Here is a 57,281-nt window from a genome sequence, read left to right on the forward strand (position 1 = left end):
AGGCCCTTCAGCTGAGCCGAGGTCAGCGCACCGAACTGGGTCGCATCCAGCTCAGACAGGCTGGTCTCGCTCACCGCCCCGATCTGGGTAGCGGTCAGACCGGCCAGAGCCGTGCTGCTCAGCGCCGTGAACTGCGTGGAGTCCATCGCCTGCAACTGGGTCGCCGTCAGGCCCTTGACCTGCGTCGCGGTCAGGGCCCCCAGCACCGTGGTGGTCAGCTGGGCGATGGCTTCGGTGCTCAGCGCACCGAGCTGACTGGAGGTCAGCCCCTTCAGCTGCTCCGTCGTCAGGGCGTCGAGCTGGGTCGTATCCAGACTGCCGAACTGCGTCGCCGTCAGGGCACCGATCTGAGTGGCCGTCAGTTCACCGATATCGGTGGTGGTCAGAGCCTGCAGCTGGCTTTCCGTCAGCGCCTTGATCTGCGCGGTGCTCAGCGCGGCGACCTGGTCGCTGGTCAGAGCGGACAGATTCTCGGTGGTGAGATTCTGGATCTGAGTGGCGGTCAGGCCCTTGAGCTGCGTTGCCGAGAACTCGGCCATGTCAGTCGCCGTCAGATTGGCGATCTGCTCGGTGGTCAGACCCGCGATCTGCTGCGAGCTCAGCGCGGCAACCTGCGTGCTGTTCAGAGCAGACAGATTCTCGGTGCTCAGTTTGCTCAGCTGCGTCGCCGACAGGCCCTTCAGCTGGGTCGTGGTGAACTCAGCCATGTCGGTGGTGGTCAGAGCACCGAGCTGGGTTTCCGTCAGGCCCTTCAGCTGAGCTGCACTGAGCGCACCGAACTGGGTCGCATCCAGCTCAGACAGGCTGGTCTCGCTCACCGCCGCGATCTGGCTGGAGGTCAGACCGGTCAGCGCCGTGCTGGTCAGCGCCGCGAACTGCGTGCTGTCCAGATTCTGAATCTGCTCGGTCGTCAGGCCCTTCACCTGGCTAGAAGCCAGTGCAGCCAGCACCGTAGTCGAGAAGGAGCTCAGCGCTGTCGCCGACAGACCGGAGATCTGGCTCGAGGTCAGCCCCTTGACCTGGTCGGGCGTCAGCGCATCCAGCTGGGTGCTGTCAAAGTTGCCAAGCTGGGTTGCCGTGAAGGCGCCGATCTGCGTCGCCGTCAGCTCACCGATGTCGGTGGAGGTCAGCGCACCAATCTGCGTCTCGGTCAGCGCCTTGATCTGCGTCGCCGTCAGCGCAGAAACCTGTGTGCTGTTCAGAGCGGACAGATTCTCGGTGGTGAGATTCTGGATCTGCGTCGCGGTCAGGCCTTTGAGCTGAGTCGAAGTGAACTCAGCCATGTCAGTCTCGGTCAGATTGGCGATCTGCTCGGTGGTCAGACCGGCGATCTGCTGCGAGCTCAGCGCGGCAACCTGCGTGCTGTTCAGAGCAGACAGATTCTCGGTGCTCAGCTTGCTCAGCTGCGTCGCCGACAGGCCCTTCAGCTGGGTCGCCGTGAACTCAGCCATGTCGGTGGTGGTCAGAGCGCCAAGCTGGGTTTCCGTCAGGCCCTTCAGCTGAGCCGAGGTCAGCGCACCGAACTGGGTCGCATCCAGCTCAGACAGGCTGGTCTCGCTCACCGCAGCGAGCTGGGTGGCGGTCAGGCCGGTCAGCGCCGTGCTGGTCAGAGCCGTGAACTGCGTGGACTCCATCGCCTGGATCTGAGCCGTGGACAGCCCCTTCACCTGGGCAGCCGTGAGGGCGCCGAGCTGCGTGGTGTTCAGGGCGGATATGCCTTCCGTGCCAATCGCATTAAGCTGGCTGGAGGTCAGCCCCTTGATCTGGGTAGCCGACAGAGCCGCAAGCTGTGTCGTTTCGAAGCTGCGGATCTGAGTAGTGGTAAGAGCGGTGAGCTGTGTCGCAGAGAACTCGCCGATATCCGCCGTCGTCAGCGCATCGATCTGCGTCTCGGTCAACGCCTTGATCTGCGTCGCCGCGAGCGCGCTGATCTGCGAGCCTGACAGCTGCGAAATATGTTCCGAACCAAGGGCGCTGATCTGAGTAGCAGCCAAGCCCTTTAACTGGGTCGTCGTCCACTCTTCCATGTCGGCCGTGGTCAGGCCCTGGAGCTGCTCGGTGGTGAGGCCCTTGATCTGTGCCGCATTCAGCGCCTTGAACTGAGTGGCATTCAGATCGGAGAGGTTGGTTGCACTGACCTGCTGAAGCTGAGCGGCGCTCAAAACTGCGAGCTGCGACGCATCGAAGATCAGGAAGTCAGTATCAAGCGCAGCAATCTGCGAGGTGGTGAGCGCCTTGACCTGCGTGGTCAGCAGCGCGTCGACCTGCGTGGTAACGAGCAACTCGATATTCGTCGTGGTCAGAGCCGCGATCTGCGTCGACTTCAACGACTGAATTTCGGTGGACGTCAGCCCCTGCACTGCGGTGGCAGACAGGTTGGCAATTTGCGTAACAGTCAAATAGGAAATCGGAGAAACCATGACCTACCCCCTCAGTGCCGGTCAGATGAATTCGTAGCGGTGATGCCGCGCAGATGCGCGACCGCACGCCCAGAGAGAGCGGCGCCATCCCCTAGGGAATCAGACCGACAGAGTCCTGCCTCAATGATGTGGGAACGAGTGGATTTGCAGCGTAATGCTGCGTCGATTTGTAGGCCCATGGCCGTCGCTCACCTTCTGTAGCGGGTTTCGCAAAACACACTTCTGTACGTTTTGCAAAATACTTTCTGTCACACGACAACGTACACGAGGGGCGCGAGTGGGGCAAGATTGTTCTGAACTTTTACGTTCACACGAAATTTCGCCTAAACTCGCGTCCCGAGCATCACAGCAAGATCACAGAAAAAACTCCACCTTTTCCAAGGCTTATATGGTTAACGCGAACGATCTCGAAATGGCGCGCGCCACTTCATAACGCCAGAGTAGTATTCACAAGGTCGCCTTAAAGTAGGCAATCGTCTCCTTGAGTCCGTCTTCCAAAGAGACCTTAGGCTCCCATCCCAGGATCTCTTTGGCCTTCGAAATATTCGGCTGGCGCTGCTTCGGGTCGTCGGAGGGCAGCGGCCGGAAAATCAGTTTGGACGACGATTTCGTCAGGCGAAGAACCATCTCCGCCAGCTGGATCATCGTGAATTCCGCGGGATTGCCCAGGTTGATCGGGCCGGTGACGCTCGGGTCCGTGTTCATCAGGCGGACGAAGGCCTCGATCATGTCGTCGACATAGCAGAAGGAGCGCGTCTGCGTGCCTTCGCCATAGATCGTGATGTCATCACCGCGCAGCGCCTGCACGATGAAGTTGGACACCACGCGCCCATCATTGGGATGCATGCGCGGGCCGTAGGTATTGAAGATACGACCGACCTTGATCTGCAGCCGGTGCTGGCGGTGATAATCGAAGAACAGCGTCTCGGCACAGCGCTTGCCTTCGTCATAGCAGGCGCGCAGGCCGATCGGATTGACGCGGCCCCAGTATTCCTCGGACTGCGGGTGGACTTCCGGATCGCCATAGACCTCGGACGTCGAGGCCTGGAAGATGGTGGCGCGCACGCGCTTGGCCAGGCCAAGCATGTTGATGGCGCCATGCACGCTGGTTTTCGTCGTCTGCACCGGATCGAACTGGTAGTGCACGGGCGATGCCGGACAGGCGAGATTGTAGATCTGATCGACCTCCACATAGAGCGGGAAGGTCACGTCATGGCGCATGATCTCAAATCGCGGATGGCCCAGCAGCTTTTCCACGTTGGTGCGCCGGCCGGTAAAGTAGTTGTCGACACAGAGGACGTCGCAGCCGTCCTTCACCAGGCGCTCACAGAGATGCGAGCCAAGAAAACCAGCCCCGCCGGTTACAAGAGCCCGGTTCGACTGTCGCATTTTACTACCCCTCCAAAAAACGGCGCGCCTGTACGGGACGCTTGCCCCCACCCACCGGCCTAACTGCCCGGCCCTTTGCCGGGTTACATTATGGATAAGCGGATAAATCGATAAAAATTAATGAATAGGCCGCAATTTCCTTCCCGCGGCAGCCCCCCGGCCCCGAAACAAAACAGCCGACCAATGACTAAGTCATTGATCGGCTGGAGAAATTTGGGGCGAGGAACGGGACTTGAACCCGCGACCCCCAGAGCCACAATCTGGTGCTCTAACCAACTGAGCTACCCCCGCCATGGGTGGGGGCTTCTTAAACCGGCCGCCCTGCTGCGGTCAAGCATCCTTCAAAACGCCCCACAATCGCTCAGCAGGGTAAATACTAGTTCTCCGTGCAGAAAACTTTCGCCGTTTTTTCAGCACCTTGTCCGGAGTTTTCCACTCAGCTAAACACATTTGCATGTCATCCTTCTGGCTCGTCATGGGGGCTCTTCTCATCGGCGTTCCCGGCGCCGCCTTCATTGTGCTGCAACTGATAGCGCAGCATAAACGCCAGGTGCTGGCCTATGAGTGGAGTTCCCAGGAGGTGGTCCGCCGCGGCCAGCGACTGGACGAACTGGAAAAGCTCGCCAAGAACGCCCAGCAAAAAATCGCCGAGTTGACGAAGCAGAAACTCGAACTGGAAACCCAAGTCGCCAAGCTTGAGAAGCTTGCTGGCCAGGCAATTGCCCAGGAAGCCAATAAGAAGACCTTCTCCATCGGCCTCTATAACCAGGAAGTCCGGCGAGCGCATATGATGGGCGAAAAGCACCGCCAGTTGGACGACAAGTGGGGCGAGATCAATTACCTGGAACTGCAGGCAACGAACGAAGACGAAGTCCGCCGCATCATCATGCGCAAGTTTCCTCCTGAGCGCGGCTTCGTGATCGAATCCGTCCAGGAAGTGAAGAAGTTCGATACTAACCAGCGAAAGAAGCCAGCCTAGCCGGCTTCAGCCGGATCGCCTGCACCCGGATTTCCATCGCAACTTCCGGATCTATCTCGCCGCGCGGCGCCACTGGCCAATACCATTCTTTATCGGCCGCCGGCAGTCGAACATCCATTAGAGCGCTTTCCTGCATCACAGTCTCGCCTGCCCTGCTCCGCCAGATGCGCACCGCATCGGCAATCAAGCCGACCGGACAATCGAATTTCGTCAGCGCCGCAAGATGCGCCTCGATGATGCTTCGGCCGAAAGCCTCTGCAGCATGCCGGGTGACGCCATGGGTTTTGGCATACTCTACCGGCAGCAACGGCAATTGCGACAACAGATTCAGCGAAACGATGCCGTCGGGTGGAACGACATCGAGATCCTGCAATACGTCGGGCGATGGAATCGGCAAGGGCGTGCCCGGACGCCATTCGATCAGCGGCTCGACAAGGCCGGTGATGTCGGCCTGCCGCATCTCGACATTGTCGAAACGCTGAACCTGTCGGCGCGCAGGTCGGAGCCAGGCAATGTCGAAGACCAGAATGCGGCGAAACTGTTGCGATAATTCCTTGAGCGGCACATCGGCAAGCGTGCCAGCCCCCAAGACCCAGAACGTGTCGCGCCGCCGGCAACCGGCTGTGAGCTGAAGGACGAAATCCCGGCTATTGGCTTCATGCTGCTGCCACGACTTGGCGCAGCGCCGATGGCGCGACCACAGGCTGACCGCGGCCTTGGCATAGCCAAGCCGGCGCGCGGCTGGCGACGCGCTGACGCCGGCCCATATGAACAATTCCGACAGCACTGGCTTGCGAGGCTATTCCGCGGCTGACCGAGAGGACTGAGGCGGAATGATACCGAACCGTTCGCGGATTTGCTCGGGCGTGTAATAGCCGCGCTCAAGATCGCGGGCGATCAGCGCGGGATCGCGTTTCTTCGGATCGCCGAAGCCGCCGCCACCTGGCGTGGAAACGCGCACGCGGTCGCCTGCCTTGATCTGAATATCCTGATCCTTGGAGAGATGCGGTGGAATATATACTTTCGCGCCATCTGCGCTCTGAATCTCGATGGCGACCTTGTTGGTGCCGCCATCCTGGCCGCCCAGCACGCCGCGCGGTCCGGTGCGGCCGTGATCCATCACCATGGAAGCCCGCGCTTCGCCGCGGCGCAGTCGGATCGTGTAGTTGACGCCGAAGCCGCCGCGATACTGCCCTGCTCCGCCCGAGCCTTCATGCAGCGAGTATTCCTCGAACAGCACGGGATAATACTGCTCCATCACCTCGATTGGCGTAGTCTTCGAAATGCCGATAGTGGAACAGCCATTGGTCAAGCCGTCGCCGCCATACCAGCCGCCATATCCGCCGCCGGAGATGACATACATGACATAGGAACGATCCCGCTTCGGATCGTAGCCGCCCAGCGCAAAATTGCCTGAGGTGCCCGCTGGAGCTGCGAACAAGCGGTCCGGGATCGCCTGCACCAGAGCATTGAACACGGCTTCGGCGATGCGCTGGCTGACCTCCGCGGCGCAGCCCGATACCGGCCTTGGGTATTTCGCGTAAAGAAAAGTGCCATGCGGGTCCTTGATCTTCAGCGGCTCAAAGGTACCAGCATTGATCGGCACATCGGGAAAGATGTGCTTCACCGCGAGATAGATCGAGGAATAGGTCGTCGCGATCACGCTGTTCATCGGACCGCGGCAAGGCGGACTGGAGCCCGTCATGTCGAAGAATAGTTCTTCGCCACGCTTGTCGACCTTCATCTTGATCACCAATGGCTCGTCCACCACGCCGTCGGAATCGACAATCGCCGATCCTTCATAGGTGCCGTCCGGGATCGTGCGGATACGGGCACGCATCTGCTGCGAAGCGCGCTGCTTCAACTCCTCAATCGCCTGCTTCACCACATCGGCGCCGTAGCGGTCCAGCAAAGCGGTCAGCCGCTTCTCACCGATGGTCAAGGCCGCTGCCTGCGCCTTGATATCGCCGATACGCTGATCGGCGATGCGGATATTGCTGAGAATGATGGAGAGGATTTCCTCATCCAGCACGCCTTCCTTGTAGAGCTTGACCGGCGGCAGCCGCAGGCCCTCCTGCTCCACTTCTGTGGCATTGGCCGAGAAGCCGCCCGGCACCATGCCGCCGATATCCGGCCAATGGCCGGTATTGGCCAGCCAGGCGAACAGCTTTCCCTGATAGAAGAAGGGCTTGACGAAGCGGACATCCATCAGATGGGTGCCGCCGAGATAAGGATCGTTGACGATGTAGACGTCGCCGGGCTTGGGCGCCAGCAGCGGCGTATTGCGCGCGCGCTCGATAACGGCCTGGGTGGAGAACTGCATGGTGCCGACGAAAACCGGTAAACCAAGCTCGCCCTGCGCAATCAGTTCGCCGGTCTCGCCATGATAGATACCGTCCGAGCGGTCGAGCGCTTCGGAGATCACCGGCGAGAAGGCAGCCCGGCAGAAGGCCAAATCCATCTCATTGCAGACCTGCTGCAAACCATTCTGGATGACGACCAGGGTAACAGGATCGATCACTTTTGCCATCGCGCCTACTCCTCGTTCACTGAAACGATGAGGTTGCCCAGACCGTCAATGGCAACCCGATTGCCCGGCTCGATAACCACGGTGGTGTCGAGCTGTTCCAGGATGGCCGGTCCGCTGAAGCTGGTGCCGCGCGGCAGGCGCTCACGGTCATAAACGGGCGTGTCCTGCCAGCCGCCGACATCATACCATACCTTGCGCGACTTCTTCATCGCACCGGCGACGTCCTTGGCCGGTTCCGCCGCCAGCAAGCGTTCGAGCGACAAATCGGGACGGCGGCCAATTACCGCCGTATGGAGATTGACCAGCACGGCACGGATTTCCGGCAGCTCCACCTCGAAGCGCTGCCAATACGCTGCCTCGAAAGCCTTCTGCAGGGCGTCGCGGGTGATGGCCTTGTCTTCGATGGCCACCGTCAGCAGATGGCTTTGCCCCTGGAACTGCATATCGGCGGTGTGCAGCACCTGGATGTCGTCCACGGTGACACCGTCGCGTTCCAAGGTCGCCTTGCCTTCGGCGATCTGCTCGTCCAGCACTTGCTGCACCAGTCCATCCGGCAGGCTGCTTAGCGGCTTGTTGACGGTCTTGACGTAGTCATGCCGCAGATCGGCAACAACGCATCCAAGCGCGTTGGTAATGCCGGGCCGAGCCGGGATTAGCAATTTAGGAATGCCCAGCTCGCGCGCCAGCGCCGCCGCATGCAAAGGCCCTGCGCCGCCGAAGGCGAATAGCGCGAAATCGCGGGGATCATGGCCACGGCTCAAACTGACCATGCGAATAGCGCCGGCCATCTTGTCATTGGCAATACGCAAGATTGCGGCGGCAGCGTCATCGACACCTAAACCGAGCGGCTTGCCGACCTCCTCGGCAATGGCGCGCTTCACATCATCGAGCGAGACCTTGCTATCGACCGACAGCAGGCCGTCGGGATCGAGACGGCCCAGGACGAGATTGGCATCGGTGATCGTCGGACGCGTGCCACCACGGCCGTAGCAGATCGGACCGGGTCGCGCGCCGGCACTTTCCGGGCCGACCTGGAGCATGCCGGCCTCGTTGATGAAGGCGATCGATCCGCCGCCCGCGCCAATTGTATGCACATCCACCATCGGCACATGGATGGGCATCGCATATTCGAGTTCTAGTTCGGACGAGACCTGCGGCACGCCATCCTGAATCAGGCCGATATCCGACGAAGTGCCGCCCATGTCATAAGTGATCACGTTGGGCAATCCGGCGGCGCGCGCCGTATAGGCCGCGGCCATCACGCCGGATGCCGGGCCGGACATCACGGTGTTCACCGCAGCTTCCGCCACGATGCCCGCCGCAATCGTGCCGCCGTTGCCCTGCATGACCAGAAGGTCGCGGCCGAACCCCTTGGCTTTCAACTCGCCATTCAGACGCTCGATATAGCGGTGCAGTACCGGCTGAACCGAGGCATTCACGCAGGCCGTGGTGCCGCGCTCATACTCGCGGTATTCCGAAAGCAGCTCGTGACCCGCGGTGATATAGCCGTTCGGCCAGATCTCGGCGGCAATCTCCAAGGCACGCTTCTCATGGGCCGGATTGATGTAGGAATGCAGGAAGTGGATCACCAGCGCTTCGCAGCCCGCCGCGCGAAGCTGCTCGACGGCCTGGCGGACAGCCGCTTCGTCCAGCGGGATGACCACCTCGCCATCGGCATCCATGCGCTCGGGCACTTCCAGGCGCCATTGCCGCGGCACCAGAGGCTCGAAATGCCCGGTCAGGCCATAGGGCTGCGGCCGCGTGCGGCGGCCGAGTTCCAGACTGTCGCGGAACCCCTTGGTGGTGATGAGACCGACGCGCGCCACCTTGCGCTCCAGCAGCGCATTCGTCGTCGTGGTCGTGCCGTGGACGATGGTATCGGTCTGCGGCAGGGCGATGCCGCCCTTTTCCAGCGCGGCCAGAACGCCGAAAGCCTGGTTGTCCAGCGTGGTCGGCACCTTGGCGAGCGCAACCTTGCCCTGTTCCGGCTCGATGCCGATCAGGTCGGTAAAGGTGCCGCCAACATCGATTCCAACGATCCAGCCCATACTCGCCTCACACCGACAGATACTGTTCACGCACCGCCGCATCAGCGGAGAGTTCGGCCATCGTGCCCTGATAACGGATCCGCCCCTTCTCGATGATGTAGGCGCGGTCAGCCACCATCTGCGAGAAGTGCAGATTCTGCTCGGACAGCAGCACAGTCAGCCCTTCGGCCTTGAGCTGCAGGATCGTCTTGGCCATCTGCTCGACAATGACCGGCGCCAGGCCTTCGGATGGCTCGTCGAGCAGGATGAGACGCGGATTGCCCATCAGGGTCCGAGCGATAGTCAGCATCTGCTGCTCGCCACCCGACATGCGGCCGCCGGGGCGATCCTTCATGCGGCCCAGATTGGGGAACAGTTCGAACAGGCGATCCGGCGTCCAGGTTGGTGCGCCATCGCGCGGCGACTGCCGACCGACCTCCAGATTCTCCATTACGCTGAGTTCGGTGAAGATACGGCGCTCTTCCGGAACATAGCCGAGCCCGAGCCGCGCAATGCGATACGGCGCCAGATTGTCGATCCGCTCGCCTTCGAATTCTATGGTGCCCCTTGCGGCAGCTACCAGGCCGATCACAGACTTCATCGTGGTGGACTTTCCGGCGCCGTTGCGGCCCAGCAGCACCACGACCTCGCCACGTCGCGCCTCAAGCGACAGATCCGAAAGGATATGCGCCCGTCCGTAATAAGTATTGAGCCCTGTAATCTTCAGCATTGCAGCGGTCGTCATCAATGCGCCTCCGCAAAGACGGCGCCGGAGCCGAGATAGACGGCCTGAACCTGTTCGTTTTGCCGCACCTCTTCCGGGCTGCCCTCAGCAATCAGGCGACCGCGGTCAAGCACGATGATGCGGTCGGCCTGGGCGAACACCACATCCATATCGTGTTCGGTGAACAGCACGGCGATATTGTCCTGCCGGGCAAGCCGCGCCGTCAGGTCCATCAGTCCGATACGTTCGCTCGGCGCCATGCCCGCGGTCGGCTCGTCCATCAGCAGCAGCTTCGGGTTATTGGCCAGCGCAATGGCCAGTTCGACTCGCTTGAGATCGCCATAGGCCAGGATGCCGCAGGCGCGTTCGCTCTGATCGACCATACCCACCCGCTCCAGCAGCGCCATCGCCTCGTCGCGGTAGAGCCGGTTGGCGGGCCGCCACAGCGACATCAGACGATTGTGGTAGGACAGCAGTGCCATCTGGACATTTTCCCGCACCGTCATGGAGTTGAAGGTGGCGGTGATCTGGAACGTGCGGCCGACACCCAGCCGCCAGATCTGGCGCGGCGCCAGACCGACAAGCGGCGTACCCAGCAAGGTAACCTCGCCTGCATCGGGACGAAGCTGGCCGTTCAGCATGTTGAAGCAGGTGCTCTTGCCTGCCCCATTCGGCCCGATCAGCGCCAGCAACTCGCCAGCGGCGACAGAAAAGTGGACATCCTGCACCGCCTTCACGCCGCCGAAGGATTTGTGCAGGCCTTTGACAGTCAGCACCGTCATGCCGCGACCTCCTTCAGCAATCCTTTTCTGGTCATCATCTGCTTGACGAAGCCCGCTATGCCCTGCGGGAAGGCCAATACGATGACCAGAATGGTGATGCCAAGAATGGCGCGCCAATATTCGGTGTTGCGTGCGATCTCATCCTGCAGCCAGGTGAAGACCGCAGCGCCGGCGACCGGGCCGGTCAAGGTCTGCACGCCGCCGAGCAGAACCATCACCAGGCCGTCGACGGAGCGCGAAACCGCCAGCGTCTCCGGCGAGATGCTGCCCTTGGAGAAGGCAAACAGGGCGCCAGACAGACCGGCCAATGCACCGGCTATTGCAAAGCCGAACCACTGGAAGCGCCGGACATCGATGCCGATGGCATCGGCGCGCAGCGGGGAATCTCGGCCTGCGCGCAGCACGTAGCCGAAGGGCGCATGAACAACGCGCCAGATGAAGGCCATCCCGCCCACGCAGAAAGCCAGGATGACGAAATAAAGAACCGTGCGGTCTTTGAGCCAGTCGCTGGGCCACAGGCCAATCAGGCCGTTCGAGCCGCCGGTAAATTCATCCCACTGGAACACAACGGACCAGGCGATCTGCGCGAAGGCCAGCGTCAGCATGGCAAGATAAACGCCGCTCAGGCGGACGCAGAACCAGCCGAAGATCAAAGCCCCTAATCCGGCGGCTAGAGGCCCGGCGAAAATGGCCAGCTCCATCGGCAGCTTCAGCTTGAGGAAGACCAATGCCGCGCCATAGCAGCCAAGGCCGAAATAGGCTGCATGGCCGAAGGAAACCATGCCGGCAGGCCCCATGAGGAAATGCAAGGTTCCGGCAAAGAGCGTGAAGATCGCGATATCGACCAGCAGGACCAGCAGATAGTCATCGCCGCCTAAAGGCGCCACGGCGAGCAAAATCACCAGCCCGAGCACGACGCTCCAGAAGGTCTTGCCCAAGGGATGCAGCGGCGGCTCGACCATAGTGGAGCCCCGTTGCGCAGCTTGCGGCTTGCCGAGAAGGCCCCAGGGCCGGACCACCAGCACGATGGCCATGATGACGAACTCCACCACCAGGGTGAACTTCGTGAATGACAGAGTGGTGCCGAACACCACGACATCGCCGATGCCGATGCAAAAAGCCTTCGCCTGCGCGATCAGTAAGGCGGCCAGGAAAGCGCCGCCGATCGAGCCCATGCCGCCCACCACGACGACAACGAAGGCATCGGAGATCACGGTCAAATCCAGCATCAGCTGCGCCGGCTCGCGCGGCACCTGCAAGGCGCCTCCGAGGCCAGCCAGAAAGGCTCCCAGGAAGAAAACGGAGGTGAACAGGAAAGTCTGGTTGACACCAAGCGCGCCGACCATTTCGCGATCCTGCGTGGCCGCGCGGACCAGCGTTCCCCATCGCGTGCGGCTCATCAGCAGCCAGAGCAGGCCAAGAACCACCGGTCCGATGACAATCAGCAAGAGATCGTACTCAGGCAAGCGGCGCCCGAACACCTGAACGGCGCCGCGAAGGCCCGGCGCACGCGGGCCAAGCAGATCTTCCGCGCCCCAGATGTAGAGCGCGACGTCCTTAATCACCAGGACTAAAGCAAAAGTGGCGAGCAACTGGAACAGCTCCGGCGCACGGTAAATCCGCCGCAGGATGACCATCTCGATCACGACACCGATCAGTCCGACGATCAGGGCCGCGAGCAGAACGCCGCCCCAGAAACCGAGAATGGAGCTGCGTCCGAAAAACTCGATCAGGCTGTAGGCAATGTAGATGCCCAGCATGTAGAGCGAGCCATGAGCGAAATTCACGATCCGGCTGACGCCGAAGATGATGGACAGTCCCGCAGCGACGAGGAACAGCGACGAGGCACCCGCCAGGCCGTTGAGGAACTGGATCACGATGTTGGAGAGAGACAAGGCAACCCCGGAGAAGGTGGCTCTCTCCCGCTGTTCATCTGGCGGGAGAGAGCGATCGTTCGACGATTAGACGATGATCAATCGGCCGGCCGCATCTTGGCGATGTCAGCATCCGAAGGCAGGAACTTGGCACCATCGGCGTAGTACCAGTCCTTCATGGTGCCCCTGCCATTCTTCAGCGTGGTCTTGCCGACATAGGCGCCCATGGTCGACTGATGATCCTGCGGCCGGTAGGTGATCATGCCCATCGGCGTCATATGCTGCAGTCCCGACATGGCCGCCACCAGCTTCTCGGTATCGAGCGAACCGGCCTTCTTGATCGCCTCCGCCGCGCTCAGCACCGTCGAATAGCCCACGATGGAGCCGAGGCGCGGATAGTCGTTGAACTTCTTCATATAGGCTTCGCGGAACTTCTTATGTTCCGGCGTATCGATCTGGTCCCAGGGATAACCGGTGACATACCAGCCCTCAGGGGTCTCGTCCTTCAGCGGATCGAGATATTCCGGCTCACCGGCCAGCAGGTTGAAGACCTCCACCCCCTTGAACAGGTCACGGGTGTTGCCTTCACGAACGAATTTGGCGAGGTCCGGTCCGAACAGCGAGGAGAAAATCGCATCCGGCTTGGCCGCAGCAATCGCGTCCACCACCGCGCCGGCCTCGATCTTGCCGAGCGGCGGCGCCTGCTCGACCACGAATTCGATATCGGGCTGCTGCTCCTTCATCAGCTTCTTGAAGGCCGCCGTCGCCGCCTGGCCGTATTCATAGTTCGGGTAGACAATGGCCCAGCGCTTCTTCTTCAGCTTGACCGCATCAGGAACCAGCATCGCTGTCTGCATATAGGTCGAGGCGCGGAGGCGGAAGGTGTACTTGTTGCCCTGGTCCCAGACGATCTTGTCGGTCAGTGGCTCGGCCGCGATGAACAGGATCTTCTTCTCCTTGGCAAAGCTGGAGACCGCCAAGCCCACATGGGAGGGGAAAGTACCTATCAGGAAAGCGACCTTTTCGCGGGAGAGCAGCTCCTCGGCCACGCGCACGGCGTCGCCCGGATTGCCGTTGTCGTCGCGGCTGACGATTTCAAGCTTCTTGCCGAGCACACCGCCACTTGCGTTAATCTCCTCAACCGCCAGTTCCCAGCCCTTCTTGTAGGGTTCGAGGAAGGCGGCGAAGATCTTGTAGGAGTTCATCTCGCCGATCTTGATCGTATCCTGCGCCTGCGCGCCGGATGTCATGCACATCATCGCGGCGCCTACCGCCGCCCCCCACTTCAACACTGTCCTGCGGTCCATGATTTGTCTCCTCGTTGTATCTATGAATCCCAGAAACGCTAACACCCGACGCTGAAGTTACCTCAATCCGTCCTCACCCTTGATCTCGTGGACCTGAAGTCCGCCAACCCGGGCATGGACGCGGCCGCCCGTGCTCATGGCAAGGATGAAAGCAATCTCGTTGTCGCGCGGGCCATCGGGTGCGCAGAACTCGATGGCATCGAAATGGCTGCGCACATAGGCAGCGTTGATGTGGTGCAGAGGGATATCGATCCGTGCCCCCACACCCCCGACCTTGGTGGTGGACGGCACGATGGCTTTGGCGTTGCCCAGGATTTCCCGCATGCTGTAGCCGCCCGGCACATGCCATAGGGCGCCATGCTCCAGCTCGCCACCGGAGCCAACGATGGCGCCCTTGCCATAGGCTTCAATCGCCTTGGGATCGCCGCCCAGCGCGTCGACCAGCCGCCTGGTGAGATCGAGCCCAAGTGGCTTCAGCGCCTCCATCATCGGCGTGATATCGGCCTCATAGCGGCCGGCATAGGGGTTCTTCACCAGCGCGCCGATCACGCCACGGCGGGGCGGCTTTGCGGCGCGCGGTCCGCCATCATGGAAAATCTCTTCAGAGATCAGAACAATGCGCCGCACATCTACCAGACTCATCACCCCACTCCGCGAATATTGGCATCCCGGCTCAGCAACTTCTCACCCCCGACGGACGCATACTCACCTTGCAGCGAAAGAAAGGCGGCATGGATCAGTCCGCGGCGGCGCAAATCTTGTGCGATGCACATACCCGACGACAAGGCTTCCTTGACGGCAAAAATCGGCAGTGCACCAACATTCACTGTCACCGGCAGATCGCCGAGATCGGTGTCGTCGCGCAGGCTGTTCGCCGGCGCGCGCGTGATCGCCGGATGATCGACGGTTACCGCATTGGCCACCATCGTCGCAGCCGCATCTGCCATTGCTGCATTTTCGGCCAGGATGGTGACGGCATCGGCGATGCCGAGTGAGAAGGAACGTCCCCGCCAGCCCGATGTCGCCAAGCCGCGCGAAGGAGAACCCGAATTCAAAGTAGCTACAGCATCCAAATGTGGATGCTCCGGGTTGCAGACCACCGCCGTCCGCAGCGTTTCGCCAGCAGCAAGATGAAAGGCGATGTCGCCGCCATTATTGACATAGGCCTTGGCGATGTCGGCGCCCCCTGTCATTGCCGCAAGTATTTCGTCAGCGACGGCACCGGCCACGGCCGCCATCGGCGTGATATAGACATGACGGAGGGGCCAGCAGGCAGCTGCCATGCGGCGGGCGACGGGTCCGCGCAGCAGAGGATAGGCTGCGCCAAGCGGCCGGCGCAGATCCGCCAGTTCGCTCACTAGAACCTTCAGAATGTCCTGTAACCGTTTCCAGGCCGCGTCATAGGCCGAGGCCATGGCTTCCGGGGTGCCAAACGCTTCAATGATCAAGTCGATCGGACCATGCTGAAGATGAAGCCGGCGCTTCCTGCCCGGACCTCCCTCGAGCCATGCCGCCTGCGGTCCGTTCATAGCTGATCTTCCGCACCGGATTTCTTGATCGGCCAGGGGTTATCGGACCGCCAGCGTTGCCGCGTCAGCCGTTTTCCCTGCAGCACATCCTGCAATTGCACCACGTAATCCATATGGCCGCCCAAGGTGGCGTAGTCTTCCTGGCGCAGCGTGAATTCGATGGGCGCCACCAGCGCCGGGGTCGGCACATAGCCGAAGGAATTGTCCGGCATGCGGGTGACATCGACCATGTAGGTGATGCCGCCGCCCGGCCAGACATAAACTGGCGCGCCGCCGGCGGTGACGCGGGTCAAACGATCCTTCACTGAGAGCGTCAAACGCACGGGATTTTCGGTAACGCCCGCCCGCAGGCTGCCGCCCGCACCGGCCATGAACAGCACGGTGCAAAGCGATGGTTCGCAATTCTCGGCAATGCGATCTACCACCTTGCGAACGGACTGTGGCATCTCGGCAGGCTGCGGCTTGAGCTGATCATCCAGCACATACCAGCCGCTATGCTCGCCGGTGGTCGAGACCATCAGTAGCCGCAGACCTGGCCAGGCGATCTTCGGATCGATGCTTTCGATGATTTCCAGCGGATCGGAGATATTGGTTCCGCCCCATCCAAGTCCTGGCTCGGCGACCTGGAAGTAGCGGCCCGGTGTCGACTTGCGACCGCGCACACGGATGCCCGATAGCCGCATGTCGAGGAAACGGCCGGCCTGATGCTCGGTCAGCACCCCGGTGATATGGTCGTCGACGACAATCACCTCATCGCAATGGCCGAGCCATTGCTTGGCGAAAATGCCAATGGTTGCAGAGCCGCAGCCGACGCGCATGCGCTCTTCCGGCTTGCCATTCACCACCGGCGGCTTGCCCGCCTGGATCACCACCTCGGCGCCGTTATCGATTTGGACCGTGACAGCTTCCTTGTTGCACAGCTTCAGCAGGGCCTCACAGGTAACGTTGCCCTCTTTCTTGCTGCCGCCCGTGAGGTGATGCACGCCGCCCAGCGATAGCATCTGCGAGCCATACTCGGCCGTGGTGACGTGACCGATGGCCTCGCCATTCACCCGCACCGGAGACTGCTCGGGCCCCAGATGGCGGTCGGTGTCGATCTTCACCTTGACGCCACAATAGCTGAAGATGCCCTCCGTCACGACGGTGACCATGTCGATGCCGTCATGCTGCGAGGCGACGATGAAAGGGGCCGGCTTGTAATCGGGATAGGTGGTTCCGGCGCCCACACCGGTCACGAAGGTTGCGGCCGGCGGCGGAGCAGCGACGCTGCCATTCCATCCTTCGCTGCCTGACAGGAATGGCACGATGTCGGCGCCTTGCGCCGTCGCACGTTCGGTAATCACCAACGGATCGACACGCGTCAGAATGCCATCGACATTGGCATATCGGTCGCAGGCGCCAGCCTTGCCGGGCCGGATGCGGCACAAAACCGGGCAGGCATCGCAGCGGACGACGTCGTCCTTGCCATCGGGATGAGGAGCAACGGCCTCGTTCATTTCGCCTCCCTTCCCTATTCCGCTACCATGGGCAATTGCCGAAGCGCGGCATGAAGACGATGCGGCAGCACCGGCACTTCAGTGATCCGCACGCCTGTCGCATGGCGGATAGCGCCCAGGATCGCCGGCGCGGTGGGCACCAATCCCGGCTCGCCGACGCCTTTCGCGCCAAACGGCCCCAGCGGCTCGGCATCCTCAATCAGGATGCACTCGATCTCGGGCACATCGCCGACCGTCGGAATCAGGTAATCGTGCAGATTCTCGGTACGGCCGGGCAGATACTCCTCCATGAGCGCCAACCCCAGACCCTGCGCGATGCCGCCCTGGATCTGGCCTTCCACCTGGGTCGGATTGATGGCCTTGCCGACATCATGGGCCGCAATGATCTTTTTGACCTTCACCGTTCCCAGTTCAGTATCCACTTCGACCATCGCCATCTGCGCCGCGAACCCATAGGTGGCATAGGGAATGCCCTGGCCATCGGCATCCAGCATGGTGGTGGGCGGATCGAACCTGCCTTCACCCATCAGGATGTCGGCCTCGTCGTTCAGCCGCGGCAAATTGGCGAGATCGATCCGCCGCGTCGCACCGCCATCGCTGATCATCAGGATCGGTCCATCAAGGCATAACTTGGCATTATCACCTGCATTGGCGAGCCGAAGGATCTGCGCGCGCAGATCGCGTGCCGCCAGTTCGGTCGCCTTGCCGGAAACGAAGGTCTGGCGTGAGGCCGAGGTCTTGCCGGCATCGGTGGTGCGGTCGGTATCGCCCATGACGTAGTCGAATACCGACATCGGCAGCCCGAGCGCATCGGCCGCGATCTGCACGAAGATGGTGTTGGAGCCTTGCCCGATATCGACGGCGCCGTTGTACAGCATGATGCGGCCATTGGCGCGAAGGCTGACCCGCATATGAGAGGGATTCGACATCGAGGTATTGCCGATGCCGTACCACATGCAGCCGATGCCGATGCCTCGCCGCAGACCTTTGCGGCGCGCGTTGAACTTTTCGACCTCCGCATTCAAGGCGTTCCAATGCGGCACCAGCGCGTCGAGGCATTGCGGCAACCCGGCAGAATGCTCAAGCTTCTGGCCCGTCGCCGTCAGATCGCCGGCGCGCAGGGCGTTGATGCGGCGAAATTCCAGACGGTCGATCTTCAGCTTGAGAGCCAGATCGTCCATCAGGGTTTCATGGGCGATGGCGGCCTGAGGAACGCCAAAGCCGCGGAACGCGCCCGCCGGCGGTGCATTGGTGAACAGCGCGCGGCCCCAATTCTTCACATGGGGCACATGATACGGCCCAGTGGCATGCACCGGAACGCGGTTCGCCACCGTCGGCCCCCAGCTTGCATAAGCGCCGGTATCGAAATCGGCCCAGGTCTCGACGGCGAGCAATTTGCCCTTGGCGTCGCAGGCGAATTTTGCGCTGATGCGCGCCGGGTGCCGCTTGGTGCTGGCCGCCATGCTTTCAGGCCGCGTGTAGACGCAGGCGACCGGTTTGCCGAGCGTCCAGGCTGCCAGGGCAATGACCGGCTGCACGGAAAGATCCAGCTTGCCGCCAAAGCCGCCGCCGCAAGCGGTCGGCACGATGCGCACGCGATCCGGCGGCAGCTGCATGATGCCCGCAATCTCGTCGCGATCCATGTAGGGGGTCTGGGTAGTGGCATGAATCTCGATGCGGTCCCCGATCCGCACTGCCCAGCCGGCCTCCGGCTCGATATAAGCATGCTCGACGAAGCTGGTCTGGAACAGACCTTCGGCCACCGCCGCCGCCTCAGCGAAGCCGCGCCCAACATCGCCCTTCTTTACGCCGCCTTCGATCAGCAGATTGCCCGGGCGGTCCGCCTGCACGAGCTTGGCGTCTGGCGCCGCGGCTTCGATCACGCCCACCACAGGCGCTTCCGGCGTATAGATGATCGGCAGTTCCTCCAGCCCCACGGCCTCGACGGCTTCGCGCGGACCGACCAGTGCCACCACCGCTTCGCCCTTGTAGCGGACGATCCCATCGGCCAGAACCGGCTGATCCTTGATGTCCGGATAGATGCCGTATCCGTTGCGCGGCACGTCAGCGGAGGTGAGCACCCGATTAAGCCGATATTTCTGAATCAGCGGCGTGAAATCACCCAGCATGAACGTGGCGCGGGCGTGGGGAGAGCGGATGATGCGGGCCCAGAGCGCATCGGACGGAATGTAATCCGCGCCATAACGCTCCACTCCTTCCACCTTGGCCACACCATCAACCTTGCAGACGCGCTTCCCAACCGCTGCGCCTGCATCCGGCATCTCAGGCAACGCCGGCGTCCGTGCGGCATCGAGGATTGCATCGACGATCTTACGGTAGCCCGTGCAGCGGCACAGAACGCCGCCGATGGCATCCATCACTTCCTGCTCGCTCGGCTTGGCTTTCTCAGCGAGCAGATCAGTCGCTGCCATCAGCATGCCGGGCGTGCAGATACCACATTGCGCAGCGCCATGCTTGATGAAGGCGCGCTGCAGACGCGACAGCGAGCCATGCGCCTTCAGCCCTTCGACAGTGGCGATGGGCTTACCTGCCGCCTGCCCCACAGGAGTCAGACAGGAACAGACCTGCTTGCCTTCCAGCATGACCGTGCAAGCGCCGCAATCGCCGGCATTACAGCCAACTTTGGTTCCCGTCAGACCGAGATCATCGCGCAGGACGTCGCTTAAACGCTTCAGCGGCGAGCCGTGATAGCTATGCGGTTTGCCGTTGACAATAAGCCGCATAACGCCCTACCCCCTGTTTCTTTTTACTAGTGCTGTCAGAGCGCGGCGCACCAGTATCACCGCCGCCTCTCGCCGATAATTGGCATCAGCCCGGACATCGTCGATCGGGCTGAGGCTGTCGAAATGCTCAGCCTTTACCCGGTTTGCCAATGCGGCATTCAAACGTCGCCCCGTCAATTCCGTTTCAAGATAAGGCAGGCGCTGGGCGACCTCGGAGCAGGCTCCCACCGCGACACTCGCATTCGCAACGATCCCGCCGTCGACCTCAAGCACGATGCCTACCATGGCAATCGAGATCACCAGATACTGCCGCGCGCCAAGCTTCAGGAAGGTGCTGCACACTTCCTCGGCTTTTGGCCTCGGTACCAGGATGGCAGAGACCAATTCACCTGGCTTGAGCGCCGTGCGGCGGTTACCGGTGATGAATTCGCTTAGAGGAAGTTCACGGGCATAAGCCGCGCCGCGCAGCTCCACCTTCGCCCGCATCGCCAGCAAAGGCGGCACGCTGTCGGCAGCAGGTGACGCGTTGCAAAGATTGCCGGCCACCGTTCCGGCATTCTGGATCTGGCGACCTCCAATTTCGCGCGCGGCCTGTTTCAGGCCATCGAATAGCGGCGGCAAATCGGCTGCCGCTATTTCGCTCCATGTGGTGGTAGCGCCGATGCGCCATCCATCCGGAGTTTGGCGGATGCCGCGCAGATCAGGGATCGCCGTGATGTCGATAATGTCGTCGGACAGCGCCTTGCCGACGCGGGCAGGATAATAGTCCGTGCCGCCGGCAAGGATGATCGGATGCTGGCCTGTCGCGGCGCTCAGGCTGGCGAGCGCCTCGTCGAGGCTACTGGGACGCAAATACGACGCCATCGGACTTGGCCTCCCCGTCGGCATCTTCTATTTCGCGCTCCGCGTCATGCGGAAGACATCGTTTGTACGCAAATGATGCTGCGACGCTGCTCAAAAAGAGTCAACGTCAAAATATAGGCATGCCCTGCGCAGGAATGCGGCAGCGCAACATCGCTCTGGGATGAGGGAAAAGGCAGTTAGGACAGGCGTTTCAGCAAGGAGAGGAATTGCTGCTGCTCATCGGGACTGAGCGGATCGAGCGTGGCCTTGCTGACTTTCGGGCCATTGGCAATCAGCCGCATGACCAGTTCCCGGCCAGCCGGCGTGAGGCTTAAGCAGCGGCGGCGCTTGTCATTCTTGTCCGGCCGATGGGAAATCAGCTTGCGCGCCGTAAGACGGCGGATCACGCCCTGAATCGTCGCCGGGTCCATGGCTGTTAGGCGGCCGAGATGGTTTTGCGACAGTTCGCCCAGTTCGTAGAGTTTGACCAGCGCCGCATACTGTGTGGTCGTGACCTGAGCATCGCCAATCATGGCGAGAAACAATGCCGTGTGGCGTTGATGCGCGCGCCGGATCAGGTGTCCGACCTGATCCTCCAGGACGTAGCCTTCGGGGAGCGCTGAGGGCGCGGCCTTGATGTCGGGCTTCATATTCATCGCGATGAGCGGGCCCCGCAAGTTGCCAACTATAACGCGTAGTTCGAAACGTACATTAGCGCGTTACGCCCAGTTGGGCCAAGCCATTCAATGGCGACCGGCCGACACGGATCGCCAGCAGAACACCGTCTACAAAACCGGGGTCTTTGCTTCCTTGCCGCGGGTGATGAGCGACAGGCCGCTCCGGTCGACTTCCAATATCGTGCAGGAGCAATAATCCGGATTCATGATGACCAGCCGGTCGTCGTTGAGCGCCGCGCCCAAGGCCGCGTTGATGACCATGAAATGGGTGAAGATGACGGCGTCGTAGCGGGACGACCGCAGCATGCCGACCAAGCCTTCCCGCCAGGCCCGGATCAGCGGTGGCTGAGCCGAGAAGCGCTGGGTGGCAATCTGCTGCAGCCACGGTCCACGCGCCCTGATGCCTTTTTCGGCAATCTCTGGCGGCGTCGGGATTTCGCTGAAGGCGGCGCTGACTTCAGGCATGATCCCCCAGCGGTTCGCCAGCGGCAAAGCGCTTTCCCGTGCTCGTTCTAGTGGCGAGGTCAGAATCTGCATGGGCCCGAGCGATTCGAGCTGCAGCGCCAAATCGACCGCCGCTTCCTTGCCTTCTTCGGACAGGCCCGGATCGGGATCCTCGTCAAACCGCGCTGCCGCTTGCGCATGGCGGACCAGATACAAACGTGCCATTCCTCGCCCTTCCTCCCCTGCGAGGCACTACAACAAGTTAACGCGCATATTCTCGCGCGCCACGAATGCCCCGGACCAGAGCTGCCTCGCCTCGGCCTCCAGGGTTTCCATGAATGCATCCTCATGATCCGGGTCATGATGGAATATCGCAAGGGCCTTCGCATTGGCGGCACGGCAAAGCCGCACACCCTCCTGCCAGGTCGAATGGCCCCAGCCGACATGTTCTTCGAATTCCTTGTCGGTGTAGGTGCTGTCGTAGATGACAAGATCGGCACCCTCGATCAGCCCGAGGATATTCTGGTCAGGCTTGCCCGGTATGTGTTCGGTATCCGTCACGTAGCACAGCGATTTGCCGCCATATTCGAACCGGTACCCCGTGGCCCCGTCCGGGTGATTCAGCGGCGTCGTGCGCACCTGGATTTGCGACCCAAGCTTGAAACTGTCGCCCGCGCGAAAATCGACGCTTTCGATCCGCGCCCCCATTTTATCCAGCGGCACGGGGAAGAACGGCTGGGCCATTTGCGACGCCAGAACGTTGCCGATCCCACCCCGGTCGCTCAGATGTCCCGCATGGATGGTGAAATGGTGATCCTTCTTGAAGGCGGGCGAGAAGAACGGAAAGCCGTTGATGTGATCCCAATGCGTATGCGTGAGAAAAAGGTCGCCCTGGGTGACCTGCCGCCGCAGCAGCCAATGGCCGAGATTGCGAATGCCCGTCCCCGCGTCGAGGATGACAACCCGCCCGCCGACCTTCAACTCGATGCAGGAGGTGTTGCCTCCGAAGCCGATATGCCGCGGGGACGGCGTTGCAATGCTGCCGCGAACTCCCCAGAACTTCACCTTGAAGCTCACGGCTTGTGCGTCTCCTATGAACCGGCCGGCAATGCCAACTCTGCCAACCGCGCCCAGTAGCTGGCACCGATCGGCAGGATTTCGTCGTTGAAGTCGTAGCGCGGGTTATGAACCATGCAGCTGCCTTCGCCAGCGCCGTTGCCGATCCAGACGTAAGAGCCGGGCTTCTCGCGTAGCATCCAGGCGAAGTCTTCTGCGCCCATGCTGGGATTCACATTGCGCAGCACGTTGTCGGCACCGACTACAGTCGCGGCGGCCTGGGCGGCCAGTTCGGTTTCATCGGCGGTATTGATCGTCGGCGGATAACGCCGCTGATAATCGACCGTGGCAGTCGCGCCATGGGCAGCGGCGATGCCGGTGGCAATCTGCTTGAGCCGTGCCTCGATCATGTCCTGCACTTCGGGCAAAAAGGCGCGTGTCGTGCCGGCGATCATCGCCTCTTCCGGGATCACGTTGGTGGTATGGCCGGCCTCGATCTGGCAGCAGCTGACAACCGCACATTGCAGCGGATCCGTGTTGCGGGAGACGATCGACTGCAAAGCCAGCACGATTTCCGAAGCGATGACGACCGGGTCGACGCCACGATGAGGATAGGCGCCATGGGCACCGACGCCGCGCACCTTGATCCAGAACATGTCCGCCGACGCCATCATCGGCCCCACCCGGACCGCAAACTTGCCGACATCGATGCCCGGCATGTTGTGCATGCCGAACACCATCTCGCAGGGGAACTTCTCGAACAGCCCGTCGTCGATCATCACCTTGCCGCCCGCGAGGTTCTCTTCTGCCGGCTGGAAGATGAAGTGGATGGTACCGTCGAAATTCTTGGTCTTGGCCAGATACTGGGCCGCCCCAAGCAGCATGATGGTATGCCCGTCATGGCCACAGCCATGCATCTTGCCTTCGTGCTTGGACTTGTGGCTGAAGTCGTTCAGCTCAATCAGATCGAGCGCGTCCATATCCGCCCGCAAGCCGATGGCGCGATTGCCCTTCCCCGCCTTCAGGGTGCCCACCACGCCGGTCTTGGCCAGCCCCCGGTGGACCGGCATTCCGAACGATTCCAAGGTACGAGCAACGAAATCCGCAGTGCGATGCTCTTCGAAGGCGGTTTCAGGATGCATGTGCAAGTCGCGGCGCCACTCGGTCAGCTGGGCCTTGTTGGCGACGATCTCGTCAATCAGCTTCATCGGGTTCCCCGGTTACGGAAAAAAGTTGAAATGCCACGATAACCGATTGATTTTCTTGTTTCCACTCGCATAGGCGGGGATTGACTTAAGGGGGTTCCTGTGGTCTTGTCCGCCCGCGGACAGTGCGCAGAGGTGCGCTGCTGTTCATAGAACGCGGAAATCCATGGATTTTGCTGATTTAGGCTTGAGCGAGCCGGTTCTCAAGGCTGTCGCCGATGCCGGTTATGTAACGCCAACTCCCATCCAGGCACAGGCTATCCCTATCATATTGATGGGGCGCGATGTGCTGGGCACTGCGCAGACCGGTACGGGCAAGACCGCCAGCTTCACGCTGCCGCTGATCGACATCCTGGCCGGAGGCCGCGCCCGTGCCCGCATGCCACGCGCGCTGATCCTTGAGCCGACCCGAGAATTGGCCGACCAGGTCGCCCAGAGCTTCGACAAGTACGGCAAGAATTCGCCGCTCTCGATGGCCCTGCTGATCGGCGGCGTGAACTATTCCGAACAGGAAAAGCTGCTGGACCGCGGCGTGGATGTGCTGATCGCTACGCCGGGCCGCCTGATCGACCATTTCGAACGCGGCAAGGTCATGCTGACCGGCGTGCAGATCTTCGTCATCGACGAAGCCGACCGCATGCTGGACATGGGCTTCATGCCGGATATCGAGCGGATCGCGAAGATGCTTCCGCCGCTGCGCCAGACCCTGTTCTTCTCCGCCACCATGGCACCGGAGATGCGGAAACTGGCCGACAAGTTCCTGAGCAACCCCAAGGAAGTAGAGGTTGCCCGCCAAGCCACCACGGCTGAATCGATCACCCAGTTCCAGATCCACGTTTCGCACCGGCTGAAGCGGGAAGCCCTGCGCACCCTGCTGCGCAACGAAGACGTCAAAAACGCCATCATCTTCTGCAACCGCAAGCGCGACGTTGACATTCTGGCCAAGTCGCTGGCCCGCCATGGCTTCGACGCGGCGGCCTTGCATGGTGACATGGACCAGTCGGCGCGCACCGCGACCCTGGAGAAGTTCAAGAAGGGCGAGATCGGCCTGCTGGTCGCCTCAGACGTCGCGGCCCGCGGTCTGGACGTCCAGGGCTTGACCCATGTGTTCAATTTTGACGTTCCGACCCACCCGGAAGACTATGTGCATCGCATCGGCCGCACCGGCCGCGCGGGCATGGAAGGCCGGGCCTTTACCTTGGTGTCGGGTGAGGACGGCAAGTACATGCAGGCGATCACCCGGCTGATCGCCCGCGACATCCCGGTCATGGAACTGCAGGGTTTTACCCCTGACGAATCCGAGGCTTCTGACGTTCCCCCGGCAGACGAAAAGCGCAGCCGCCGTGGCCGCAAGGATCGTGGCGGACGAGAGCGGACTCCGAAGCGGGCCGACAAGCCGGCGGATGACCGGTTGACCGCCCCGGAAGCAAAGACGGCTGCCCCAGCCTCCAAGCCCGAGCCGCAGCGCAACGAATCGCGACGCCGCGACCGCCGGGAAGAGCGCCGGGAGGACCGCGAGCCGCCCGTGCGGGGCATGGGCGACCACGTTCCGAATTTCCTGCTGCGGCCGGCTCGCCGCACGGCGTCCTCCTAATTTCCGCGGCATCCACGACTGCCCTCTGGCCGGGCTATATGGCTTGGCCAGCGACAGGCACTTCGATTACAGTCGCCCGAAAGACTTACGGAGCCGGTGATGCAGACGATTTTCGTAATGGTGAAATGCGAACTCGGCCGCGCCTATGACGTTGCTGTGAAGGCCGTGGAAGACATCGAGCAGGTTTCCGAAGTCCATTCCATTTCAGGACAATACGACCTGATGATGAAGTGCTACCTCCCCGACGGGCAGGATATCGGTCATTTCGTTGTCAATAAGCTGCAGACCCTGCCCGGGGTGAAGGACACCTTCACGCTGATAACTTTCAAGGCGTTCAGCTAAATTTCCAGCCTCATCAGAGGCTTATCCAAACCGTAGCCGATATCGTAGCAGCACATTCGCCACGCCACTGCCACTTGCGTTCGTAGAGTCGGTGAAAGCTGATCTGCGGACCACGATTTGGTCACAATACAAGCACGCTTCACTCCCTAAGAGTTACCCCCACCGGCAGCGGGTACGCGCTCCGGTCAAAAAACGAAAAAACTGGTTCGTTTTCTCCGACTGGGGATGAGGTGCTGCAGAGGCAAATAATCCGCGGTTACGATCCGCCGCCCTCCAGACAACCATCATGCCCCGGCATATCCGCTCGGCGACGATGTCGTGGGAGAAGCTTTGGCGATGACTGTCATGTCGATGACCACTCCGTCCTGCCCTGACCTCTATTGGTTACCGGAGGCAGCCGATTTCGACGGCGCTTTACGCATGTTTCGGAATACCGAACTGTCGGGCGAGGAAAACTGGGTCACTCTACAGACGCTTGCCAATTATCGCCTGGATTTCATGCAGACGCGGCGGCTGGACCGCGTCGTCTCTGACAAGACAGGTTCACTACCGGGCAGCGTTCCACGACTTCGTCTCGCCATACTCGGCAGCAGCACGCTCGAACATCTCGCTCCCGCGATCCGCATCGGAGCCTTGCGGCGAGGGCTGCTCGTCGAGGTGCATGTGGCGCCTTTCGGCCAATGGCGGCAGCAGATTCTCGATCCGGCCTCCGCGCTTTATGCCTTTCAGCCCGATGCAGTCCTGCTGAGCCTCGACCATGCCGCACTGCTTCCCACGCTGCCGCTGAATGCGCCGCGTATAGATGTAGAGGCCGCGCTGGATGCGGCAGTCGATGAACTGGCGCAGCTCTGGCATCTGCTGCGTGACCGCGCCAAGGCCGTGGTGATTCAGCAGACACAATGGATCGTGGCGCCCTCGCTGTTTGGCCATTTCGAGCGCACCGTTCCCGCCGCGCCGGCCGCAATTGCCACGCAATTCGATGCGCGCCTTACCGTGCGGGCTGCCGAGGAAGGAGCTTTGCTGCTGGATCTCCGGCAGGCGACTTCCGGAATCGGTGCCGAGCAGATCGGCGATCCGATGCTGTGGCATCACGCCAAACAGACCATCTCGCCCATGGCTGCGCCCTGGGTCGGCGACCATATCGCCCGCATCCTGGCTGCACTGCGCGGCTTGTCCAAGAAGGTGGCGATCCTCGATCTCGACAACACGCTGTGGGGCGGCGTCATCGGCGATGACGGACTGGATGGGGTGGTGCTGGGCCAGGGCAGCGGCACCGGCGAAGCCTATCTGACCTTCCAGCACTACCTGAAGGCATTGCGCAGCCGCGGCGTGCTTCTCGCCGTCAGTTCGAAGAACGAGCAGGCCATAGCGGAAGCTGCCTTCGATCAGCATCCGGAAATGGTGCTGCGGCGGGACGACTTTGCCGCCTTTGAGGCGAATTGGAACGACAAGCCTTCAGCAGTGCGCCGTATTGCGAAGGATCTCGATTTGGGCCTCGATTCCTTCGTCTTCATCGACGACAACCCGGCTGAACGCGATCTCATGCGGCGTACGTTGCCTGCCGTCTCCGTGCCCGAACTGCCGGAAGCGCCAGAGCTTTATGCCAAGTGCATCGCCGATGCAGGCTATTTCGAGGCTGTGTCCTTCTCCCTGGAAGACACCAAGCGGAACGATCAATACGCAGCCAACCGCGAACGGAAGCGGCGGCAATTCTCCGCCACCAATATGGAAGACTTTTTGCGCGATCTGCAGATGGTACTGACCGTCAGCGCCTTCCGGCAAGCCGATCTGCCGCGCATCACTCAGCTCATCAACAAGACGAACCAGTTCAACCTGACCACCCGCCGCTATACCGAAGCAGAAGTTCGCGCCCTGATGGAGGATCCCTCGGTTCTTACCTATGCCTTCCGGCTGACAGATCGGTTCGGCGATAACGGCCTCACCAGCATCGTCATCGGACGCCGGGGGCCGGAACCAGGCAGCCTGGAACTGGATAGCTGGCTGATGAGCTGCCGCATCCTGGGACGCCGGGTCGAGAATGCCGTGCTGCAGGTGATTGTCGAGGATGCGAAGGTAGCCGGCATAACGCAACTGATCGGCCGCTACCGGCCAACGCCGAAGAACGGTCTGGTGAAAGACCACTACCCCAATCTTGGATTTTCGCTGCTTGAAGGTGCGACCGATCCTGGCGAAACCGCGTGGATTCTGCCTTTGGAGAATCTGTCATTGCCACCGGTCGATCACATCGCAGTCATGCGTGGGAGTTGATGATGGATAAACAGGAAATCTACGCCGCCTTGACTGACATCCTTCAGGATGTCTTCGACAATCCCGACATCGTTGCCACGCCGGATTTATCGGCCAGCGACGTTCCGGAATGGGACTCGTTCAATCACATCAACATCGTTGTCGCATCCGAGATGCGGTTCGGAATCAAGTTCAAGACCGCGGAGATCGAAAGCCTTCGCAATGTCGGCGACTTCGTTGAGCTGATCGCCAGCAAACGCATCGCCGCCTGACATCCGGGTCCATCATGCTGTTCAGCGAACCGGTCTTTCTGTTTGCGTTTCTGCCTATCGTACTCTGCGGCTTTTTGCTGATCGCCCGGTTCCGGCGGCCGCAATGGGTCATGCTCTGGCTGATCGCGGCTTCCTTTTTCTTCTATGGCTGGTGGCGGGTGGATTTCGTTCCGCTGTTGGCCATCTCGATCCTCGTCAATTACGTGATCGGCCTGGCATTGGGACGATGGCCGCAGCGCTGGCTGCTGATCCTCGGCATTTCGCTCAATCTGGCAGCGCTTGGCTGGTTCAAATACGCCGGCTTCTTTGCCGAAGCCATCAACGATCTGGCCGGTTTGGGTGTGCCCGTTCCTCAGATCGTCCTCCCGCTGGCGATTTCCTTTTACACCTTCCAGCAGATCGCCTTTCTGGTTGACGCACAGGCAGGAGCTGCGCGCGAGATCAGCCTACTGCGCTACACATTGTTTGTCTCATTTTTCCCGCAGCTGATTGCCGGTCCCATCGTTCATCATCGGGAGATCCTGCAGCAATTCCTTAATCCGAAAACCTTCACGCCGCAGACCGACAATCTGATTCTGGGGCTCACCGCCTTCTCGATCGGTCTGTTCAAGAAGGTCGTCATTGCTGATCCTCTGGCGCCGATTGCCGCCTTGGCCTTTGGCCCTGCCGCCGATGGCATTACGCCTGGTGCAATCGAGGCCTGGCTTGGTGCCGTCGCATTCTCGCTGCAAATGTATTTTGATTTTTCCGGCTATTCCGACATGGCCATCGGACTGGGACTCATGTTCGGTATCCGGCTGCCAGTGAATTTCTTTTCGCCGTACAAATCCTGCAGCATCATCGAATTCTGGTCGCGCTGGCATATGACGCTGACCCGTTTTCTCACGGCCTATATCTACAATCCCATCGTGATGTCCCTGACGCGCCGCCGTGTTGCGGCAGGCAAACCGCTGCTGCGCCGCTCCAAGCCCGCATTCGAGCCTTTCGTGGTCCTGGTGGCGGTGCCGACCTTCATTACCTTCTTTCTGTCGGGCATTTGGCACGGCGCGGGCTGGCAGTTCATCGCCTTCGGATTGCTGCACGCCTTCTACATGATCATCAACCATGGCTGGCGCGCGCTGCGGCAGCACTGGCGGTTTGACCTTGGCCCGGCCTGGCTGGGCCGCATCGCCGGCGTTGGCCTGACCTTTCTTGCCGTCACCCTCGCCCTGGTCTTCTTCAAGGCCAATAGCCTGGAGCATGCCTATACGGTTGTGAGGGGGATGATCGGTCTTGGCGATTATACGCAGATGATGCCGACCATTGGCGGCCGTGATGCCGCTGAGATGAGCATCCTCGAATATGTGCTCTGGCGCTTGGCCTCGCCGCAAGGCGCCTTGATCGCGGTGTCTCTGGGTATCGTGTGGCTGCTGCCCAACACTATTCAGTATCTCGAGATCATCCCAAAGGCGGCGGCCCGTCTCGCTTCGCTGGCAGATACCACGCGCTCGCTTCTGCCATCGCTCCGCTGGCAAACCGTTTTAGCGGCTCGGGGCGGCCTGGTGGAAGGCGGCATTATCGGCGCGCTTTTGGCGATAGCGCTGTTACGCGCTGCCTCGGTGGCACCGTCGGAGTTCCTCTACTTCACCTTTTAAAGGGGGAAGGCTCGGGTTTGCGCTAATCGCCTAGCGACGCGCGTTCGGGCTCCGGGGCGGCGCTATGCCGCTGCCAGCGGCCGGCGAGACTGTCATGTCGACTTTCGAGCCATACAATGTACTGCGCAGAATCAGGATCGACGCCACCCGGTCGCCCGCACCCGACAGATAGGTAAGCTGGCTGGTCTCGGCGCGCACCACCGCAACTTCCGACCAGCCGTGATTGGTCATCTCACGGCGGATGAAGTCGAACATGTCATCAGCCGAGGACCGCACACTGTAAGAAAGACGGCCGATCCACCGGTCACCCTCGCCTAGGATGATCGTCCTGTCGGCATCCAGGGAATAGCCTTCTGGCAAAGCGATGCCGGAAATTTGAGGCGGAGGACCGCCGCGGGAGGAGTTGTCGGTGGTTGCGCCTGAGCTGGCGAGATTCATGTTTTGGCATCCCGCGAGCACGAAGCCCGTCAGCGCCACTCCAAGCCAGCTTTTGGTAAGCCCCCGCAGAATCACACCCAACATCCCCCACTCGAATCACTTTGGGGTTATTTACCATACTTGATCCTGCAAGTCGCCTTCACATGTCTTGGGCTTGTCACCTCCACCCATATATTTTATACTTAAAATAATTGGCGGAGGGTCAGCGTGGCGGCAGTGCCCAGTCAGCACATCTCAACGGCAGCGGAACACATATCCCGTCCGACGCTGCACGGTCGCCATGTCCTCATCACCGGCGCCAGCAAAGGCATCGGCTGGGCGATCGCTCAAGCCTTCGCGGCCTGCGGCGCGACACTCAGCCTGACCGCCCGCGACCATACTCTTTTGGAAAAACGCCGCACACAACTGAGTGCAGATCATGATGCGGCCTGCTCGATCTTTCAGGCAGATCTGACTGATGCTGCTGCGGCTGCCGCCATGGTCTCCAAGGCTGCGGCACGGCATGGTCCCGTAGACATCCTCGTCAACAATGCAGGTTCGGGCCTCAGCCAGCCTTTTGCGAAGATGACGGACGCGCATTGGGGCGAGATGCTCGCCACCAACTTGACCAGCGTCTTTCAAGTTACGCGTGCTGCCATCGAAGGCATGCTGCAACGCAATGATGGCCGGATCATCAATATCGCCTCCACGGCAGGATTGACAGGATATGCCTATGTTGCTGCCTACTGCGCCGCCAAACATGGCGTGGTCGGCTTCACACGGGCCTTGGCGCGCGAATACGCCAAGACCGGCATCACCGTGAATGCTATCTGCCCCGGCTATGTCGATACCGACATGACCACCAACACCATCGAAACAATCGTGAGGAAAACTGGCCGCAGCGCCGAAGAAGCACAGGCGGAATTGGCCAGGAACAACCCGCAAGGCCGCCTGATCCAGCCGGAGGAAGTCGCTGAGACTGCGTTATGGCTGGCCAGTCCGGCTGCGAGATCAATCACCGGGCAGTGCATTGCCGTTGCCGGTGGAGAGGTCATGTCATGAGTGAAATACGTCAACCCTTGCCGGCAAATGACCGCGAGACAGCGGCCAGTCGCGACGACAAGCTGGAATTGCGGCTGTGGCTGCGCCTTCTGACCTGTTCCAGCCTGATCGAGCGGAATGTCCGGGCGTCGCTGCGGGAGAAATTCGACACCACCCTGCCCCGCTTTGATTTGCTGGCGCAGCTCGACCGTGCTCCGGATGGACTGACCATGAGCGAACTCAGCGCCCGCATGATGGTTTCCAACGGCAATATCACCGGACTGACGGATAGGCTGGTGGAAGAAGGCCTGGTCAAGCGCACGCAATCCGCCCGCGACCGGCGCAGCAGTCACGTCAGCCTTACCCCGGCCGGCAAGAAGGCCTTCGATGCGATGACGCCGGAACACGAGGGCTGGATTGACGAGATGATGGCGGGCCTCAGCCGCCAGGAGATGCAGCAGCTGTTCCAGCTGCTCGGCAAGCTCAAAGCCTCGGTCCTGCACAATGCCGCGGCGCATCATCAGGGAGAGGGAACGTGACCCTGGGCAAGAACTTCAAGCCGCAGCATTTCGGCTGGGCGGTTGATGGCAAAGTCGCCACCATCACGCTCAACCGGCCCGATCGCAAGAATCCCCTCACCTTCGCCTCTTATGCCGAACTGCGCGACACCTTCTGTGCACTCAATCATGTCAGCGACGTCAAGACCGTCGTGATCACCGGCGAAGGCGGCAACTTCTGCTCCGGCGGCGACGTGCATGAAATCATTGGCCCGCTGGTGAAGATGAAGGATGCCGGCGACATGCAGGGCCTGCTCGCATTCACCCGCATGACCGGCGATCTGGTCAAGGCCATGCGCCACTGCCCGCAACCCATCATTGCGGCGGTCGATGGCGTCTGCGCTGGCGCCGGCGCTATTCTTGCCATGGCCTCAGATCTGCGCCTTGCCACGCCCCGCACCAAGACGGCGTTCCTGTTCGTTCGCGTCGGTCTGGCTGGCGCCGATATGGGCGCGTGCAACATCCTGCCGCGCATCATCGGTTCCGGCCGTGCCGCCGAACTGCTTTATACCGGCCGCAGCATGAGCGCAGAGGAAGGCGAACGCTGGGGCTTCTACAACCGCCTCGTTGCACCTGAGCAGGTACTGGCCGAAGCACTGGCGCTGGCAAAGGAACTGGCGGATGGCCCGACTTTCGCTCATCGTATCACCAAGACCTGCCTGCATCAGGAATGGTCGATGGATCTGGATGCCGCCATCGAAGCGGAAGCCCAAGCGCAGGCCATTTGCATGCAAACGCAGGATTTTGCCCGCGCCTACCACGCTTTTGTGGCGAAGCAGAAACCGGTCTTCGAGGGGAATTGAGATGCCGGACCGCAGCTATCTGGCCTGGCCCTTCTTCGAAGATCGCCACCGCGATCTTTCAAGCCGGCTTTGGACCTGGGCTAGGAAGCATGCTGCGCATCACGACGAGAGTGATGATATCGATGCCACCTGCCGCCAGTTCGTGCGCCAGCTTGGTCAGGATGGCTTTCTGGGCCTGACGGTGCCAAAGGATGGCGGCGGGCTTTATGACAGGCTGGATGTGCGCAGCCTAGCGCTGGCGCGTGAAATCCTCGCCTATCATCACGGGCTGGCGGATTTCAGTTTTGTTATGCAGGGCCTTGGCTCGGGTCCGATCAGCCTGTTCGGCACGCCAGAGCAGAAACAACGCTGGCTGCCCGGTGTTGCCAAAGGCGAGAAGATTGCGGCCCTGTCCATGTCGGAACCCGAGGCCGGCTCGGATGTCGCTAATATCAGCACCGTCGCCGTGCCGGATGGGCAGGGCTACCGCCTCAATGGCGTGAAGACCTGGATCTCCAATGGCGGCATCGCCGACCAGTATACGGTGATCGCGCGCCTGGGCGATACACCCGGTGCGAAGGGCCTTGCCGTATTCGTAGTGGAGGCCGGAACACCGGGCTTCAGCGTTCCTGAACGGATCGACGTGATCGCGCCGCATCCGCTCGGCCGCCTCGAATTCAAGGATTGCGCCGTGCCTGCCGGCAACCTGATCGGTAAGCCCGGCGAAGGCTTCAAGATCGCCATGAGCAATCTGGATGTCTTCCGCTCCACGGTGGGTGCTGCTGCTCTGGGCTTCGCGCGCCGCGCTTTGGACGAGGCGCTGCATCGCGTGCATGAACGCAAAGTCTTCAACCAGAAACTCGCCGACTATCAACTCACCCAGGCCAAGATCGCCGACATGGCAACCGAGATCGATGCCGCGGCCCTGCTGATCTATCGTGCCGCCTGGACCAAGGACATGGGAGCTACCCGCGTCACCCGCGAGGCATCCATGGCCAAGATGTATGCCACCGAGGCCGCTCAACGCGTCATCGACGCCGCCGTGCAACTCTGGGGCGGCCTCGGCGTAACCAAGGGCTACATGGTGGAAAGTCTGTATCGCGAGATACGCGCGCTCCGCATCTACGAAGGCACTACCGAGATCAACAAGCTGGTGATCGCCGGGCAGACCTACGCAGCCTATGCAGCGGAAGAAACAGCGAAGGCAGCCGGATGAAACTGCTTGAGCCGCTCACCATCAACGGGCTGACGCTGCCGAACCGGGTGGCGGTCCCAGCGATGGTGACGCGGCTCTCGGGCGAGGATGGCTTCGTCAACCAGGCGATCATCGACCGCTACGTCCGCTATGCCCAGGGCGAAGTTGGCCTGATCGTTGTGGAAGCCACCGCCATCCACGGTAACAAATCCGGTCCCTTGCTGCGGCTGTCATCGGATGAATTCATTCCCGGCCATCGGGAACTGGTCAGGCAGGTGCATGGTGCATCCGACAGCAAGGTCGTACCGCAGATCATCCATTTCCTGAAAGTCGCCCGGTCCGGCTGGCGCCAGACCATCGACAGCCTGACCACGGCAGAGATCGATCGCATCATCCGGCAGTTCGGCGAAGCAGCCGCCCGCGCCCGTGACGCCGGCTATGACGGCGTCGAATTGCATTCGGCGCATGCCTATACCCTGTCATCCTTCCTCTCCCGTCGCAATCCGCGCCGCGACGAATATGACGGCCGTACCCTGGAAGGCAGGCTGGCGATATTCGGCAAGGTCATGGCCAGCGTACGTCGGCAGGTTGGTACGGACTGGCCGGTCGGCGTGCGTTACCTAGCCGAGGAAGCCATCAAGGAGGGCTACACGGTTGAGGAAGCCAAGCTGATTGCATTGCGCATGGCTCAGCTTGGCGTCGACTACATCTCGCTGTCGGTCGGCGGCAAGTTCGAAGATGCCGTCCATCGCGCGGGTCAGCCGCTTTATCCCTACACCGGCTACTCCGGCGACCGCTGCATGCCCGGCGACTGGTATCCGCCGCTGCCGCACGCGCATCTGGCGGCTGCCGTGAAACAGTTCATCAATGCCAAGGGCTTCCATGTGCCGGTGATCTCGGTCGGCAAGATCAGCGATCCGGCCGATGCCGAGCACCTGCTGCAGACCGGCCAAGCCGACATGATCGGCATGGCGCGGCAATTGCTGGCCGATCCCGATTGGCCGAAAAAGCTGCGCGAGGACCGCACTGATCAGATCGTGCGCTGCATCTACTGCAATGTCTGCAAGCAGCTCGATGAGAATTTCAAGGAAGTAACCTGTTTCCTCTGGCCCAAGGGCCTGCGGCAAGCACCACCCGATGCGACCGACGGCGCAGGCCCCGCATGGCCCGAAGGCGGCGCAGGACTTGTCCTGAAAGCAGAAAAGGGGCAGGTAAAACTGACCTGGCAAGCGGCTGTGCCGGGTGCGGCGCCGATTGCCGGCTACAACATCTACCGGGCCGAGGATGACGGCCGCGCACGCGTTACTGAAGCCGTCAAATCAACGAAGCACACCGACAAGGTCGTCCTTGGCGGCCTGCGCTACACCTATTACGTCCGTGGCCATGATGCTGCCGGGCGTGCAACGCCGCCGTCAGATGCGGTGCGTATCGACCTCCCCATTCCGTCTGCCGAACCCGCCGATTCATCCTCTCAGATGTCATCCGACGAGGTGCATCATGCATAGGTTCGAACCTTCCGCGCATGTCGATACTTTTGCCCGCGATCACCTGCCGCCACAGGATCATTGGCCGACGATGCTGTGGGACAGCCTGCCGGAACTGAAGGCTTATCCGAAACGGCTCAACTGCGCGCGTGAACTGCTCGACAAGCAGACTGAGAAATACAGCAACCGTCCGGTCATCTATTACAATGACGAAGTCTGGACGTATCAGAAGCTTCTGGAAACTGCCAATCGCATCGCCCATGTCCTGGTCGATGACCTCGGCGTGCAGCCCGGCAACCGCGTTCTGCTGCGCGCGCCCAACAATCCGATGTATGTCGCCTGCTGGTTCGCAGTGATGAAGGTCGGCGCCATCGCCGTCGCTACCATGCCGCTCTATCGCTGGCGCGAACTGACCTTCATGGCTGACAAGGCGGAGATCAAGATCGCGCTCTGCGACTGGCGGCTGCGTGAGGAGATGGAGACGACGCTGAAAGAGTCAACACATTTGCAGCGCTGCATCTATTTCCATGCCGAAGGTCCGGACTCGCTGGAGGCCCGCATGGCCACTAAGCCGGTGCATTTCGAAACCGTCGATACAGCCTGGGACGATGTCTGTATGATCGCGTTCACCTCCGGCACCACCGGTCCGGCCAAAGGCTGCATGCATTTCCACCGCGATGTCATGGCGATCTGCGATACCTTCAGCCGCTATGTGCTGAAGCCGAATGCCGACGACATCTTTACCGGTTCGCCGCCGATTGCCTTCACCTTCGGCCTCGGCGCCCTGGTCACCTTTCCCATGCATGCCGGCGCCTCGACCGTACTGGTCGAGCTGTACAATCCGCAGAAGATGCTGGAAACGATCCAGGCCAAGAAGGTCAGCGTGCTGTTCACGGCGCCGACCGCCTACCGCGCCATGACGGATATGACGAAGAATTATGACATCTCTTCGCTCAAGAAATGCGTCTCAGCGGGTGAGACCTTGCCGCTGCCGACCTGGCTGGGCTGGTACAATGCCACCGGCATCAAAATCATCGACGGTCTCGGCTCTACCGAGATGCTGCATATCTTCGTCACCTCCGCCGGCGATGACATCCGCCCCGGGGCAACCGGCAAGCCGATCCCTGGCTTCGAGGCACGCGTGGTCGATGACGAGGGCAATCCGGTGCCGCCCGGGGTGATCGGCAAGCTGGCGGTGCGTGGCCCCACCGGCTGCCGCTATCTCGATAATCCCGAGCGGCAAAATGCCTATGTCCGCGATGGCTGGAACTACACCGGCGATGCCTACAAATGCGATGAGGACGGATATTTCTGGTACCAGGCACGCACCGACGACATGATCGTCTCAGCGGGCTACAACATCTCCGGGCCAGAGGTGGAATCCGTGCTCATGCTGCACCCCTTGGTGCAGGAATGCGCCGTCGTCGGCGCACCGGATCCCGAACGCGGACAGGTGGTGAAAGCCTTTGTCGTGCTGCGCGATCAGACGAAGGCCTGTCCCGAGACGGTAAAAATCCTGCAGGATTTCGTTAAGGCAGAAATTGCGCCGTACAAATACCCGCGCACGGTGGAATTCATTGCCGCCTTACCCCGAACCCAGACAGGAAAAGTGCAGCGTTTCCTGCTGCGGCAGCAGGCTTAGCGGTTGTGCATGATACTGCTTGCGAGTCGATAATCATGCACTATACTGCACAAAACGATGGGGGAGTGATCATCATACGGAGGAGGCAACCTCCGCCTCTAAGTACCCAGACTATAAAGAGTTTGCGCAGTTACGCGGTCTCTGCCTTGCTTTACCCGAGCGCAGGCAGAGGCGCTTAAAGTGTATGCTGTTCAGTCAGGGCAGGCAGGCAGACATCCGTGATGGAGGCTGACTGCAAAACAGGGAGAGGAAATCCACAATGAAGATGTCGACGCTGCTTCGAGTGACCGGCGCCTTGGCCGTATCCGCATTGGCTTTGACCGCCGCGGATCACGCCGCCGCGCAAGCCAAGAAGATCAAGATCGGTTTCGTCACCACGCTGTCGGGTCCGAATGCGGCCTATGGCATCGATATGCGCAACAGCTTCGAGCTGGCGCTCGATCATATGGGCCGCAAGATGGGCGGCATCCCGGTTGAGGTGATCTACGAAGACGACGAGCAGAAGCCTGAAGTCGGCAAGCAGAAGACCGACAAGCTGCTGCAGCGTGATCGCGTCGACTTCATGGCCGGCTATATCTGGTCCAACGTGCTGTTGGCCTCCTACAAGCCGGTCGTCGATTCCAAGACCTTCCTGATCAGCGCCAATGCCGGCCCGTCGCAGCTCGCCGGCGAGCAATGCAATCCCTATTTCTTCGCCGCCTCCTGGGCCAATGAGCAGAATCCGATGGGCGTCGGTCATCTGCTGAACCAGAAGAACGTCAAGCGGCTCTATATCGTCGCACCCAATTACGCAGCCGGCCAGGACATGGCCAACGGCGTCAAGGCCACCTTCAAGGGCGAAGTGGTCGGCCAGGACATGACCCGCTGGCCCGATCAGCTCGACTTCTCTGCTGAGATTTCCAAAATCCGCGCCACCAAGCCCGACGCCGTCTACATCTTCTTCCCCGGCCGCGCGGGCGTTCAGTTCTATACCCAGTACAGCCAGGCCAATCTGAAGAAGGAAATTCCGCTCTATTCGGTGTTCACCGTCGACGGCGTGACACTGAAGCTGCAGAAGGACCTGGTGCTGGACACCTATTTCGGCCTGTTCTGGGCGCCTGATCTGCCCTATGCCGCCAACCAGAAATTCGTAACCGACTACAAGAAGAAGCATAAGGACACGCCCACCTTCTACGGCGCACAGTCCTATGACGTGGCGAACCTCATCGCCTCGGCGGTGGCCGCGACCAAGGGCAACCTGAAGGACAAGGAAGGCCTGCGCAAAGCGCTCGAAGCCGCCAACTTCGACTCCGTCCGTGGCCCGATGAAGTTCAACAAGAACCACTTCCCGATCCACGCGATCTATCAGCAGGAAGCCTATAAGGTTTCCGAGAACGAGTACGATATTCGCACGATCAGCAAGATCATCGACAACCTGGAAGATCCCAGCGCGCCGAAGTGCAAGATGTAATCATCGGGTCATCGCCCCAATCCACGGGGCGTCAGGAGGCCACAGCCGCTTGACGCCCCGTTTCATTACCCGCAGCCTTTTTTTCTTCATGACGCTTCTCCTCATCGAGCAATTCCTCAACGGCCTGCAGATCGGCCTTCTGCTTTTCCTGCTCGCCGCCGGGCTGACGCTCGTTTTCGGCATCATGGATCTGGTCAATCTGGCACATGGCTCCCTTTACATGATGGGCGCCTTCTTCGCTGCCACGCTGACGGAATGGACCGGCAGCTTCCTGCTCGGCGCGTTGCTTGCGCTGCCCGCCACGGCGCTGCTTGGGATCGTCGTTGAAGTGATTGCGCTGCGGAATCTCTATACCCGCGATCACCTCGATCACGTGCTCGCCACCTTCGGCCTCATTCTCTTCTTCAACGAATTGGCTCGTATATTGTTCGGTGTCGGGGGTATGGCGATTCCGTTGCCAGACTCGCTGCTCACTCATTTCGAAGTCCTGCCCGGCCTGCCCTATCCGACCTACCGTTTCCTGATCATCGTGGTCGGCCTGCTTTGCGCCGTGTTTCTGTATGTGCTGGTGCAGAAAACGCGGCTTGGAATGCTGATCCGTGCCGGCGCCACGAATCGCGAAATGGTCGGCGCCTTGGGCATCGATATCAAGCTGCTCTTCACTCTGGTTTTCGGTCTTGGAGCGGCACTGGCTGCGCTGGCCGGTCTGATGGCAGCGCCGATCACCACGGTGCAGATCGGCATGGGCGACAACATCCTGATCCTGGCGCTGGTCGTCATCGTGATCGGCGGTATCGGCTCGATCCGCGGCGCCTTTATTGCTGCCGTGATGATCGGTCTGGTCGACACGATGGGCCGCGCCTTCCTGCCGAACATGCTGGGTACCGTCCTCAGCCCGGCCGATGCAGGCACAGTGGCCGAGGCGCTATCCTCGATGCTGATCTATATCCTGATGTCCGGTGTGCTGGTGCTGCGTCCCGCCGGTCTGTTCCCCGCCCCCGGCCGCTGAGGAGCCGCGTCGATGTCTTCGCTCCTCCGCCTGAAATCGCCGATCACCACGATCGCCGGCAGCATTCTGCTTGTCCTGCTTGGTCTCGTTCCGGTCTTCGCGATGCTGCTGGATGATCCGTTCATGCTGACGCTGTTCACTCGCATCGTCATCATGGCAATCGCCGCCGTCAGCCTGAATCTGATCCTCGGCTATGGCGGGATGGTCAGCTTCGGCCATGCCGCCTATATCGGCGTTGGCGGTTACGCGATCGGCATCCTGGCTCATCACGGCATTACCGAGGCCTGGATCCAATGGCCGGTGGCGCTGATCGGCTCGGCTCTGGTTGCCTTGCTGATTGGCCTGTTGTCGCTGCGCACCAAGGGCATCTTCTTCATCATGCTTACGCTGGCCCTGGCGCAGCTTGTCTACTATCTCGGCAATGGCGCCTATGCCTATGGCGGCGATGACGGCCTGACGATCCTGCAGCGCACGGATTTCGGCGGCCTGCTCGATCTGAACGACAAGGAAACGCTATACTACCTCTGCTGGGTTCTGCTGGTCATAGTCTTATGGCTGACCTACCGGGTGGTGAATTCGCGCTTCGGCATGGTGCTGCAAGGCGCTAAGTCGAACGACCGCCGCATGGCGACGCTCGGTTTTCCGGTCTTCCGTTATCGCCTTACGGCCTTTGTTATTTCAGGCACCATCTGTGGTCTGGCCGGCATCCTCACTGCCACCTATACCGATTTCATCAGCCCCGCGATGATGCATTGGACGCGCTCTGGCGATTTGATCGTCATGGTCGTGCTGGGCGGCATGGGCAGCCTTTTCGGCCCGCTTTTCGGCGCCGTTACTTTCCTCATGCTGGAGGAAATCCTTTCCAGTTGGACGGAATACTGGAAGATCGTCTTCGGTCCGATCCTGCTACTGGTGGTTCTCTTCGCGCGCGGCGGTATCGACGGCGCCATGGTGCGCGGCGCTGCCGGTTATGCGCTGACCGGCCTGATCACGCTCTTCCTCATCTATGTCGTCCATTATCTGTGGTACGATGACTGGATTCCTGCAGCCGTTGTGCTTGCCGGGGCGGCCGCAGCCATTCTTGCGATCTGGTATCGCCAGCGGCGCGAAGCTGTGGCTATTGCCAGTGCCGGAGGCGATCATGCTTGAGCCGGTGCTCAAGGTCGAAGGCCTGGTCAAGCGTTTCGGCGGCCTAGTCGCCACCGACAACCTCAATCTCGACATCCGCGAAGGCGAAGTGCATGCGGTGATCGGCCCCAATGGCGCCGGCAAGACCACGATGATCAGCCAGTTGATCGGCGAGTTGCGGCCCGATGCCGGCAGCATCCGTTTTCTTGGTCAGGACATCACTCATCTGCCGGTGCATGCGCGCTCGCATCTCGGTATCGCGCGCTCGTTCCAGATCACATCCATTTTTCTGAATTTTACCACGCTGGAAAATATCATGCTGGCGGTGCAGGCTCATGACGGCCATTCCTTCCGTTTCTGGAAGGATGCCCGCAGCGATCCTCGCCTGCGCGAGCCGGCGATGGCTGCCCTGGAACAGGTCGGCCTCGCCCATCGCGCCGAAACCGTGGCCAGCGTCCTGAGTCATGGCGAGCATCGGCAGCTTGAAATCGCCATGGCCTTGGCAACCCGGCCGAAGCTTCTGCTGCTCGACGAGCCAATGGCCGGCATGGGACCCGAGGATTCCGCGCGGATGGTAACCTTGCTGCGCCAGATCAAGGGCAGCATCACCATGCTGCTGATCGAGCATGATATGGATGCCGTCTTCGCGCTGGCCGACCGCATCACTGTGCTGGTTTATGGCCGAGGCATCGCCACCGGCGAGCCGGACGAGATCCGGCGGAACGAGCAGGTCCGCCAGGCCTATCTCGGCGATGAGGCGTAAGGAGCGCATATGGCCAGTCTGCTCGACGTCGAGAATATCAACACCTTCTATGGTCGCAGCCAGGTGCTGTTCGGCATGAGCCTGTGCATCAATCCGGGCGAAGTGGTCACCCTGATGGGCCGCAATGGCATGGGCAAGACCACCACAATCCGCTCGATCATGGGGCTCACGCCTGCCGCCACCGGCCATATCCGTTTTCGGGATGCCGATATCCGCGGCTTGCCCGCCTATCGCGTTGCCAAGATCGGCGTCGGCCTGGTGCCGGAAGGGCGGCAGATCTTCCCCAACCTGTCGGTCCGCGAAAATCTGATCGCAACGGCTGCCAACCGCCGCCATGCCGAACAGCCCTGGACCTATGAGCGGGTAATCGAGCTCTTCCCCCGCCTGGCCGAGCGTGCCAGTAACATGGGCAATCAGCTTTCGGGCGGCGAACAGCAGATGCTGGCGATAGGCCGGGCCCTGATGACCAACCCGCATCTGCTGATCCTGGATGAGGCAACTGAGGGCTTGGCCCCATTGATCCGACAGGAAATCTGGTTCTGCCTCGAACGTCTGAAGCAGGCCGGACAGTCCATCCTGGTTGTGGATAAAAATGTCGACGCGCTAACACGTCTGGCCGACCGCCATTACGTCATTGAAAAAGGCCGGGTTGTCTGGGAAGGCGATTCCAACGCCCTGCTGGCCGCGCCCGAAATCCAGCGCCGCTATCTCGGCATCTGATTTTTTCAGACGACCATTGCCAGCCGCGCGGCTTGGCCGCAAAGTGGAGATCGGCGGGGCGTGCCCGACAGGGGGGTACGCCGTCCTGGGGGATGCGTGGATGTATCACGACGATCTGCACCAAGCTGCGGAATTCGCCCATGCGGCGGTGGCCAGCATGGCGCGCTTCTCCATTCCGCCAACGCCAGTCAATTTTACCATCTGGTACGAATATCACGCGGGCCGCGACCCGGCTTTGAGTCACGCCATCGACGCGCTGCTTGCCAGCAATAGGCCGTTTACGCCCGAAGTCACGCTGCAGCTTTACGAGGAGTTCCTTAATCCTGCCCGCATGCTGCGCGCGTCGCGCGAAACCACCGAGAAACTGCAGGAAGCCATGGATGAACTGCGCGCCTATATCGGCGCAGCCGAGCAGGATACCCGCACCTATGGCGACAAGCTGGAGCATTTTTCCGACAAGCTCGATAACCACCCGGCCGCGCCTTCGATGGGCGCGCTGGTCAGTGCGATGCTGCAGGAAACCCGCGTGATGCAGCAGCGCAACCAGTCGCTGGAAGAACGTCTGGCTGAAACGACGGCGGAAGTGCAGATGCTGCGCGAGCATTTCGAGCAGGCTCGCCGTGAAGCCCTGTCGGACTCGCTCACCGGTCTCGCCAACCGGAAGAATTTCGAGCAGACATTGACGCTGCTGGCCAAGGCCGCGCAGGACAGCCACGAGCCGCTGTCGCTCATGCTGCTCGACATCGATCATTTCAAGCAGTTCAACGACCGCCATGGACACCAGACCGGCGATACTGTGCTGCAGCTCGTCGCGCGCACACTCAGCGACAATGTCAAAGGCCAGGATCTGGCGGCCCGTTATGGCGGCGAGGAATTCGCGCTGCTGCTGCCGCGCACCCGCGCCGATCAAGCCGTGAAGCTGGGCGACAATCTGCGCATGCTGATCGCCGGACGCAAACTGGTGAAACGGCATACCGGGGAAGAACTTGGCCGCATCACGATCTCTGCAGGCGTCGCCGAGTATCGTACCGGCGAAGCGCTCAGCAGCCTCGTGCAGCGCGCCGACGCCGCGCTCTACGAGGCCAAGCGCCGAGGCCGCAATTGCGTGGTTGCCGCAACGGAAGCCGCGTCCGACATGGCCACCGAAGCGGTTCTACCGAACTGAAAAATCGGCTAGCGTTCTCCCAGACACGGGAGAGAAACGCATGTCCTATAAAACGCTGCTGGTCGACAAACGCGACGGCGTCGCTACCATCACTTTGAACCGGCCAGAACGGCTTAACGCGCTCAGTCCAGAACTGATGCAGGAATTGCTCTCCGCACTGGAAGACATCGATGCCGATGCGACAATCCGCTGCCTGATGCTGACCGGTGCCGGGCGCGGCTTCTGCTCAGGCGCTGATCTCGCTTCAGGCGATCTGACCAAGGATGGCGCTCTGCCCGACCTCGGTGCCGCCCTGCACGAGCGCTATCACCCGGTCATCCGCAAGCTTGACGGTTTTCGCATGCCGGTCGTCTGTGCCATCAATGGGCCCGCCGCCGGCGCCGGCATGAGCCTCGCGTTGACCGGCGATATCGTCATCGCCGCCAGATCCGCCAGCTTCCTGCAGGCCTTCGCCAATATCGGCCTGGTACCCGATGCTGGCAGCACCTATTTCCTGCCGCGCCTCGTTGGGTCCGCGCGCGCGCTCGGCCTCACCATGCTAGGCGAGCCCCTGCCCGCCGAAAAGGCGGCCGAATGGGGCCTGATCTGGAAATGCGTGGACGACAACGTGCTGATGGAGGAAGCCGGCAAGATCGCTGCGAAGTTCGCTAACGGTCCAACCATCGGCTTGGGACAGATCCGCAAGATCATGCGTCAATCCGCCAATGCAACGCTGAACGAGCAACTTGAGATCGAGCGCGAGGCGCAGCGTATCGCTGGCCGCACCCGCGACTTCATCGAGGGTGTTATGGCCTTCCTGCAGAAACGTCCGGCAAAATTCACGGGGCAATGAAGACACCGCAGGAGATCGCGGAAGCAGTCGGCAAGGTCGCGGCGGAACGCGACCTTGCGGCCCGCAAGCTTGGTGTGGAATTGCTGGAAATGGGTCCTGGCCGTGCCGTGCTGCGCATGACGGTGCAGCCCGACATGGTTAACAGCCATGGCACCTGCCATGGCGGCATCATCTTCACCCTCGCCGATTCAGCCTTCGGCTATGCCTGCAATTCCTTCAACCGCAGCACGGTGGCGCAGCATGCCAGCATCGAATTCCTGCGCCCGGTGCAGCCCGGCACGGTTCTGACGGCAACCGCCGAATTGCGCTCTACCACCGGCCGCAGCAGCATCTATGACATGACCGTCTGCGACGCTGAGGGCAATATGGTCGCGCTGTTCCGTGGCCTGGCGCGGACGGTGCAAGGCGAGCCCATTCCGGGCCTGGGGTGAGGAGGAAGCCATGGGAAAGCTCAATACCAATCCCAATCTTGCCGACCCGGATGCCTTCTATGCCGCACTGGTGAAAATGACCGAAGGTTTGGACGACCGCGCCGCCCAAGTGGCGATGTCCAAGCTGGTGCTGCTGCTCGCCAACCATATCGGCGATGAAGAAATCCTGAAGGAAGCGATTGCCATTGCCCGCGGCAGGGCTCGGAACAAGGCCGCTTAAGTCCTATCGCCGACGTCTGGCCGCCCCCAGCGTGATTCGCCGCGAGGATGGCGGCACGGCAGCCTTGGCGGCTTTTGCCACGGCGAGCGCCGTCTTCGCCCAGACCAGCGCCTCGTCGGCATCGTCCACCAGTTCGGGAGGCATCTGCCAATAGCTCATGGCCACCGGCTTGCCCTTGCCGTCATAAACGAACTGACCGCAGCCGCGCGCCTCGAAGGCCTTGCGGCTTTCCGCATCCGCCTTGAGGTAGATGGTGTCCTCGTCGATCAGGCCGAACATCACGCCGCGCGAATAGATCCCCGCCCCGCCGAACATGCGGCGGATGCTGACGCCACCCAGAGGCGCGAACAGTTCCTGGACGAAGGTGACGAATTCGGGACTCGCGGTCATGGCCGCGAGACTAGCCGAAGCGCTGCGCGATGCAATCGTGACGAACAAACCTTCTGATACAAATCAATGGCTCCCTGCCGTTTGGCGGGATCGAGCGAACCGGCTATCCTGCCTGCGTTTGAATAAGAACGGATCCCAGACCGGCGGCGACGGAATCTCGGCATGATGGCGTATCTCTATGTGGCGGCGGGCGGCGCCTTGGGCAGCGTCGCCCGATACTGGATGGCTGGCACCGTCGATACACGCCTGCAAGCCCTGTTTCCCGGTGCGGTTTTCCCTTGGGGTACGCTGACGGTGAATGTCCTGGGCTCGCTGATCATCGGCATCCTGGCCGGCCTGCAGGGGGTCACCGATTCCGCCCGCCTGTTCCTGATGGTCGGCATCTGCGGCGGCTTCACCACCTTCTCGTCCTTCAGCCTGCAGACCCTTGGTCTCATCCGCGAAGGATTGCTGCTGCGCGCCGGCAGCAATATCGCGCTCTCAGTGCTGCTCTGCCTGATCGCCGCCTGGGCCGGGCTGGCATTGATGCAGGCCCTAGGCCGAACCGCCTAGGTCCAGGCGTTCAGCACTGCCTCAGTGCTGGCGATCTCCACCTGCTGCTTCAGCCTGGCATGGTAGAAGGCGATCAGGGCATCGTGGGTTTCATCCTGGGAACTGCATAGCGCATCCCGCACCAGGATGACGCGATAGCCATGATCGATGGCGGCCAGTACGGTGGACAGGACGCAGATGTCGGTCTCGGCGCCGCTCACCACCAAGGTGTCGATGTTACGCACCCTCAGATGGTCGATCAACAGATGCCCGGTGAAGGCGGAATAGACCGGCTTGTCGATCACCACCGCCGGCGGCACGAAATGGCCTAACGGCGGCATTAGCTCGAACAACCGCGGATCGGCCCGGCGCATCCAGTCCTGCCATTCGCCATGATACAGCCGCCACATGCCCGGCATGCTTTGTGGATCGGGCGGGGTGACAAAGCGGGTAAAGACCGTATCGGACGGGCTGCGTTCGATCAGCGGGATCAGGCGCGGTAGGATGCGCTCAGCCCAGGGCGCATGCCAAGGCGTATCCTCGGCCAGCAGGGCCTGCATATCGATGCAGAGATGAAGGGTGGAAGGCCCCAGCGGGCCATGGCGCAGTCCGGTTTCGGTCATCTGCTTCGCTGTCGATGATGGCTCATCAACGGGCAAAGCAGTGCCTTGGTTCCGGCTGTTATTGCTCGACGAACGCCTTCTCGATCACGTAGTGGCCGGCGCCGGTCGTGCTGCCTTCCTGCCAGCCCATCTCGTCCAGCATGCCCCGCATCTCGGCCAGCATGGCCGGGCTGCCGCACAGCATCAGACGGTCGTTGTTGATGTCCAGCTTGGGCAGGCCAAGATCGCTGAACAGCTTGCCATTGCGGATCAGGTCGGTAACGCGGCCCTGGTTCTTGTACGGCTCGCGCGTCACCGTCGGATAATACAGCAGCTTCTGCTTCACTTCCTCGCCGAAGAACTCGTTCTCCGGCAGCTCCTTGGTGATGAACTGCTCATAGGCCAGTTCGGCCACCGTGCGCACGCCATGCACCAGCACGACACGCTCGTAGCGTTCATAGGCCTCTGGGTCCTTGATGATCGACATGAACGGCGCGAGGCCGGTGCCGGTGCCGAGCAGATACAGCGTCTTGCCCGGCAGCAGATTGTCCTGCAGCAGCGTGCCGGTCGCCTTCTTGCCGACAATGATCTTGTCGCCGACCTTAATATGCTGCAACCGCGAGGTCAGCGGGCCGTTAGGCACCTTGATCGAGAGGAATTCGAGGAACTCCTCGTAATTGGCGCTGACCATCGAATAGGCGCGCAGCAGCGGCTTGTTGTCGACGATTAGGCCGATCATCGCAAACTGACCGTTGATGAAGCGGAAACTGGCATCGCGGGTGGTGCGGAACGTAAACAGCGTGTCCGTCCAATGGTGGACGTAGGTCACGGTTTCTTCGCGCAGATTACCACCTGGCTTGAGCAGCGGATGCGACGGTGCCGCGGCATCGGTCGCGGGCAGAACGGGGGCGGCAGCTGAATTCGTCATGGGCTCGGCTCGACTTCGTCTGGGGGCAGCTGAAAAATTCTGCGCGGACCGGAATGTTCGGCCAAATCATATGTACACATATAATCTATCCGCCGCGCCTTGGAAAGATGGAGATTCGGCATTCTCCACAGAAAATCAACCCTTTCACAAGAATAACAACTTTAGACTGTTCATAAGTTACTTCCGGCATTTCCGCGCCTCTTCCGCCCATCGCTCCAGGCTGGCCGCGTCCGGAACATTGGAGGCGCTCAGCGTTTCTAGAAAAACCGCCAAATCGCGGATCGATGCCTCGTCCAGCCGCAACGGCCGTAGAATCGCTTCGCCGTCGACATGTAGCCGATCTTCATCCAATTCGGAGTAATGGCGAATGACCTCGATCAAAGTTGCCTTGCTTCCATCATGCATATAGGGAGCGGTGTGACGCAGGTTACGAAGGCTCGGGGTTTTGAATTCCCCCCAATTGCGATGCAGCAGCGCTACATGCCGCACGGTGAAGCCTGAATCGGGATCGTCGCTATATCGCGACAGCCGGTTATACGGATTGGCGCGCACGCGCTTGATCCCCTCGTAACGGCCTGGATCGGGCCGGCCATTCTGCATGAAATATGGCAGGCCGGTATCGTGGAACTCGCCGTTGCTGAATGACGGTCCGGTGTGGCAGGCGGCGCAGGCGCTATCCAAGAAAATCTTCAGACCTCGTTTTGCAGCCTCCGGATAAGGCGCGTTCTCACCGCGCGCCAATGCGTCGCGGTAATCGTCAAAGGGCGTGCGGCCGCTGGTCAGCGTTTCCTGGAAGGCGGCGATGGCCTTGGCGCCCAGCACCATGACGGCCTCGTCCACCAAATGCTGCGGCGCAGTGCCCGCTACCTTCTCGAACTGACATGTAAGCGCCGCGTCGCTGCGGATCGTGGCTGCTACACGTTCGGCGCTGCTCGCCATTTCGCGCTCATCCAGGATCGGGCGGATCGACGCTGCCCAGAGGCTGTCACTCGCGCCATCCCAGCCGAACCAGCGGCTCAGATGCGCATTCATGACGCTGGGCGCATTGCGGTCGAGCTGCTGCATGCCTTTGCTGCGCGCCAGTCCGTCGCCCCAGCCCTTCTGCGGCTGATGACAGGAGATGCAGGCAATACCGCCGGGCGACAGGCGCGTCTCACTGAACAGGGCGGCGCCGAGCGCGATCGCCGCAGGATTGCCGGAAAGACGATTGCTGGAATCGCGCGCAGCCTCTGGCGGCCAGGGGCCGAAGCTGAGAATCTGCTCACGCTCCGCCTCCGTCCAGGCCTGCGCCGAGACCGGCAACAGCACCAAGAAGATCAGCAGCAGGCCCCTCATTTTACGACGATACGATGCGTGATGCGTTCGCTGCGGCCGTCCATGAAACGCAGATCGAAGACGAATTCCCACTCGCCGGGCATATGGAACAGCAAGCCTTCGGCGCGGAAGCCATTCTTCGTTTTGATCACCTTGGGGTGGTAGTTCATGCCATGCCTATGTGCCGGCATGACCGCATCCACGGTCAGCCTTTCCGGGGCGGCGTTGCAGGGCACGATCTGTAGCGCGAATGGCTTTCCCATTGGGATCGGTGAAGGTACGGGCGTCACCGCCAGCGATCCGGCGTGCATGGTGCCCGGTGCGTTCAAACAGGCCCCGGCGGGGGCCGCCGCCGCTGATGCGGCCAACGGCCCAAGCAATGCGAGCGTTATGGCCTTCATTGCGGCAAAGCGAAGCCGGTCCGCGCGAACAGCGCTTCGGCATTTCGATAGGCGATCCGCTCGGCTAGGTCTTTCGGCAGGTCGGCCAGCCAGTCGCGCGACCAGGAGGCATGCTCGGCGATGTAATACCAGCGCTCCGGCGTATAGGTATCCGTCCCCACCATGAAGCGGTCGGGGAACTCCTCGAACAGCTTGCGCCAATCGGGATCGACCTTGCCATCTCGCCCATGCTCGCTGCGCACGGCGAGATCGGCCCAAAGATTTTTGTACTTCGACAGCATGGCGCGGATCTCGTCCGGCCGGGCAAAGCCGGAATGAGCCCAGAGGATCAGTGCATCCGGGTCATGCTTGAACAGGCGCTCCACCGCGTCGGCGTCGGAATGAGCATGCAGAAATAGCTTGTGCTGCTTCGCCAGTTCCACCATACGGCGCGGCACGGGCAGATCCGCATCGGCACCGTAGAGGTGGAACTCACCAATCCCGACATAGCGGTAGCGCCTCAACCGGTCCTCCAGATGCGCAATGACGCTGTCGTCCTTCATCCAGGTCGACAGTTCGCCACGGCGGCGATAGGGCCGCAGCTCGGGAACAATCAGATCGGGGGCAATGGCATAAAGCTTCTGCGTGCCGTCGTCGCTTGAACTGGAAACCAGCACGCGTTTTAGCCGGGCCTCGTTGCGCAGTACGGCAATGGCCTTGTCGGGCGGCAGCATGTCCCAGGCGTCATGGCTGTAATGCACATGGGCGTCGATCAGCGGGCCGGCGTAAGATTGCTGCTGGGCCTGCACGCTGCCTGCCGCCAGGGCAACCAGCATGACCGGCATCGACCAGAGTTTCATCTCACCCCTCCGTGACTCGACGGCATTCTAGCGTGGTGCACGAACGCCGCCCATCACGTTACAGAGAGGAAGAAGGCCAGGCTGACCGCCCAGATCAACGACTTTCTCTGATCAGCGATTCTTAGCCTTGCGCCAGGCCTCGAAGTCGACCTTGGTCTGCGGATCGGTAGCCGGATAGAGGCCGAGGATCGAACGGCCTTTCAGCACTTCCTCGGTGACGAAATCCTCGAAGGCCGTCATCTCTACCGCCTCATCAGCAATCTCGTCGGCAATCGCCGCCGGGATGACGATTACGGCTTCCCCATCGCCGACGATCACGTCGCCCGGGAAAACCGGCACATCACCGCAGCCGATCGGCACGTTGATGTCGATGGCCTGATGATAGGTCAGATTGGTCGGCGCCGAAGGACGGTTGTGATAGGCGGGGATCTTCAGCTTGGCGATCTCAGGGCTGTCACGGAAGCCGCCATCGGTGACAACACCGGCCACACCTCGCACCATCAGGCGGGACACCAGGATCGAACCGGCAGACGCCGCGCGCGGGTCCTTGCGGCTGTCGATGACGAAGACCGCGCCGGGCGGGCAGTCTTCCACCGCCTTGCGCTGGGGATGGCTGCGGTCCTGGAACACAGTGATCGGGTTGAGGTCCTCGCGCGCCGGGATGTAGCGCAGCGTGAAGGCCTCGCCGACCATGTTGCCCAAATTCGGATTCAGCGGGCGGACATCCTGGATCGTCTGGTTCCGCAGGCCGCGCTTGAATAACGCGGTGGACAGGGTCGCTACGCTGACCGTTTTGAGCTTTTCTCGGGTTTCTGGCTTCAAACCGGTCATCGTTTCCTCTTCCCCTTCGTTTTTTTACATCATGTTGCGTGTGGCCGTGGGCAGGCTGACCACCAGCCCGTCCAGCTCGGGTGTCATGATCAACTGACAGCCGAGCCGCGAAGTCTTGGTCAAGCCGAAGGCGAGATCAAGCATGTCCTCCTCATCCGGCTTGGCATCGGGCAGTTTGCCGTACCATTCCGGGTCGACGATGACATGGCAGGTCGAGCAGGCGAGTGAGCCTTCGCAGGCGCCCTCGATATCCACGCCATGCTTATGGGCAATCTCCAGCACCGACAGGCCGACCGGTGCATCGACTTCAAGGCGCTTACCATCGGGCTGGATGAAGGTCATCTTGGGCATGGACTACTCCGTTTGGGAGGGCTCGATATATCCTTCCACCCGGCGGCCCGCAACCCGAGGTCAGCCAGCCTGAAGGGGGGCCTCAGCCGCGCAAGTTCCGACCGCGCCGGCCATCATTCGAAGACGTTGGTCGACGAAGCCGGCCGCCTCTAGAGCACGCCGGCAGGCCGCCGGCGGCAGGATCTCCTCGGCCGTGGCCTGGAACAGCGCCAGCCAGCGATCGAAATGGATCGGCTGGGGCCGCATGCCCGCATGGGCACTCATGACGCATCCACGGTAACGGTCTGTGCTACGCAGGACTCGGGACCAGAAATCCTCGACCACCCTGAGATGTCCTTCCCAGTCTGGGATTGCCGCCGCGAAGATCGGCCCCAGCAGAGGATCGGCATTGGCCCGCTCGTAGAAGCCCCGGACCAACGCCCGGATCATGTCCTCGCTGACCGCCTCTCCCGTAATTGCCGCTGCCGCCTGCCGTCCAACCATTCTACGCCTCGCTACCCCTGGATCGGTCCGATTTAGACCGAACCATCAAGCGCAGCTTTGCGTCAGATCAATTTCGACTTCAGATCATATAGTTACGGCAAGCTACTGTAGAGTCGATAATATCTTCATAAGTAGATTGCCTCTTTCGGCCTGGACACATAACTGTAATCTGTAATCGCTGAGTGTAATCGCCGAGACGTATCCAGAGCGGATAATCCGCCTTCTTAAATATGATTTTTAATTAATATCAATATATTAACCACAATATATGAACTTATAAATCAGTTCTTTTCTTCATCCAAAACTCGCTCCAGACTCGTGCCGCCCGCTCGATATCGGCCTCGCTGGTCGCCCAGCCAAGACTAAAGCGGATGGCCTCCCGGGCGGTCGGCTCAGGCAGGCCCATACCGGTCAGCACATGGCTCGGGGTTACCTTTCCCGAGGAACAGGCCGAGCCGGCCGAGACCGCAACCCCAGCCAGATCCAATGCCATCACCTGGGTCTCTGCTGGTACCCCCGGCATGCCAATGCACAGGGTGTTCGGCAGGCGCGGCCCCCCGCCCCCATGCACCGGAGCCTCCGGGCAGGCAACCAGCAGGGCGGCCTGAAGCCGATCGCGCAGGCCGGCAACCTCGGCCATTCGGGGCAAACTCTGCAGGGCGGCAGCCGCCGCGGCGCCGAAGCCGGCGATGCCCGGCAGGTTCTCCGTGCCGGCGCGCTGGCCCTGCTCCTGCCCCCCGCCGCGCAGCAAAGGCGCTGGCACCCAATCGTCGCGGGTAACCAGCGCCCCTACCCCGGTCGGCCCGCCGAGCTTATGGGCCGAAAGGGTGAGGAAGTCGCAGGCGAGCCGGGAGAGATCGACCGCGATCTTGCCCGCCGCCTGGACGGCGTCGCAGAGCAGCAGGGCGCCCTGTTCATGGGCCAGCCGGGTGACCTCTGCCACCGGCTGGATCGCGCCGGTCTCGTTATTGGCCAGCATGAGGGCGACCAGCGCCGGTTTGGGTGCGTGTGCCAGAGCTTCTTCAAGAGCGGCCAGCAGCACGACGCCATCGGCGCCAGCTGGCAGTTCGACAATAGGCAAGCCGGCATGACGCGCCGGGCGCAGGACCGAGTCATGCTCGATGGCGGAGACGATCAGGCTCTTCACCCCGGCCTGCTCGATCGCCAGCCGCAAGGCGAGGTTATTCGCCTCGGTGCCGCCGGAGGTGAAGACCACCCGCTTCGGCTCGGCACCGACCAGGGCTGCGACGCTTGCCCTCGCCTCCTCCACCAGCTTGCGCGCGGCGCGGCCAAAGCGATGCACCGAAGAGGGGTTACCGGGGGCCTCCAAGGCCTTCAGCACGGCCTCCCGTGCCTCCGGCCGGAGGGGGGCCGTGGCGTTGTAATCGAGATAGACAAAACCAGGAGTCGATCCCGGGCTCATAACGCATCCTTCCGGTCGGACTTGCATTCCTGCCGCCAAATTCCCATTTGCGCTGAACAGGATACGCCGGGTTGCATTTTTTAAGCTTGAATTCTGCGGAGCCAACTATGGTAAAATGGACCCCGCTTCAACCGATAAACACCGCCGAAGCTTCCCTTTTGCGGCAAAAGTGACGAACCGCGATGCCTGACATCATTTTTCCTGGTCCCGATGGGCGGCTGGAAGGCCGCTACAGCCACGGGCCGGAAGCCAATGCTCCGATTGCCCTGATTCTTCATCCGCACCCGCTCTACGGCGGGACGATGAACAACAAGGTGGTCTACAACCTCTTCCACGTCTTCGCAAAACGCGGCTTCTCGGTCCTGCGTTTCAATTTCCGCGGCGTTGGCCGCAGCCAGGGCAGTTTCGACAACGGCGTGGGCGAGTTGTCGGACGCCGCCGCGGCGCTGGACTGGCTGCAGGGCGTTAATGCCAATGCCTCGGCCGTCTGGATCGCCGGCTTCTCCTTCGGCGCCTGGATCTCGATGCAGCTGCTGATGCGGCGGCCGGAGATCGACGGCTTCATTTCCGTGGCACCGCCGGCCGGCATGTTCGATTTCGGCTTCCTGGCGCCCTGCCCGTCTTCCGGCCTGATCATTCAGGGCACTGACGACAAGATCGTGTCCGAACCGGAGGTCGCCAAGCTGGCACAGCGCCTGTCGATGCAGAAGGGCATTAAGATCGACTATAAGAAGATTCAGGGCGCTGACCACTTCTTCGAAGGCAAGCTCGACGAGCTGACGGCGGCCTGCGACAAATACATCAAGGCCTCGCTGGTGCCGACCTCGGCCCGCGCTGGCAAAGGCGCTGTCAGCAACAACAACCCGCCGGCGGCGTAAGCCCTGCATAGTCGTCATGCTCGGGCGTGGCCCGAGCATGACGGTTCTCATGCAGCCTCCGACCCTACATCCCCTCTTCGATCTTATGCCGGGCAATCAGCGGCGCCTGGGCCAGCATGAAGAGGAAGGTCAGGCCGAGCAGGCCGAAGACCTTGAAGGCGACCCAGAAATCCGTGCTTTGCGTGCGCCACACGATCTCGTTCAGCAACGCCATCGTGGCGAAGAACAGACCGAAGCGACGCGTCAGCCGGCGCCAGCCTTCGTCATTGATTGCCAAGGCCTGCCCGAGCAGCAGCTTCAGCCAGATCCGCCCGAAAGCCAGCCCACCCAGCAGCAGCGCGGCGAAGATGGCATTGACGATGGTCGGCTTCATCTTGATGAAAGTCTCATCCTGCAGCCATAGCGTGAGCCCGCCGAACAGCCCCACCACCGCAGCCGTGATCAACGGCAGCAGCGGCAGCTTCCGCAGGTAAAAAAGCGACAGGCCAAGCGCGATTGCCGTCGCCGCCAGCAAGGCCACGGTTGCCGCCATCAGATCGGCAGCGGCATAGGCGGCCAGAAAAACCGCCAGTGGTGCATATTCGGTCACCGGCTTCAGCCAGCGAGGTGTGGTTGGGTTCATCGTGTAAAATTCCATCCTCAGCGTCATCTTTTATGACGATTGTGGATAACAAAGGGAAGCCTGCGTCCCAACAGGGCAGCAGATGTTCTGATTCCCGATAAGCGCAATCATGTTCGCCGCAGTATCAGCTTTAGGTGGTCATTGAGCGACCTCTTCCACCTTCATCCACAAGAGGTTAGCAAATGACAACCCTTTGTTAGCGAATAGTAACTCCCCGCGTTCCCCTACCGCAGCTACATCGGAACCCACGCCCGAACGGCGTCTGGTATTTTGCGGCACGAGTCGAAAACAGTTGCGATGAGGCCGTGCGTTAGAAGGCAAGGCCATGTCATTGCGGCAAGTAATGCCGGACCATCAGTCGCGGAATTTCATGGGCTTGCTGTCATTGCGCTCATCGGCTGTGGTCTTCATCGCTTTCGTCTGTCTGGCGCTGACCGGCTTCGAAATCACTAGCCTCTGGCAGAGCCGGCGGGAGAACATCCGTAACGCCGAACGCACCACCGAGACTCTCGCGCGGTCGGTTGCCCGGAGTGTGGAAGATAGCATCCGTGCCGTCGATGCCGTGCTCGCCCATGCAGCGGAGCAGACGGAGACGGCAGGCGATAATCCTGCAGCGCTGAAGCCGCTCCTCAGCCAGTGGCAGACGCAGGTCGACACGTTGCCCGGGCTGGTGTCGCTGACCTATCTGGATCGGGGCGGCGCGTCGCTCATCCATACACCCGGCCGCCGAACTCACCTGAATCTCACCGGCGAGGATTATATCGAGGCGCATCGCAACGACGATGACATCCCGCATATCGGACGCCCGGTTCAGGACGAGGTCTATCAGACCTGGGTCATTCCGCTCTCGCGCCGCGTCAATCGGAGAGATGGCAGTTTCGGCGGTGTCGTCGTCGCGATGTTCGATACCGGTCGCCTGCATGCCTTCTTCGACGCCTTGGACATCGGCACTGACGGCGCAGTCCTTCTGGCCAGAGCCGATGGCGCCCTGCTGTCACGCCGCCCCTTCGACGCGGCGCATCTCGGACGCGATATTCAGGATATGACGCTCTTTCAGGCTCTAGCATTCCGGACATCCGGGGCTCATGAGGTAGCGTCGTCTACCGATGGCGTGCGCCGGATAGGCAGTTATCGGAAACTCGATGCCTATCCTCTGGTTGTGGCTGTCGGATTGTCTCATGACGAAGTGCTAACGGCATGGCGTGATGCCACCTGGCAACAGACGCTAATGGCCGCAATCCTTGTGCTAATAGTCGCAGCGCTAGGCTGGCGTCTAATCCAGCAGGTCGGCCTGTGCCAACGTGCGGAACGCGAAGCGGCAGATGCCGCCGAGAATTATCGACATCTCGCCGATATCTCCCGCGACATGGTCTTTACGCTCGATTTAAACCTAGTCCGGCGCTACGCCTCACCAGCCATCATCGATCTTCTGGGTTACGCGCCTGAGGAGTGGATCACAGCGAAAGCCGAACATGCCGTTCATCCGGATGACATAACCCGGACGAAGGCGATCTGGCACATGATGACCGCAGGCCTCGATCGCGCCACGCTGGAAACCCGCTTGCAGCATCGTGATGGTCATTGGGTATGGATCGAGGCCAGCATGCGCCTGATCCGCGATGCGATATCGGGCAAGCCAGTGGAAATATTCGGCACGGCACGCGACATAACGGATCGCAAGGATGCCGAAGAGGCGTTGCGAAATGCGCGCAGCGAGGCCGAGCGCGCGGCTCAAGCCAAGGCGGATATCCTTGCCGCAATCAGCCATGATCTGCATGAGCCGATGCACGGTATCCTGAATGTCTCGCAATCTCTCGCGAACGGCAAGCTGGGGCCGCTTACCGCCCAACAGGCCGAGGCTGCCCAGGCAATCATCGAAAGCGGTAAATATCTGCAACACCTGGTCGATGACACCGTGGCGCTGAACCGTGCAGGTCCGGCCAAGATCGCTCTGAACGTCGGGTCGGTAGAGATTCTGCCCTTGATGAAAGCGGTCGGCGCCATCCTCAAGCCGCAAGCCAAAGCGGGGAATATCACGCTCGATATCGGAGATTGCGGCGCGGGGTTGCCCATGATCCTCGCCGATCGCACCCGTCTGGCCCAGGTGCTGATCAATTTCGGCTCCAATGCCATCAAATATAACCGCCCAGCGGGAATATTGCGTTTCGGCTACGAGCGTCTCGATGACAATTGGGTCCGCCTCACTGCTACCGTCTCCGGCGGCGGGATTCCGGAGCATATGCATGCGCAGCTCATCGAATCCGCCGATGCAAAGCAGTCCGCAAACGTGACGTCCCTCGGGCTGCCGCTTATCCGCAAGCTCGTTCAATTGATGGACGGGCGTACTGGCTTCACCAGTGACCCGTATGAAGACAGCCAGTTCTGGATCGATATGCCGGTCGATGCCACGGCCGCAGCTGCTGCCCTGCCTGCAACGCCCGTCATTGCACGCAAGGCACCACCACCTGATCGCCTCATCCTTTATATCGGGCAAAGCAGCGAGGAACTGCTGCTGATGCGCCACATCGTAAACGCACTTCCTTCAACGAGTCTGCTGGAAGCTCAAGATGGAGCAATCGGCCTTGCCATGGCGGCGCTAAGGCGCCCGGAGGTGATCATGGTCGAGAGCGAGCTGAGCGACACGGATGGCCTTGCAGTCCTCGCCCAGCTTAAGAAGATACCGGACATGACGCATGTGCCGGTGCTGGCGCTGACGACGGAGTTCACGCCGCGGAGC

53 protein-coding genes, 1 tRNA gene and 1 pseudogene (1 of these 55 running past the window's edge) are annotated in these 57,281 nt (G+C 61.3%); 24 read left to right on the forward strand and 31 right to left on the reverse strand.

What is annotated here, in order from left to right; translation table 11 throughout:
* The 3 genes and pseudogenes from Q0603_RS13810 to Q0603_RS13820 form a co-directional block, all read right to left on the reverse strand.
* A pseudogene (locus tag Q0603_RS13810) lies at positions 1 to 2,420 on the reverse strand (heme utilization protein); the annotation flags it as partial.
* 447 nt (positions 2,421 to 2,867) lie between these two features.
* Positions 2,868 to 3,809 (reverse strand): UDP-glucuronic acid decarboxylase family protein, encoded by a 942-nt coding sequence (locus tag Q0603_RS13815; RefSeq protein ID WP_298726631.1) that lies wholly within the window; start codon positions 3,807 to 3,809, stop codon positions 2,868 to 2,870.
* A 214-nt stretch (positions 3,810 to 4,023) separates the two neighbouring features.
* A tRNA-His gene (locus Q0603_RS13820) sits at positions 4,024 to 4,100 on the reverse strand.
* Between the two features lie 163 nt (positions 4,101 to 4,263).
* On the opposite strand from Q0603_RS13820, the gene Q0603_RS13825 reads away from it, so the two are divergent.
* Entirely contained in the window at positions 4,264 to 4,788 is a 525-nt protein-coding gene (locus Q0603_RS13825; protein WP_298726633.1) for a hypothetical protein, read from the forward strand.
* Here the strand turns inward: Q0603_RS13825 and Q0603_RS13830 are convergent.
* The 16 genes from Q0603_RS13830 to Q0603_RS13905 form a co-directional block, all read right to left on the reverse strand.
* A complete protein-coding gene (locus Q0603_RS13830; RefSeq protein WP_298726634.1) occupies positions 4,763 to 5,575 on the reverse strand; it encodes a hypothetical protein in 813 nt (270 codons plus the stop codon). The two genes, Q0603_RS13825 and Q0603_RS13830, sit on opposite strands and share 26 nt — an antisense overlap.
* A 12-nt stretch (positions 5,576 to 5,587) precedes the next feature.
* Complete coding sequence (locus Q0603_RS13835) at positions 5,588 to 7,318, reverse strand: hydantoinase B/oxoprolinase family protein (RefSeq protein WP_298726637.1); 1,731 nt, start codon at positions 7,316 to 7,318, stop codon at positions 5,588 to 5,590.
* 5 nt (positions 7,319 to 7,323) lie between these two features.
* On the reverse strand, positions 7,324 to 9,366 hold the full coding sequence (locus Q0603_RS13840) for a hydantoinase/oxoprolinase family protein (RefSeq protein WP_298726639.1): 2,043 nt from the start codon (positions 9,364 to 9,366) through the stop codon (positions 7,324 to 7,326).
* A gap of 7 nt (positions 9,367 to 9,373) precedes the next feature.
* Complete coding sequence (locus tag Q0603_RS13845) at positions 9,374 to 10,075, reverse strand: ABC transporter ATP-binding protein (RefSeq protein WP_366132755.1); 702 nt, start codon at positions 10,073 to 10,075, stop codon at positions 9,374 to 9,376.
* A 14-nt stretch (positions 10,076 to 10,089) separates the two neighbouring features.
* The gene (locus Q0603_RS13850) at positions 10,090 to 10,851 is read right to left on the reverse strand and encodes an ABC transporter ATP-binding protein (protein WP_298726643.1); all 762 of its coding nucleotides are present in this window, start codon (positions 10,849 to 10,851) and stop codon (positions 10,090 to 10,092) included.
* Positions 10,848 to 12,746: an ABC transporter permease gene (locus Q0603_RS13855; RefSeq protein ID WP_298726645.1), complete on the reverse strand. Its 1,899-nt coding sequence runs from the start codon at positions 12,744 to 12,746 to the stop codon at positions 10,848 to 10,850. The genes Q0603_RS13850 and Q0603_RS13855 overlap by 4 nt, the downstream gene beginning before the upstream one ends.
* A gap of 77 nt (positions 12,747 to 12,823) precedes the next feature.
* On the reverse strand, positions 12,824 to 14,032 hold the full coding sequence (locus tag Q0603_RS13860; protein ID WP_298726647.1) for an ABC transporter substrate-binding protein: 1,209 nt from the start codon (positions 14,030 to 14,032) through the stop codon (positions 12,824 to 12,826).
* 57 nt (positions 14,033 to 14,089) lie between these two features.
* Positions 14,090 to 14,674: an amino acid synthesis family protein gene (locus Q0603_RS13865; protein WP_298726649.1), complete on the reverse strand. Its 585-nt coding sequence runs from the start codon at positions 14,672 to 14,674 to the stop codon at positions 14,090 to 14,092.
* Positions 14,674 to 15,561: a UPF0280 family protein gene (locus tag Q0603_RS13870; protein ID WP_298726654.1), complete on the reverse strand. Its 888-nt coding sequence runs from the start codon at positions 15,559 to 15,561 to the stop codon at positions 14,674 to 14,676. Before Q0603_RS13870 ends, Q0603_RS13865 begins: the two co-directional genes overlap by 1 nt.
* Entirely contained in the window at positions 15,558 to 17,057 is a 1,500-nt protein-coding gene (locus Q0603_RS13875) for a 6-hydroxynicotinate reductase (RefSeq protein WP_298726657.1), read from the reverse strand. Before Q0603_RS13875 ends, Q0603_RS13870 begins: the two co-directional genes overlap by 4 nt.
* Before the next feature lie 14 nt (positions 17,058 to 17,071).
* Complete coding sequence (locus tag Q0603_RS13880; protein WP_298726658.1) at positions 17,072 to 19,801, reverse strand: molybdopterin cofactor-binding domain-containing protein; 2,730 nt, start codon at positions 19,799 to 19,801, stop codon at positions 17,072 to 17,074.
* A 6-nt stretch (positions 19,802 to 19,807) separates the two neighbouring features.
* Positions 19,808 to 20,665: a xanthine dehydrogenase family protein subunit M gene (locus tag Q0603_RS13885; RefSeq protein ID WP_298726660.1), complete on the reverse strand. Its 858-nt coding sequence runs from the start codon at positions 20,663 to 20,665 to the stop codon at positions 19,808 to 19,810.
* Positions 20,666 to 20,841: 176 nt separating this feature from the next.
* Complete coding sequence (locus Q0603_RS13890; protein WP_298726662.1) at positions 20,842 to 21,294, reverse strand: MarR family winged helix-turn-helix transcriptional regulator; 453 nt, start codon at positions 21,292 to 21,294, stop codon at positions 20,842 to 20,844.
* Positions 21,295 to 21,429: 135 nt separating this feature from the next.
* Positions 21,430 to 21,990, reverse strand: coding sequence for a histidine phosphatase family protein (locus tag Q0603_RS13895; RefSeq protein ID WP_298726664.1), 561 nt, complete (start codon positions 21,988 to 21,990; stop codon positions 21,430 to 21,432).
* A gap of 27 nt (positions 21,991 to 22,017) precedes the next feature.
* Positions 22,018 to 22,842 (reverse strand): MBL fold metallo-hydrolase, encoded by an 825-nt coding sequence (locus Q0603_RS13900; protein WP_298726666.1) that lies wholly within the window; start codon positions 22,840 to 22,842, stop codon positions 22,018 to 22,020.
* A 14-nt stretch (positions 22,843 to 22,856) separates the two neighbouring features.
* On the reverse strand, positions 22,857 to 24,029 hold the full coding sequence (locus Q0603_RS13905) for a M20 aminoacylase family protein (protein ID WP_298726668.1): 1,173 nt from the start codon (positions 24,027 to 24,029) through the stop codon (positions 22,857 to 22,859).
* A 184-nt stretch (positions 24,030 to 24,213) separates the two neighbouring features.
* Between Q0603_RS13905 and Q0603_RS13910 the strand changes: the two genes are divergently transcribed.
* The 5 genes from Q0603_RS13910 (at position 24,214) to Q0603_RS13930 (ending at position 30,115) form a co-directional block, all read left to right on the forward strand.
* On the forward strand, positions 24,214 to 25,620 hold the full coding sequence (locus tag Q0603_RS13910) for a DEAD/DEAH box helicase (RefSeq protein ID WP_366132742.1): 1,407 nt from the start codon (positions 24,214 to 24,216) through the stop codon (positions 25,618 to 25,620).
* Between the two features lie 99 nt (positions 25,621 to 25,719).
* Positions 25,720 to 25,962: an Lrp/AsnC ligand binding domain-containing protein gene (locus Q0603_RS13915; RefSeq protein ID WP_298726672.1), complete on the forward strand. Its 243-nt coding sequence runs from the start codon at positions 25,720 to 25,722 to the stop codon at positions 25,960 to 25,962.
* Between the two features lie 345 nt (positions 25,963 to 26,307).
* The gene (locus Q0603_RS13920; RefSeq protein ID WP_298726674.1) at positions 26,308 to 28,230 is read left to right on the forward strand and encodes an HAD-IIIC family phosphatase; all 1,923 of its coding nucleotides are present in this window, start codon (positions 26,308 to 26,310) and stop codon (positions 28,228 to 28,230) included.
* 2 nt (positions 28,231 to 28,232) lie between these two features.
* Positions 28,233 to 28,481, forward strand: coding sequence for an acyl carrier protein (locus Q0603_RS13925; RefSeq protein WP_298726676.1), 249 nt, complete (start codon positions 28,233 to 28,235; stop codon positions 28,479 to 28,481).
* Between the two features lie 14 nt (positions 28,482 to 28,495).
* A complete protein-coding gene (locus tag Q0603_RS13930) occupies positions 28,496 to 30,115 on the forward strand; it encodes an MBOAT family O-acyltransferase (protein WP_298726678.1) in 1,620 nt (539 codons plus the stop codon).
* A 30-nt stretch (positions 30,116 to 30,145) separates the two neighbouring features.
* Here Q0603_RS13930 and Q0603_RS13935 read toward each other — a convergent pair whose 3' ends face one another.
* Positions 30,146 to 30,553, reverse strand: a complete 408-nt coding sequence (locus Q0603_RS13935; RefSeq protein WP_298726680.1) for a hypothetical protein — start codon at positions 30,551 to 30,553, stop codon at positions 30,146 to 30,148.
* A 207-nt stretch (positions 30,554 to 30,760) separates the two neighbouring features.
* Between Q0603_RS13935 and Q0603_RS13940 the strand changes: the two genes are divergently transcribed.
* The 15 genes from Q0603_RS13940 to Q0603_RS14010 all read left to right on the forward strand — a co-directional run bounded on the left by Q0603_RS13940 (position 30,761) and on the right by Q0603_RS14010 (position 44,951).
* Complete coding sequence (locus Q0603_RS13940) at positions 30,761 to 31,594, forward strand: SDR family NAD(P)-dependent oxidoreductase (protein ID WP_298726683.1); 834 nt, start codon at positions 30,761 to 30,763, stop codon at positions 31,592 to 31,594.
* Positions 31,591 to 32,112, forward strand: a complete 522-nt coding sequence (locus tag Q0603_RS13945; protein ID WP_298726685.1) for a MarR family transcriptional regulator — start codon at positions 31,591 to 31,593, stop codon at positions 32,110 to 32,112. The genes Q0603_RS13940 and Q0603_RS13945 overlap by 4 nt, the downstream gene beginning before the upstream one ends.
* Positions 32,109 to 32,933, forward strand: coding sequence for an enoyl-CoA hydratase family protein (locus Q0603_RS13950; protein WP_298726686.1), 825 nt, complete (start codon positions 32,109 to 32,111; stop codon positions 32,931 to 32,933). Before Q0603_RS13945 ends, Q0603_RS13950 begins: the two co-directional genes overlap by 4 nt.
* A 1-nt stretch (position 32,934) precedes the next feature.
* On the forward strand, positions 32,935 to 34,128 hold the full coding sequence (locus Q0603_RS13955) for an acyl-CoA dehydrogenase family protein (protein WP_298726687.1): 1,194 nt from the start codon (positions 32,935 to 32,937) through the stop codon (positions 34,126 to 34,128).
* On the forward strand, positions 34,125 to 35,612 hold the full coding sequence (locus Q0603_RS13960) for an NADH:flavin oxidoreductase (protein ID WP_298726689.1): 1,488 nt from the start codon (positions 34,125 to 34,127) through the stop codon (positions 35,610 to 35,612). The genes Q0603_RS13955 and Q0603_RS13960 overlap by 4 nt, the downstream gene beginning before the upstream one ends.
* On the forward strand, positions 35,605 to 37,233 hold the full coding sequence (locus Q0603_RS13965; protein WP_298726692.1) for an AMP-binding protein: 1,629 nt from the start codon (positions 35,605 to 35,607) through the stop codon (positions 37,231 to 37,233). Before Q0603_RS13960 ends, Q0603_RS13965 begins: the two co-directional genes overlap by 8 nt.
* 259 nt (positions 37,234 to 37,492) lie before the next feature.
* Positions 37,493 to 38,683 carry an ABC transporter substrate-binding protein gene (locus tag Q0603_RS13970; RefSeq protein WP_298726694.1) on the forward strand — a complete coding sequence of 397 codons (1,191 nt, stop codon included), beginning with the start codon at positions 37,493 to 37,495 and terminating at the stop codon, positions 38,681 to 38,683.
* A gap of 88 nt (positions 38,684 to 38,771) precedes the next feature.
* A complete protein-coding gene (locus tag Q0603_RS13975; protein WP_298726696.1) occupies positions 38,772 to 39,692 on the forward strand; it encodes a branched-chain amino acid ABC transporter permease in 921 nt (306 codons plus the stop codon).
* 12 nt (positions 39,693 to 39,704) lie between these two features.
* A complete protein-coding gene (locus Q0603_RS13980; protein ID WP_298726698.1) occupies positions 39,705 to 40,841 on the forward strand; it encodes a branched-chain amino acid ABC transporter permease in 1,137 nt (378 codons plus the stop codon).
* Positions 40,834 to 41,583 (forward strand): ABC transporter ATP-binding protein, encoded by a 750-nt coding sequence (locus Q0603_RS13985; RefSeq protein ID WP_298726700.1) that lies wholly within the window; start codon positions 40,834 to 40,836, stop codon positions 41,581 to 41,583. The genes Q0603_RS13980 and Q0603_RS13985 overlap by 8 nt, the downstream gene beginning before the upstream one ends.
* Before the next feature lie 9 nt (positions 41,584 to 41,592).
* Positions 41,593 to 42,303 (forward strand): ABC transporter ATP-binding protein, encoded by a 711-nt coding sequence (locus Q0603_RS13990; RefSeq protein ID WP_298726701.1) that lies wholly within the window; start codon positions 41,593 to 41,595, stop codon positions 42,301 to 42,303.
* A gap of 100 nt (positions 42,304 to 42,403) precedes the next feature.
* On the forward strand, positions 42,404 to 43,468 hold the full coding sequence (locus Q0603_RS13995; protein ID WP_298726703.1) for a GGDEF domain-containing protein: 1,065 nt from the start codon (positions 42,404 to 42,406) through the stop codon (positions 43,466 to 43,468).
* 40 nt (positions 43,469 to 43,508) lie between these two features.
* Positions 43,509 to 44,300 carry an enoyl-CoA hydratase-related protein gene (locus Q0603_RS14000; protein ID WP_298726705.1) on the forward strand — a complete coding sequence of 264 codons (792 nt, stop codon included), beginning with the start codon at positions 43,509 to 43,511 and terminating at the stop codon, positions 44,298 to 44,300.
* Complete coding sequence (gene paaI, locus Q0603_RS14005) at positions 44,297 to 44,731, forward strand: hydroxyphenylacetyl-CoA thioesterase PaaI (RefSeq protein ID WP_298726707.1); 435 nt, start codon at positions 44,297 to 44,299, stop codon at positions 44,729 to 44,731. Before Q0603_RS14000 ends, paaI begins: the two co-directional genes overlap by 4 nt.
* 10 nt (positions 44,732 to 44,741) lie before the next feature.
* Entirely contained in the window at positions 44,742 to 44,951 is a 210-nt protein-coding gene (locus Q0603_RS14010; RefSeq protein WP_298726709.1) for a DUF2783 domain-containing protein, read from the forward strand.
* 3 nt (positions 44,952 to 44,954) lie between these two features.
* On the opposite strand, the gene Q0603_RS14015 is transcribed toward Q0603_RS14010, so the two are convergent.
* Complete coding sequence (locus tag Q0603_RS14015; protein WP_298726711.1) at positions 44,955 to 45,341, reverse strand: TfoX/Sxy family protein; 387 nt, start codon at positions 45,339 to 45,341, stop codon at positions 44,955 to 44,957.
* Between the two features lie 165 nt (positions 45,342 to 45,506).
* Between Q0603_RS14015 and crcB the strand changes: the two genes are divergently transcribed.
* Positions 45,507 to 45,893: a fluoride efflux transporter CrcB gene (crcB, locus tag Q0603_RS14020; RefSeq protein WP_298726743.1), complete on the forward strand. Its 387-nt coding sequence runs from the start codon at positions 45,507 to 45,509 to the stop codon at positions 45,891 to 45,893.
* Here crcB and Q0603_RS14025 read toward each other — a convergent pair.
* The 9 genes from Q0603_RS14025 to Q0603_RS14065 form a co-directional block, all read right to left on the reverse strand.
* Positions 45,890 to 46,495, reverse strand: a complete 606-nt coding sequence (locus Q0603_RS14025; protein ID WP_298726713.1) for a cysteine hydrolase — start codon at positions 46,493 to 46,495, stop codon at positions 45,890 to 45,892. The two genes, crcB and Q0603_RS14025, sit on opposite strands and share 4 nt — an antisense overlap.
* Before the next feature lie 58 nt (positions 46,496 to 46,553).
* Positions 46,554 to 47,402, reverse strand: a complete 849-nt coding sequence (locus tag Q0603_RS14030; protein ID WP_298726715.1) for a ferredoxin--NADP reductase — start codon at positions 47,400 to 47,402, stop codon at positions 46,554 to 46,556.
* 177 nt (positions 47,403 to 47,579) lie between these two features.
* Positions 47,580 to 48,737: a cytochrome c peroxidase gene (locus tag Q0603_RS14035; RefSeq protein ID WP_298726717.1), complete on the reverse strand. Its 1,158-nt coding sequence runs from the start codon at positions 48,735 to 48,737 to the stop codon at positions 47,580 to 47,582.
* Entirely contained in the window at positions 48,734 to 48,907 is a 174-nt protein-coding gene (locus tag Q0603_RS14040; protein ID WP_298726719.1) for a hypothetical protein, read from the reverse strand. The genes Q0603_RS14035 and Q0603_RS14040 overlap by 4 nt, the downstream gene beginning before the upstream one ends.
* 206 nt (positions 48,908 to 49,113) lie before the next feature.
* Complete coding sequence (locus tag Q0603_RS14045; RefSeq protein ID WP_298726721.1) at positions 49,114 to 49,956, reverse strand: amidohydrolase family protein; 843 nt, start codon at positions 49,954 to 49,956, stop codon at positions 49,114 to 49,116.
* 111 nt (positions 49,957 to 50,067) lie between these two features.
* A complete protein-coding gene (locus Q0603_RS14050; RefSeq protein ID WP_298726723.1) occupies positions 50,068 to 50,787 on the reverse strand; it encodes a ribonuclease activity regulator RraA in 720 nt (239 codons plus the stop codon).
* A 24-nt stretch (positions 50,788 to 50,811) separates the two neighbouring features.
* Positions 50,812 to 51,138, reverse strand: a complete 327-nt coding sequence (locus Q0603_RS14055) for a ferredoxin family 2Fe-2S iron-sulfur cluster binding protein (RefSeq protein ID WP_298726725.1) — start codon at positions 51,136 to 51,138, stop codon at positions 50,812 to 50,814.
* A gap of 60 nt (positions 51,139 to 51,198) precedes the next feature.
* Positions 51,199 to 51,621, reverse strand: coding sequence for a group III truncated hemoglobin (locus Q0603_RS14060; RefSeq protein WP_298726727.1), 423 nt, complete (start codon positions 51,619 to 51,621; stop codon positions 51,199 to 51,201).
* A 274-nt stretch (positions 51,622 to 51,895) separates the two neighbouring features.
* Entirely contained in the window at positions 51,896 to 53,044 is a 1,149-nt protein-coding gene (locus Q0603_RS14065) for a cysteine desulfurase family protein (RefSeq protein WP_298726729.1), read from the reverse strand.
* A gap of 182 nt (positions 53,045 to 53,226) precedes the next feature.
* On the opposite strand from Q0603_RS14065, the gene Q0603_RS14070 reads away from it, so the two are divergent.
* On the forward strand, positions 53,227 to 53,922 hold the full coding sequence (locus tag Q0603_RS14070) for an alpha/beta hydrolase (protein WP_298726731.1): 696 nt from the start codon (positions 53,227 to 53,229) through the stop codon (positions 53,920 to 53,922).
* Positions 53,923 to 53,986: 64 nt separating this feature from the next.
* On the opposite strand, the gene Q0603_RS14075 is transcribed toward Q0603_RS14070, so the two are convergent.
* Positions 53,987 to 54,544: a septation protein A gene (locus Q0603_RS14075; RefSeq protein WP_298726733.1), complete on the reverse strand. Its 558-nt coding sequence runs from the start codon at positions 54,542 to 54,544 to the stop codon at positions 53,987 to 53,989.
* Positions 54,545 to 54,869: 325 nt separating this feature from the next.
* On the opposite strand from Q0603_RS14075, the gene Q0603_RS14080 reads away from it, so the two are divergent.
* On the forward strand, positions 54,870 to 57,281 hold the 5' portion of the coding sequence (locus Q0603_RS14080) for a PAS domain S-box protein (RefSeq protein ID WP_298726735.1). It continues 123 nt past the right edge of the window; only the first 2,412 of its 2,535 coding nucleotides appear in the window; the start codon lies at positions 54,870 to 54,872; its stop codon lies beyond the right edge, outside the window.

The sequence above is a fragment of the uncultured Ferrovibrio sp. genome (genome assembly GCF_937960835.1).
In the GTDB taxonomy this organism is placed as follows: domain Bacteria; phylum Pseudomonadota; class Alphaproteobacteria; order Ferrovibrionales; family Ferrovibrionaceae; genus Ferrovibrio.

Excerpts from the sequence above, each read along its gene's own strand:
- Q0603_RS13815 (WP_298726631.1), bottom strand. The coding sequence starts at position 3,809 with ATGCGACAGTCGAACCGGGCTCTTGTAACCGGCGGGGCTGGTTTTCTT.
- Q0603_RS13825 (WP_298726633.1), top strand. The coding sequence starts at position 4,264 with ATGTCATCCTTCTGGCTCGTCATGGGGGCTCTTCTCATCGGCGTTCCC.
- Q0603_RS13835 (WP_298726637.1), bottom strand. The coding sequence starts at position 7,318 with ATGGCAAAAGTGATCGATCCTGTTACCCTGGTCGTCATCCAGAATGGT.
- Q0603_RS13840 (WP_298726639.1), bottom strand. The coding sequence starts at position 9,366 with ATGGGCTGGATCGTTGGAATCGATGTTGGCGGCACCTTTACCGACCTG.
- Q0603_RS13845 (WP_366132755.1), bottom strand. The coding sequence starts at position 10,075 with ATGCTGAAGATTACAGGGCTCAATACTTATTACGGACGGGCGCATATC.
- Q0603_RS13850 (WP_298726643.1), bottom strand. The coding sequence starts at position 10,851 with ATGACGGTGCTGACTGTCAAAGGCCTGCACAAATCCTTCGGCGGCGTG.
- Q0603_RS13860 (WP_298726647.1), bottom strand. The coding sequence starts at position 14,032 with ATGGACCGCAGGACAGTGTTGAAGTGGGGGGCGGCGGTAGGCGCCGCG.
- Q0603_RS13865 (WP_298726649.1), bottom strand. The coding sequence starts at position 14,674 with ATGAGTCTGGTAGATGTGCGGCGCATTGTTCTGATCTCTGAAGAGATT.
- Q0603_RS13870 (WP_298726654.1), bottom strand. The coding sequence starts at position 15,561 with ATGAACGGACCGCAGGCGGCATGGCTCGAGGGAGGTCCGGGCAGGAAG.
- Q0603_RS13875 (WP_298726657.1), bottom strand. The coding sequence starts at position 17,057 with ATGAACGAGGCCGTTGCTCCTCATCCCGATGGCAAGGACGACGTCGTC.
- Q0603_RS13880 (WP_298726658.1), bottom strand. The coding sequence starts at position 19,801 with ATGCGGCTTATTGTCAACGGCAAACCGCATAGCTATCACGGCTCGCCG.
- Q0603_RS13885 (WP_298726660.1), bottom strand. The coding sequence starts at position 20,665 with ATGGCGTCGTATTTGCGTCCCAGTAGCCTCGACGAGGCGCTCGCCAGC.
- Q0603_RS13890 (WP_298726662.1), bottom strand. The coding sequence starts at position 21,294 with ATGAAGCCCGACATCAAGGCCGCGCCCTCAGCGCTCCCCGAAGGCTAC.
- Q0603_RS13895 (WP_298726664.1), bottom strand. The coding sequence starts at position 21,990 with ATGGCACGTTTGTATCTGGTCCGCCATGCGCAAGCGGCAGCGCGGTTT.
- Q0603_RS13905 (WP_298726668.1), bottom strand. The coding sequence starts at position 24,029 with ATGAAGCTGATTGACGAGATCGTCGCCAACAAGGCCCAGCTGACCGAG.
- Q0603_RS13915 (WP_298726672.1), top strand. The coding sequence starts at position 25,720 with ATGCAGACGATTTTCGTAATGGTGAAATGCGAACTCGGCCGCGCCTAT.
- Q0603_RS13920 (WP_298726674.1), top strand. The coding sequence starts at position 26,308 with ATGTCGATGACCACTCCGTCCTGCCCTGACCTCTATTGGTTACCGGAG.
- Q0603_RS13925 (WP_298726676.1), top strand. The coding sequence starts at position 28,233 with ATGGATAAACAGGAAATCTACGCCGCCTTGACTGACATCCTTCAGGAT.
- Q0603_RS13930 (WP_298726678.1), top strand. The coding sequence starts at position 28,496 with ATGCTGTTCAGCGAACCGGTCTTTCTGTTTGCGTTTCTGCCTATCGTA.
- Q0603_RS13935 (WP_298726680.1), bottom strand. The coding sequence starts at position 30,553 with ATGAATCTCGCCAGCTCAGGCGCAACCACCGACAACTCCTCCCGCGGC.
- Q0603_RS13945 (WP_298726685.1), top strand. The coding sequence starts at position 31,591 with ATGAGTGAAATACGTCAACCCTTGCCGGCAAATGACCGCGAGACAGCG.
- Q0603_RS13955 (WP_298726687.1), top strand. The coding sequence starts at position 32,935 with ATGCCGGACCGCAGCTATCTGGCCTGGCCCTTCTTCGAAGATCGCCAC.
- Q0603_RS13960 (WP_298726689.1), top strand. The coding sequence starts at position 34,125 with ATGAAACTGCTTGAGCCGCTCACCATCAACGGGCTGACGCTGCCGAAC.
- Q0603_RS13965 (WP_298726692.1), top strand. The coding sequence starts at position 35,605 with ATGCATAGGTTCGAACCTTCCGCGCATGTCGATACTTTTGCCCGCGAT.
- Q0603_RS13970 (WP_298726694.1), top strand. The coding sequence starts at position 37,493 with ATGAAGATGTCGACGCTGCTTCGAGTGACCGGCGCCTTGGCCGTATCC.
- Q0603_RS13975 (WP_298726696.1), top strand. The coding sequence starts at position 38,772 with ATGACGCTTCTCCTCATCGAGCAATTCCTCAACGGCCTGCAGATCGGC.
- Q0603_RS13980 (WP_298726698.1), top strand. The coding sequence starts at position 39,705 with ATGTCTTCGCTCCTCCGCCTGAAATCGCCGATCACCACGATCGCCGGC.
- Q0603_RS13985 (WP_298726700.1), top strand. The coding sequence starts at position 40,834 with ATGCTTGAGCCGGTGCTCAAGGTCGAAGGCCTGGTCAAGCGTTTCGGC.
- Q0603_RS13990 (WP_298726701.1), top strand. The coding sequence starts at position 41,593 with ATGGCCAGTCTGCTCGACGTCGAGAATATCAACACCTTCTATGGTCGC.
- Q0603_RS13995 (WP_298726703.1), top strand. The coding sequence starts at position 42,404 with ATGTATCACGACGATCTGCACCAAGCTGCGGAATTCGCCCATGCGGCG.
- Q0603_RS14000 (WP_298726705.1), top strand. The coding sequence starts at position 43,509 with ATGTCCTATAAAACGCTGCTGGTCGACAAACGCGACGGCGTCGCTACC.
- paaI (WP_298726707.1), top strand. The coding sequence starts at position 44,297 with ATGAAGACACCGCAGGAGATCGCGGAAGCAGTCGGCAAGGTCGCGGCG.
- Q0603_RS14010 (WP_298726709.1), top strand. The coding sequence starts at position 44,742 with ATGGGAAAGCTCAATACCAATCCCAATCTTGCCGACCCGGATGCCTTC.
- Q0603_RS14015 (WP_298726711.1), bottom strand. The coding sequence starts at position 45,341 with ATGACCGCGAGTCCCGAATTCGTCACCTTCGTCCAGGAACTGTTCGCG.
- crcB (WP_298726743.1), top strand. The coding sequence starts at position 45,507 with ATGGCGTATCTCTATGTGGCGGCGGGCGGCGCCTTGGGCAGCGTCGCC.
- Q0603_RS14025 (WP_298726713.1), bottom strand. The coding sequence starts at position 46,495 with ATGACCGAAACCGGACTGCGCCATGGCCCGCTGGGGCCTTCCACCCTT.
- Q0603_RS14030 (WP_298726715.1), bottom strand. The coding sequence starts at position 47,402 with ATGACGAATTCAGCTGCCGCCCCCGTTCTGCCCGCGACCGATGCCGCG.
- Q0603_RS14035 (WP_298726717.1), bottom strand. The coding sequence starts at position 48,737 with ATGAGGGGCCTGCTGCTGATCTTCTTGGTGCTGTTGCCGGTCTCGGCG.
- Q0603_RS14040 (WP_298726719.1), bottom strand. The coding sequence starts at position 48,907 with ATGCCGGCACATAGGCATGGCATGAACTACCACCCCAAGGTGATCAAA.
- Q0603_RS14045 (WP_298726721.1), bottom strand. The coding sequence starts at position 49,956 with ATGAAACTCTGGTCGATGCCGGTCATGCTGGTTGCCCTGGCGGCAGGC.
- Q0603_RS14050 (WP_298726723.1), bottom strand. The coding sequence starts at position 50,787 with ATGACCGGTTTGAAGCCAGAAACCCGAGAAAAGCTCAAAACGGTCAGC.
- Q0603_RS14055 (WP_298726725.1), bottom strand. The coding sequence starts at position 51,138 with ATGCCCAAGATGACCTTCATCCAGCCCGATGGTAAGCGCCTTGAAGTC.
- Q0603_RS14060 (WP_298726727.1), bottom strand. The coding sequence starts at position 51,621 with ATGGTTGGACGGCAGGCGGCAGCGGCAATTACGGGAGAGGCGGTCAGC.
- Q0603_RS14065 (WP_298726729.1), bottom strand. The coding sequence starts at position 53,044 with ATGAGCCCGGGATCGACTCCTGGTTTTGTCTATCTCGATTACAACGCC.
- Q0603_RS14070 (WP_298726731.1), top strand. The coding sequence starts at position 53,227 with ATGCCTGACATCATTTTTCCTGGTCCCGATGGGCGGCTGGAAGGCCGC.
- Q0603_RS14075 (WP_298726733.1), bottom strand. The coding sequence starts at position 54,544 with ATGAACCCAACCACACCTCGCTGGCTGAAGCCGGTGACCGAATATGCA.